Annotated in this window: 54 protein-coding genes, 1 tRNA gene and 1 pseudogene (2 of these 56 only partly in view); 44 read left to right on the top strand and 12 right to left on the bottom strand. The window is 69.7% G+C overall.

The genetic code is table 11. The features are described 5' to 3' along the window. Positions 1–576, bottom strand: partial view of an SCO7613 C-terminal domain-containing membrane protein gene (locus tag G3I71_RS15545; RefSeq protein WP_164315098.1) — the 5' end (the start) only. 1,893 nt of this gene lie to the left of the window's left edge; the window shows 576 of its 2,469 coding nt (coding positions 1–576); the start codon lies at positions 574–576; its stop codon lies beyond the left edge, outside the window. A 78-nt stretch (positions 577–654) separates the two neighbouring features. Between G3I71_RS15545 and G3I71_RS15540 the strand changes: the two genes are divergently transcribed. Together G3I71_RS15540 and G3I71_RS15535 are read left to right on the top strand one after the other, a co-directional pair. After that, on the top strand, positions 655–1,101 hold the full coding sequence (locus G3I71_RS15540) for an SRPBCC family protein (protein WP_164315096.1): 447 nt from the start codon (positions 655–657) through the stop codon (positions 1,099–1,101). 39 nt (positions 1,102–1,140) lie between these two features. Next, a tRNA-Val gene (locus G3I71_RS15535) sits at positions 1,141–1,212 on the top strand. A 98-nt stretch (positions 1,213–1,310) separates the two neighbouring features. On the opposite strand, the gene G3I71_RS15530 is transcribed toward G3I71_RS15535, so the two are convergent. Beyond that, positions 1,311–2,036, bottom strand: a complete 726-nt coding sequence (locus tag G3I71_RS15530; protein ID WP_164315094.1) for a 3'-5' exonuclease — start codon at positions 2,034–2,036, stop codon at positions 1,311–1,313. Between the two features lie 168 nt (positions 2,037–2,204). Between G3I71_RS15530 and G3I71_RS15525 the strand changes: the two genes are divergently transcribed. The 3 genes from G3I71_RS15525 (at position 2,205) to thrS (ending at position 6,091) form a co-directional block, all read left to right on the top strand. After that, positions 2,205–2,771, top strand: coding sequence for a DUF4365 domain-containing protein (locus G3I71_RS15525; RefSeq protein WP_164315092.1), 567 nt, complete (start codon positions 2,205–2,207; stop codon positions 2,769–2,771). Next, positions 2,768–3,991, top strand: coding sequence for a hypothetical protein (locus G3I71_RS15520; RefSeq protein ID WP_164315090.1), 1,224 nt, complete (start codon positions 2,768–2,770; stop codon positions 3,989–3,991). Before G3I71_RS15525 ends, G3I71_RS15520 begins: the two co-directional genes overlap by 4 nt. Positions 3,992–4,114: 123 nt before the next feature. Then, the gene (thrS, locus tag G3I71_RS15515) at positions 4,115–6,091 is read left to right on the top strand and encodes a threonine--tRNA ligase (RefSeq protein ID WP_164315088.1); all 1,977 of its coding nucleotides are present in this window, start codon (positions 4,115–4,117) and stop codon (positions 6,089–6,091) included. Between the two features lie 40 nt (positions 6,092–6,131). On the opposite strand, the pseudogene G3I71_RS15510 reads toward thrS, so the two are convergent. After that, a pseudogene (locus G3I71_RS15510) lies at positions 6,132–6,818 on the bottom strand (potassium channel family protein). A 67-nt stretch (positions 6,819–6,885) separates the two neighbouring features. Between G3I71_RS15510 and G3I71_RS15505 the strand changes: the two are divergent. Continuing rightward, positions 6,886–7,479, top strand: a complete 594-nt coding sequence (locus G3I71_RS15505) for an HIT domain-containing protein (protein WP_164315086.1) — start codon at positions 6,886–6,888, stop codon at positions 7,477–7,479. A 96-nt stretch (positions 7,480–7,575) separates the two neighbouring features. On the opposite strand, the gene G3I71_RS15500 is transcribed toward G3I71_RS15505, so the two are convergent. Both G3I71_RS15500 and G3I71_RS15495 read right to left on the bottom strand, forming a co-directional pair. Continuing rightward, on the bottom strand, positions 7,576–9,243 hold the full coding sequence (locus G3I71_RS15500; RefSeq protein WP_164315085.1) for a hypothetical protein: 1,668 nt from the start codon (positions 9,241–9,243) through the stop codon (positions 7,576–7,578). A 219-nt stretch (positions 9,244–9,462) separates the two neighbouring features. After that, complete coding sequence (locus G3I71_RS15495) at positions 9,463–11,670, bottom strand: elongation factor G-like protein EF-G2 (protein ID WP_164315083.1); 2,208 nt, start codon at positions 11,668–11,670, stop codon at positions 9,463–9,465. A gap of 263 nt (positions 11,671–11,933) precedes the next feature. Between G3I71_RS15495 and pgsA the strand changes: the two genes are divergently transcribed. The 15 genes from pgsA (at position 11,934) to G3I71_RS15420 (ending at position 27,452) form a co-directional block, all read left to right on the top strand. Continuing rightward, positions 11,934–12,668 carry a phosphatidylinositol phosphate synthase gene (pgsA, locus tag G3I71_RS15490; RefSeq protein ID WP_164315262.1) on the top strand — a complete coding sequence of 245 codons (735 nt, stop codon included), beginning with the start codon at positions 11,934–11,936 and terminating at the stop codon, positions 12,666–12,668. Continuing rightward, entirely contained in the window at positions 12,665–13,612 is a 948-nt protein-coding gene (locus G3I71_RS15485) for a phosphatidylinositol mannoside acyltransferase (protein WP_164315082.1), read from the top strand. The genes pgsA and G3I71_RS15485 overlap by 4 nt, the downstream gene beginning before the upstream one ends. Next, positions 13,609–14,778, top strand: coding sequence for a glycosyltransferase family 4 protein (locus tag G3I71_RS15480; RefSeq protein ID WP_164315080.1), 1,170 nt, complete (start codon positions 13,609–13,611; stop codon positions 14,776–14,778). Before G3I71_RS15485 ends, G3I71_RS15480 begins: the two co-directional genes overlap by 4 nt. A gap of 144 nt (positions 14,779–14,922) precedes the next feature. Next, positions 14,923–15,468, top strand: coding sequence for a LemA family protein (locus G3I71_RS15475; protein ID WP_164315079.1), 546 nt, complete (start codon positions 14,923–14,925; stop codon positions 15,466–15,468). 148 nt (positions 15,469–15,616) lie between these two features. Then, positions 15,617–16,531, top strand: coding sequence for a pyridoxal 5'-phosphate synthase lyase subunit PdxS (pdxS, locus tag G3I71_RS15470; RefSeq protein WP_164315077.1), 915 nt, complete (start codon positions 15,617–15,619; stop codon positions 16,529–16,531). Positions 16,532–16,545: 14 nt separating this feature from the next. Further along, the gene (gene pdxT, locus G3I71_RS15465) at positions 16,546–17,178 is read left to right on the top strand and encodes a pyridoxal 5'-phosphate synthase glutaminase subunit PdxT (protein ID WP_164315075.1); all 633 of its coding nucleotides are present in this window, start codon (positions 16,546–16,548) and stop codon (positions 17,176–17,178) included. A gap of 48 nt (positions 17,179–17,226) precedes the next feature. Then, positions 17,227–17,979, top strand: coding sequence for a YebC/PmpR family DNA-binding transcriptional regulator (locus tag G3I71_RS15460; protein WP_164315073.1), 753 nt, complete (start codon positions 17,227–17,229; stop codon positions 17,977–17,979). A gap of 141 nt (positions 17,980–18,120) precedes the next feature. Continuing rightward, entirely contained in the window at positions 18,121–18,738 is a 618-nt protein-coding gene (gene ruvC / locus G3I71_RS15455) for a crossover junction endodeoxyribonuclease RuvC (protein WP_164315072.1), read from the top strand. Next, the gene (gene ruvA / locus G3I71_RS15450) at positions 18,735–19,343 is read left to right on the top strand and encodes a Holliday junction branch migration protein RuvA (RefSeq protein ID WP_164315070.1); all 609 of its coding nucleotides are present in this window, start codon (positions 18,735–18,737) and stop codon (positions 19,341–19,343) included. Before ruvC ends, ruvA begins: the two co-directional genes overlap by 4 nt. 59 nt (positions 19,344–19,402) lie before the next feature. Continuing rightward, positions 19,403–20,476 (top strand): Holliday junction branch migration DNA helicase RuvB, encoded by a 1,074-nt coding sequence (gene ruvB / locus G3I71_RS15445; RefSeq protein ID WP_164315069.1) that lies wholly within the window; start codon positions 19,403–19,405, stop codon positions 20,474–20,476. A 175-nt stretch (positions 20,477–20,651) separates the two neighbouring features. Beyond that, a complete protein-coding gene (gene yajC, locus G3I71_RS15440; protein ID WP_164315067.1) occupies positions 20,652–21,155 on the top strand; it encodes a preprotein translocase subunit YajC in 504 nt (167 codons plus the stop codon). Positions 21,156–21,301: 146 nt separating this feature from the next. Continuing rightward, the gene (gene secD, locus G3I71_RS15435; protein ID WP_164315065.1) at positions 21,302–23,080 is read left to right on the top strand and encodes a protein translocase subunit SecD; all 1,779 of its coding nucleotides are present in this window, start codon (positions 21,302–21,304) and stop codon (positions 23,078–23,080) included. A gap of 1 nt (position 23,081) precedes the next feature. Further along, entirely contained in the window at positions 23,082–24,194 is a 1,113-nt protein-coding gene (secF, locus tag G3I71_RS15430) for a protein translocase subunit SecF (RefSeq protein ID WP_164315063.1), read from the top strand. Beyond that, entirely contained in the window at positions 24,191–24,730 is a 540-nt protein-coding gene (locus G3I71_RS15425; protein WP_164315060.1) for an adenine phosphoribosyltransferase, read from the top strand. The genes secF and G3I71_RS15425 overlap by 4 nt, the downstream gene beginning before the upstream one ends. A 193-nt stretch (positions 24,731–24,923) precedes the next feature. Beyond that, on the top strand, positions 24,924–27,452 hold the full coding sequence (locus tag G3I71_RS15420) for a bifunctional (p)ppGpp synthetase/guanosine-3',5'-bis(diphosphate) 3'-pyrophosphohydrolase (RefSeq protein ID WP_164315059.1): 2,529 nt from the start codon (positions 24,924–24,926) through the stop codon (positions 27,450–27,452). A 95-nt stretch (positions 27,453–27,547) separates the two neighbouring features. Here the strand turns inward: G3I71_RS15420 and G3I71_RS15415 are convergent, their stop codons facing one another. Beyond that, positions 27,548–28,777 (bottom strand): DUF349 domain-containing protein, encoded by a 1,230-nt coding sequence (locus tag G3I71_RS15415; RefSeq protein WP_164315057.1) that lies wholly within the window; start codon positions 28,775–28,777, stop codon positions 27,548–27,550. Positions 28,778–28,911: 134 nt separating this feature from the next. Beyond that, positions 28,912–29,730, bottom strand: coding sequence for a peptidylprolyl isomerase (locus G3I71_RS15410; RefSeq protein WP_164315055.1), 819 nt, complete (start codon positions 29,728–29,730; stop codon positions 28,912–28,914). 178 nt (positions 29,731–29,908) lie between these two features. On the opposite strand from G3I71_RS15410, the gene G3I71_RS15405 reads away from it, so the two are divergent. Both G3I71_RS15405 and hisS read left to right on the top strand, forming a co-directional pair. Continuing rightward, positions 29,909–30,631, top strand: a complete 723-nt coding sequence (locus G3I71_RS15405) for an MBL fold metallo-hydrolase (protein WP_164315053.1) — start codon at positions 29,909–29,911, stop codon at positions 30,629–30,631. Positions 30,632–30,644: 13 nt separating this feature from the next. Then, positions 30,645–31,907 carry a histidine--tRNA ligase gene (gene hisS / locus G3I71_RS15400; RefSeq protein WP_164315051.1) on the top strand — a complete coding sequence of 421 codons (1,263 nt, stop codon included), beginning with the start codon at positions 30,645–30,647 and terminating at the stop codon, positions 31,905–31,907. A gap of 86 nt (positions 31,908–31,993) precedes the next feature. Here the strand turns inward: hisS and G3I71_RS15395 are convergent, their stop codons facing one another. The 4 genes from G3I71_RS15395 to G3I71_RS15380 are packed head-to-tail and all read right to left on the bottom strand — an operon-like array spanning position 31,994 to position 35,500. Next, positions 31,994–32,617 (bottom strand): response regulator transcription factor, encoded by a 624-nt coding sequence (locus G3I71_RS15395; RefSeq protein ID WP_164315049.1) that lies wholly within the window; start codon positions 32,615–32,617, stop codon positions 31,994–31,996. After that, positions 32,614–33,855, bottom strand: coding sequence for a sensor histidine kinase (locus G3I71_RS15390; RefSeq protein ID WP_164315048.1), 1,242 nt, complete (start codon positions 33,853–33,855; stop codon positions 32,614–32,616). The genes G3I71_RS15395 and G3I71_RS15390 overlap by 4 nt, the downstream gene beginning before the upstream one ends. Further along, complete coding sequence (locus tag G3I71_RS15385) at positions 33,813–34,637, bottom strand: ABC transporter permease (protein WP_164315046.1); 825 nt, start codon at positions 34,635–34,637, stop codon at positions 33,813–33,815. The genes G3I71_RS15390 and G3I71_RS15385 overlap by 43 nt, the downstream gene beginning before the upstream one ends. Then, positions 34,634–35,500 carry an ABC transporter ATP-binding protein gene (locus G3I71_RS15380; protein WP_164315044.1) on the bottom strand — a complete coding sequence of 289 codons (867 nt, stop codon included), beginning with the start codon at positions 35,498–35,500 and terminating at the stop codon, positions 34,634–34,636. Before G3I71_RS15380 ends, G3I71_RS15385 begins: the two co-directional genes overlap by 4 nt. 141 nt (positions 35,501–35,641) lie before the next feature. On the opposite strand from G3I71_RS15380, the gene G3I71_RS15375 reads away from it, so the two are divergent. The 16 genes from G3I71_RS15375 to nusB all read left to right on the top strand — a co-directional run bounded on the left by G3I71_RS15375 (position 35,642) and on the right by nusB (position 52,382). Next, positions 35,642–36,301, top strand: a complete 660-nt coding sequence (locus tag G3I71_RS15375; RefSeq protein WP_164315042.1) for a vitamin K epoxide reductase family protein — start codon at positions 35,642–35,644, stop codon at positions 36,299–36,301. Positions 36,302–36,345: 44 nt separating this feature from the next. Next, on the top strand, positions 36,346–37,701 hold the full coding sequence (locus G3I71_RS15370) for a replication-associated recombination protein A (RefSeq protein WP_164315039.1): 1,356 nt from the start codon (positions 36,346–36,348) through the stop codon (positions 37,699–37,701). A gap of 299 nt (positions 37,702–38,000) precedes the next feature. Further along, positions 38,001–38,615 (top strand): 30S ribosomal protein S4, encoded by a 615-nt coding sequence (rpsD, locus tag G3I71_RS15365; protein ID WP_164315037.1) that lies wholly within the window; start codon positions 38,001–38,003, stop codon positions 38,613–38,615. 255 nt (positions 38,616–38,870) lie between these two features. Next, positions 38,871–39,317: a DUF948 domain-containing protein gene (locus G3I71_RS15360; protein ID WP_164315035.1), complete on the top strand. Its 447-nt coding sequence runs from the start codon at positions 38,871–38,873 to the stop codon at positions 39,315–39,317. 7 nt (positions 39,318–39,324) lie between these two features. After that, positions 39,325–39,684: a DUF6167 family protein gene (locus tag G3I71_RS15355; protein ID WP_164315033.1), complete on the top strand. Its 360-nt coding sequence runs from the start codon at positions 39,325–39,327 to the stop codon at positions 39,682–39,684. Continuing rightward, positions 39,684–42,356 (top strand): alanine--tRNA ligase, encoded by a 2,673-nt coding sequence (alaS, locus tag G3I71_RS15350; RefSeq protein WP_164315031.1) that lies wholly within the window; start codon positions 39,684–39,686, stop codon positions 42,354–42,356. The genes G3I71_RS15355 and alaS overlap by 1 nt, the downstream gene beginning before the upstream one ends. Positions 42,357–42,373: 17 nt before the next feature. Beyond that, positions 42,374–42,838 carry a Holliday junction resolvase RuvX gene (gene ruvX, locus G3I71_RS15345; RefSeq protein WP_164315258.1) on the top strand — a complete coding sequence of 155 codons (465 nt, stop codon included), beginning with the start codon at positions 42,374–42,376 and terminating at the stop codon, positions 42,836–42,838. A gap of 125 nt (positions 42,839–42,963) precedes the next feature. Further along, positions 42,964–44,766: an endolytic transglycosylase MltG gene (mltG, locus tag G3I71_RS15340; RefSeq protein WP_164315260.1), complete on the top strand. Its 1,803-nt coding sequence runs from the start codon at positions 42,964–42,966 to the stop codon at positions 44,764–44,766. Next, complete coding sequence (locus G3I71_RS15335) at positions 44,747–45,586, top strand: shikimate dehydrogenase (protein ID WP_164315029.1); 840 nt, start codon at positions 44,747–44,749, stop codon at positions 45,584–45,586. The genes mltG and G3I71_RS15335 overlap by 20 nt, the downstream gene beginning before the upstream one ends. A gap of 168 nt (positions 45,587–45,754) precedes the next feature. Then, positions 45,755–46,939, top strand: coding sequence for a chorismate synthase (gene aroC / locus G3I71_RS15330; RefSeq protein ID WP_164315027.1), 1,185 nt, complete (start codon positions 45,755–45,757; stop codon positions 46,937–46,939). A gap of 29 nt (positions 46,940–46,968) precedes the next feature. Next, complete coding sequence (locus G3I71_RS15325; protein ID WP_164315256.1) at positions 46,969–47,451, top strand: shikimate kinase; 483 nt, start codon at positions 46,969–46,971, stop codon at positions 47,449–47,451. Continuing rightward, positions 47,448–48,542 carry a 3-dehydroquinate synthase gene (aroB, locus tag G3I71_RS15320; RefSeq protein WP_164315025.1) on the top strand — a complete coding sequence of 365 codons (1,095 nt, stop codon included), beginning with the start codon at positions 47,448–47,450 and terminating at the stop codon, positions 48,540–48,542. The genes G3I71_RS15325 and aroB overlap by 4 nt, the downstream gene beginning before the upstream one ends. A 165-nt stretch (positions 48,543–48,707) precedes the next feature. Further along, positions 48,708–49,607 carry a Pro-rich N-terminal domain-containing protein gene (locus G3I71_RS15315; RefSeq protein ID WP_164315023.1) on the top strand — a complete coding sequence of 300 codons (900 nt, stop codon included), beginning with the start codon at positions 48,708–48,710 and terminating at the stop codon, positions 49,605–49,607. A gap of 608 nt (positions 49,608–50,215) precedes the next feature. Then, on the top strand, positions 50,216–51,325 hold the full coding sequence (locus tag G3I71_RS15310; RefSeq protein WP_164315021.1) for an aminopeptidase P family protein: 1,110 nt from the start codon (positions 50,216–50,218) through the stop codon (positions 51,323–51,325). Positions 51,326–51,384: 59 nt separating this feature from the next. After that, positions 51,385–51,951, top strand: coding sequence for an elongation factor P (gene efp, locus G3I71_RS15305; protein WP_006382090.1), 567 nt, complete (start codon positions 51,385–51,387; stop codon positions 51,949–51,951). 2 nt (positions 51,952–51,953) lie between these two features. Further along, positions 51,954–52,382, top strand: coding sequence for a transcription antitermination factor NusB (gene nusB, locus G3I71_RS15300; protein WP_164315018.1), 429 nt, complete (start codon positions 51,954–51,956; stop codon positions 52,380–52,382). Between the two features lie 258 nt (positions 52,383–52,640). On the opposite strand, the gene bldD is transcribed toward nusB, so the two are convergent. Next, the gene (gene bldD, locus G3I71_RS15295; protein WP_003956405.1) at positions 52,641–53,141 is read right to left on the bottom strand and encodes a transcriptional regulator BldD; all 501 of its coding nucleotides are present in this window, start codon (positions 53,139–53,141) and stop codon (positions 52,641–52,643) included. A 265-nt stretch (positions 53,142–53,406) separates the two neighbouring features. Between bldD and pyrR the strand changes: the two genes are divergently transcribed. The 5 genes from pyrR to carA form a co-directional block, all read left to right on the top strand. Beyond that, positions 53,407–53,988, top strand: coding sequence for a bifunctional pyr operon transcriptional regulator/uracil phosphoribosyltransferase PyrR (gene pyrR / locus G3I71_RS15290; protein ID WP_164315016.1), 582 nt, complete (start codon positions 53,407–53,409; stop codon positions 53,986–53,988). Positions 53,989–54,079: 91 nt separating this feature from the next. Beyond that, positions 54,080–55,057 carry an aspartate carbamoyltransferase catalytic subunit gene (locus G3I71_RS15285; protein ID WP_164315014.1) on the top strand — a complete coding sequence of 326 codons (978 nt, stop codon included), beginning with the start codon at positions 54,080–54,082 and terminating at the stop codon, positions 55,055–55,057. A gap of 5 nt (positions 55,058–55,062) precedes the next feature. Next, a complete protein-coding gene (locus G3I71_RS15280; RefSeq protein ID WP_164315012.1) occupies positions 55,063–56,349 on the top strand; it encodes a dihydroorotase in 1,287 nt (428 codons plus the stop codon). Continuing rightward, positions 56,346–56,933: a hypothetical protein gene (locus G3I71_RS15275; RefSeq protein ID WP_343242965.1), complete on the top strand. Its 588-nt coding sequence runs from the start codon at positions 56,346–56,348 to the stop codon at positions 56,931–56,933. Before G3I71_RS15280 ends, G3I71_RS15275 begins: the two co-directional genes overlap by 4 nt. Continuing rightward, positions 56,930–57,671: the 5' portion of a glutamine-hydrolyzing carbamoyl-phosphate synthase small subunit gene (gene carA / locus G3I71_RS15270; protein WP_164315010.1), read on the top strand. Its footprint extends 416 nt past the window's final position; the window shows 742 of its 1,158 coding nt (coding positions 1–742); its start codon is at positions 56,930–56,932; its stop codon lies off the right edge, out of view. Before G3I71_RS15275 ends, carA begins: the two co-directional genes overlap by 4 nt.

The raw sequence follows: 57,671 nt of genomic DNA, 5'->3' as shown, positions 1-57,671 counted from the left end.
GGCGGCGGGCAGGGGCAGCCGCAGGCCGCGGGTGGCGGGCAGCAGGCCGTACCCGGCCCACACGACCGCGAGCAGGGCCGACGCGACCGCCGCGTACCCTGTGCCGTCGGTGCCCGCGAGCGCCGCCGCGTGCAGCGCGTAGGCGTCCAGCACCGTCAGTGCGAGCCCGAGGCCCGCCACCGACTCGGCCGTCGACCTCAGCCCCCGCTTCAGCAGCACCACCGGTGCGGCGAGCGCGGCCAGCGTGACCACGCCCAGCACCAGGGCTCGCCCGGTGATTCCCAGATGACCCCAGCTGACCAGTGTGAACACCATCGCCGCGATGGTGAGGAGAACACCGCCGAGCAGGAGCAGCACGTTCTGGACGCTCGGTACGGACGACTCGGGGCGGGGCGGCGCGACAGGCGTCGGTCGTGCCTGGTGCAGGGCTGCGACCAGCCAGGTGCGGCGCGTCAGCAACTGGGTCCGGCGGGCGTCCAGTTGCCACAGCTCGGCGTCGATGAGCCGCAGCTCCTCGGCCGGGGGCGGGAAATACGTCATGCCGCCGAGTGTGGTTCGCGTCACCTCGTGCGGCATGAGTCCGCGTACTCAGCACGTACTCAGATCTGCCTCGGATGTGCGCCGCTTTGCCCGCGTCCGGGGCACAATCCGCTCATGGAATGGACCCACTACCGCTTCCACAGCCGGTGGCGGCTGCCCGCGGCCCCCACCGTCGTGTACGACGCCCTTGAACGGGCCGAGGAGTATCCGCGCTGGTGGCGCCAGGTGCGAGAGGTGAACCGCGTCGACGACACCACCGGTGTCGTCCGCATCCGCTCCCTCCTTCCGTACGACCTGACCTTCACCGCACGCGAGGTGCGCCGCGATCCGGCGGCCGGAGTCCTGGAGATCGCCATGACCGGCGACCTCGACGGCTGGGCGCGCTGGACACTCACCGTGGCCGGCTCCGGCACCCTCGCCCGCTACGACCAGGAGGTCGACGTCACCAAGCCGCTGATGCGCCGCCTGGCCGTCCCCGGACGGCCCCTCTTCCGCGCCAACCACGCCCTGATGATGCGCGCGGGACGACGCGGACTGGCCGCCCATCTCCAAGCGGTTTGAACGAAGCCCGCCCGGACCTGTATTGTTCGGTGCGTTCCCGGGCGATTAGCTCAGTGGGAGAGCGCTTCGTTCACACCGAAGAGGTCACTGGTTCGAACCCAGTATCGCCCACCGGGAGAAGGCCGGTCCGTCATCGACGGACCGGTTTTTTTCATGCGCCCGCACGTCTGCCGAACGGCCATCTGTCGTACGACTTATCCGTCGTACGGCTATGCCGCCGCAGGCATGTCCGGACGCAGCGGCCACGCCGGATCGACCGCCTCCGGTGTACCGCTCTTCGCGAACCATGCCTGCAGGCCGCGCGCCTGCGCCGCGTGCCACACCGACTGGAGGGTGTGCAGTTCGGCGGGGGAGAGACGCTCCAGCCGGGTCGCGAAACGGCGCCCGACCGCCCGTACGACCTCCAGTGAGGCCGTCGCGTCCGCCGCCGCGTCATGGGCGCCCTCCAGGGTGACGCCGTAGTGCGCGCACAGGTCCGTGAGGGTGCGGCGGCCCTTGCGGTAGCGGTCCAGGTGCTTGTCCAGGACCCGGGGATCCAGCACCAGCAGTGGTGTCGAGTCGAACCAGCGGTCGAGCGACGAGGCGCGATGGCGGCGCAACTCCCGGTCCAGCATGGTCAGATCGAAGGGCGCGTTCATGATGACCAGCGGGCGGCCCGCCGCCGCCTGCTCCGCCAGCGCCCGGGCTATCTCCTCCATCACAGGGGCCGGCCAGCGGCCGTTGCGCTGCAGATGTTCGTCCGTCAGCCCGTGCACCGCCGTCGCCGAAGCGGGCACGGGCACACCCGGGTTGATCAGCCATCGGCTGACCCGCGGCCGGATGGCCGGACCTTCCTGGACCACGATGGAAGCCGACACGATCCGGTCGGTCTCGACGTCCACACCCGTGGTCTCCGTGTCGAACGCGGCCAAGGGGCCCTCGTACCAGCACGTCATACCTATGCAACTCCTCGTTCACCCGCGGCAGCCGACGCACCGTCTTCTGCCCGTTTGGTGATACCCGGGCTGTTTGCGCCGTACGCCGGAAGGAGACAACAGAGATACAGGTTTACGCACTTCACCAGCCTGTCACCGTAATTCACCTGGTTTGGAAGGCACTTGGTCATGGCGATAGCGCAGCCCGAACGGGGCGGGCTGCTGCCCGAGCGGACGGCACCCCATCGAGGCAACCTCGCCACCACCGCCTGCATGGAGACACTGCAGGTGGGCTATCTGCACGCCGTGGCCGCGGCGGCCGGCTGCTCGCTGTCCCAGCCGTTCCCCGACAACGGCATCGACTGGCACGTCAGCCATGGCGCCCCCGGGCACACGGTCGACGACGAGGTCACCATCAAGGTCCAGCTGAAGTGCACGTACCAGATCGCACCGAACCCGCCGGGCCCGTACTTCTCCTTCACGCTCGACAACGCCCACCTGACGAAACTCGCCCGCACCCCGGTATCGGTGCACAAGATCCTGGTCGTGATGCTCGTACCGCGCGCGCAGGACGACTGGCTGCGCGCCGGCCACGACCGCCTCGACCTGCGGCACTGCTGCTACTGGATCAACCTCGCCGGCCAGCGGACCACCGGCCGGTACCGGACCACCGTGCGGATACCGACCTCACGCATCTTCGACGACCGCGCGCTGTGCGAGATCATGACGCGCGTCGGGACGGGAGGCAGACCGTGACGCACCGGCCCACCGAGGACCCCCTGCGGCCCGTCAGGCCGCACCCCGTGGACACCCCCTGGCACGACGAACCGCCCGCGCCCGAACAGGTCGACCCCGCCGTGCTCGGCGCCCTCCTGCGCCGGCACGGCTGGCAGCGGCGCGGGGGAGCCGTCGGACGTTACGGCCGCTGGACCCCACCCGGGCCCGGCGGCAACGGCACGAGCCTCCTCGTGCCCGAGAGCCGGGCCTTCCCCGACAGCGACGACCTGCTCGCTGAGGCCCTCGTCGCGCTCGCCCGCAGCGGTTCGCCCTCCGCACGCGAGGTGCTCGTCGGCCTCGCCGTGCCCAGCGACGAGATCCGCTGGTGGCGGGACGTCCCGACCGGCCCCGCGGGTGTCGCCTCCTGGCCCGTCGAGGAACAACTGCGCTCAGCCGCCCGCCGGATGATGCTCGCCGGAGCGCTCGCCACGCGTGCGCGTGCCGGCTACTACGGCGCCCGGCACCGCAGGACCGCCGACGCCCTCCTCGAACACGTACTCGTCGGCGCCGCCCCGGCGGGGCGCAGCCTCACCGCGTTCGTCCCCGTCGACACGGGACGCCCTCTCGCCGTACGCCTCCACCAGGCCCTGTACGCGGCCCGCGAGGCCATCGACTACCACCGGGCCACCGGCGGCATGGACGCCTTCGACGGCGCCGTCGAGGCAGGCGTCAGCCACGAACTGACGGAGGCCCTCGTCGCCCTCGTACGCGGTGCGGAAGGTGCTCGGATCGCCGTCGAGTGGGCACCCGGCGCGGAGGTCCCCGAAGGCTGCTCGGCCCGCACCGAACCCGTCGAGTTCTCCCCCGGCGACCTGCCCGCCCTGCGCGCGGCCGGTGGCCGTTACCTGCGCGAGGAACCGTCGGTGCCTGTCCGGATCACCGGCACGGTGGTAAGGATGCGTAGGTCGGGGCCGCGCGGCGAAGGCGCCGTACGTCTGCGGGTGCTGGCCGGCGCCGAGATCCCGCACGTCCGGATGACGCTGGACGAGGAGGCGTACCGGATCGCCGGGCACGCGCACCTCGTCGGGCTGCCGGTGCGGGTGCACGGCCGGCTGGAGAGCCGGGGCGGCTTCCGCAGGCTGACCCAGGCCTCCGGGGTCGTACCCGTACAGGTCGACGAGGCGGAGCGGGACAGGCTGATGAAGTCGCTGCAGGAGAACCTCGATTTCTTCGAGGAGGCGTGCAGCGGGGACGACTGAGGGTGGCGGTGACGAGGGCTTCCGGTTTATCTGTTTCGCGGTGGGCGGGCCTGGGTCGGTACGATCCTCCCTTGCGCGCGCTCTCGGTATGGCGCCGCACCCACCTGCAGTCAGGAGAGACCGGTGTCAGACGTCCGTGTAATCATCCATCGCGATTCCGAGCGGGAAGAGCGCGTGGTGACGACGGGGACTACGGCCGCCGACCTCTTCGCGGGCGAACGTTCGATCGTCGCCGCGCGGGTGGGCGGGGAGCTCAAGGACCTCGCGTACGCGGTGGCGGACGGCGAGGAGGTCGAGCCGGTCGAGATCTCCTCCGAGGACGGCCTGAACATCCTGCGCCACTCCGCCGCCCATGTCATGGCCCAGGCCGTGCAGGAGCTGTTCCCGGAGGCCAAGCTCGGTATCGGCCCGCCGGTCAAGGACGGCTTCTACTACGACTTCGACGTCGAGAAGCCGTTCACGCCCGAGGACCTCAAGGTCATCGAGAAGAAGATGCAGGAGATCCAGAAGCGCGGGCAGCGGTTCTCCCGCCGTGTGGTGACCGACGAGGCGGCTCGCGAGGAGCTGGCGTCGGAGCCGTACAAGCTGGAGCTGATCGGCATCAAGGGCTCCGCCTCGACCGACGACGGCGCGAACGTCGAGGTCGGCTCCGGCGAGCTGACCATCTACGACAACCTCGACGCCAAGACCGGCGACCTGTGCTGGAAGGACCTCTGTCGCGGTCCTCACCTGCCCACCACCCGGAACATCCCGGCGTTCAAGCTGATGCGCAACGCCGCCGCCTACTGGCGGGGCAGCGAGAAGAACCCGATGCTCCAGCGCATCTACGGCACCGCCTGGCCCACCAAGGAGGAGCTGAAGGCGCACCTCGACTTCCTCGTCGAGGCGGAGAAGCGCGACCACCGCAAGCTGGGCAGCGAACTGGACCTGTTCTCGATCCCGGAGCAGATCGGCTCCGGCCTCGCCGTCTTCCACCCCAAGGGTGGCGTCGTCCGTCGGGTGATGGAGGACTACTCGCGCCGCCGGCACGAGGAGGAGGGCTACGAGTTCGTCTACACCCCGCACGCGACGAAGGGGAAGCTCTTCGAGACCTCGGGCCACCTGGACTGGTACGCCGACGGCATGTACCCGCCCATGCAGCTCGACGAGGGCGTGGACTACTACCTCAAGCCCATGAACTGCCCGATGCACAACCTGATCTTCGACGCGCGTGGCCGTTCCTACCGTGAACTCCCGCTGCGCCTCTTCGAGTTCGGGACCGTGTACCGGTACGAGAAGTCCGGCGTCGTGCACGGCCTGACCCGTGCCCGGGGCTTCACCCAGGACGACGCGCACATCTACTGCACGCGTGAGCAGATGGCGGAGGAACTGGACAAGACGCTCACCTTCGTCCTCGGCCTGCTGCGGGACTACGGTCTGACCGACTTCTACCTTGAGCTGTCCACCAAGGATCCGGAGAAGTTCGTCGGCTCGGACGAGGTCTGGGAAGAGGCCACGGAGACGCTGCGACAGGTGGCCGAGAAGCAGGGGCTGCCGCTCGTTCCCGACCCGGGCGGCGCTGCCTTCTACGGTCCGAAGATCTCCGTCCAGACGAAGGACGCGATCGGCCGGACCTGGCAGATGTCGACGGTTCAGCTCGACTTCAACCTGCCCGAGCGGTTCGACCTGGAGTACACCGGCCCCGACGGGTCGAAGCAGCGCCCGGTGATGATCCACCGCGCCCTGTTCGGCTCCATCGAGCGGTTCTTCGCCGTGCTCCTCGAGCACTACGCGGGCGCGTTCCCGGCATGGCTGGCGCCCGTCCAGGCGGTCGGTATCCCGATCGGCGACGGGCATGTGGAGTACCTGCAGAAGTTCGCCGCGGAGGCGAAGAAGAAGGGGCTGCGGGTCGAGGTCGACTCGTCGTCCGACCGTATGCAGAAGAAGATCCGTAACGCCCAGAAGCAGAAGGTGCCGTTCATGGTCATCGTCGGCGACGACGACATGAACGGCGAGACGGTGTCCTTCCGCTACCGGGACGGCTCGCAGGAGAACGGCATTCCCTTCACGGAGGCCATCGCGAAGATCGCGAAGGTGGTCGAGGAGCGGGCGCAGGTCTGATCGGTAGCCGATGGGTCGCTGACCGGGGCCCCCGGGGAAGTCACTTCCCCGGGGGCCCTTCGGCGTCCCCGGGCAAGTCCCGCGTCGGCCGGTCCTCCCGCGAGAACACCTGCAACAGCCACGACGAGAACGACCCCGTCACCGCTCCCAACAGCGCGAGACCACACGCCATCAGGCCCACCGCGACCAGCCGGCCGACCGGAGTCACGGGAGAGACATCGCCGTACCCGACGGTCGCGAGCGTGGCGCAGGTCCACCACACGGCGTCGCCGAACGTCCGGATCGTCGCGCCGGGCTCGGCGTGCTTCTGCTGGTACACGGCCAGGGCACCCGCGAACCCGAGCAGTGCCACCGACAGACCGGCGTACACGATCACGCGTGCGTGCGTGCAGCGTCAGCCGCGGCCTGCCACGCCGGTGCAGTACGGCCTGGTGCACCCTGACGACGCGCAGCGGACGCAGCAGGGGCAGCAGCAGGACGAGGGTGTCCAGCCAGTGCGTGCGTACGAACCGCGCGCCGGCGCCGCTCAGCCGCCGGCGGACCGCGTAGTCGAGAGCGAAGAGCGCCCAGGCGGCCAGCAGCACCGCCAGGCAGAGACCTGTCCGGTGCCGGACAGACCGAGGGCGAGTACGCGTACCGCGTACGCGGCGAGATAGAGCAGTGACGCCACCCCGAGCGGCACCTCGGTACGCCGCTCCCAGCGTTCCGTGCGGCTGTCGTCGTCCATTCCGCAAGCTTGGCCGTGGGTGTCCCGGTGCGTGCCCCGGCGATACGCTCCATATGGGCGAAGCAATATGCTGCATGGCATGACGAGTGAGCCGGAGCAGCAGATCGGAGTCGGGACGCAGGACGCGTTTCAGCGCCTGTGGACGCCTCACCGAATGGCGTACATCCAGGGCGAGAACAAGCCCACGGGTCCAGGCGCCGACGACGGCTGTCCCTTCTGCTCGATCCCGGCCAAGTCCGACGAGGACGGCCTCATCCTCCAGCGCGGCGAGCAGGTCTACGCCGTGCTCAATCTGTACCCGTACACGGGCGGCCATCTGATGGTCGTGCCGTACCGGCATGTCGCCGACTACACGGACCTGACGGACTCCGAGACCGCGGAACTGGCGGAGCTGACCAAGCAGGCGATGACGGCCCTGCGCAGGGCGTCCGGCGCGCACGGCTTCAACATCGGGATGAACCAGGGCACGGTGGCGGGCGCGGGTATCGCGGCCCACCTGCACCAGCACATCGTCCCGCGCTGGGGCGGCGACACGAACTTCATGCCGGTGGTGGGCCACACGAAGGTGCTGCCACAGTTGCTGGGGGACACGAGGAAAATGCTGGCGGAGGCGTGGCCGTCCAGTGCGGGCCCGGGCGCCCCCAGCCCGTCCGGCGTTTGAGGACAAGGCCCGTTCAGGGCCGTAGCGGGGGTCTGGGGGCGCAGCCCCCAGTTGACGGCAACCCCCACCGACCCGAACCGCCGAACCGCCGGAGGCCTACGCGTCGTACACGTCGGCCTTGCGGGGCATCGGGTCCTGTACCGCCGTGCTGAGGAACGACGAGCGGTTTCCGAACTTCTCCGTGTCCACGCCGTTCTCCTCCAGGACCTTCATCGCCGCCGCGTGCACGACGCGCAGTACCGGCGTGGCCGCCCGCAACGCGTCGTCGGCCATGAAGCGGTGCCGCCATGGCTGGTCCGCCCACGAGTGACGAAGCCCGAAGGGTTCGGGCAGGCCCAGTGAGCCGCCCAGCCAGTTCAGCAGCGGCGGATACCAGGTCAGCGGCGCACGCGCGGCGAGCCGTACGACCTCGTCCGCGTCGACCAGGGGCAGCTTGACCTTCCGGGTCTCCCAGAACCTGACCGACTTCTGGACCTCCTTCTCCTTGGCCGCGGGCTTGCTGGTGAACAGGGAGTGCACCGGACCGAGCGCGTGCCCGGTCACCTCGATGCGCAGGGTCTCGTGCAGCACGGTGACCGTGATGAGCATCGTGATGATCAACTGGCCGTCCCAGAGCGTCCACTGGACCCCGAGGTAGTGGCGCTGACCACTGCCGAACTGCTGCTTGTTGCAGATGTCCTGTATCGCGTGGTTCTTGATCATGTAGGCGTCCACGTCCGTGCCGCTGGGCCGGGAGACCTCCTTCGCGCCCTCGCCGACGGGCGTGACGATCCAGTGCTTCAGGGACGGCTTGGTGAACCCGCCGGTGTTGAGCGGGCCGCGCTCCAGCATGCGCAGCTGGTCGTGGATGGAACGTATGACGTCCCAGCTGCGGAAGGGGTGGATCTCCTTGGCCGCGTCCCGGGGGACCAGGTCCTCGGCGAGCTGCCAGCTGCCCCACCGGGTGCCCATGCCGAGTATGCCCTTGGGGCCGGCGTAGAAGACGGAGTTGGACTGCTGCTCGGCGCTGAGCCGGGCCAGTTCCTTGCGCAGGTGTTCGGCGGCCGTCTCACCGGGGCTGCCGGGCACCGCCTCGGGGATCCTGGCGCCGACGCCACCGCCGGACAGCAGGCCGGCCCAGCGGTCGCGGAGGTCCTGCGCGGTGCGTTCGCAGATCTGCTTGGCCCACAGCCAGCCGACCACCGGCAGGACGACGCACGCGCGTGCGTACCAGGCCCAGAAGCCGGTGAACGGCATCTTGATCAGGAAGATCACGGCGAAGGCGCCCACGGCGACCAGCAGGGTGGTGGCGAGGGCGGAGGCCCGCTTGTCCGCGCGCTTGGAGACGTTCGCGCGGCCGACGAAGACCAGCAGCCACAACAGGAGGCCGGGAAGGAAGAGCACCCCGCACAGCACCGTCACCGCGGAGAGCAGGTTGTCGCGGTCGCGCCGGATGCGGTGGGCCGCCAGTGCGTGCTCGACGATGACCTGCGGCTCGGTGCCGAAGGACTGGATGAGCGGTTTGCGGCCGGCGCCCAGCATGCGGTCGATCACGGCCCGGGAGAAGGCCTCACCGAGCTTGGGCCGGAAGATCTTCCCCCATGCGCCCCGGGGCGGCTTGACCGTCGACTTGTGCCACTCGTTGTCGGCTTCCAGGATCTTGGTGACCTCGTCGTCCTCCCGGTAGGCCGCCGAGGCCAACGCGAAGGTCGCCGCCGTCTGGCCTGCGGAGCCCGACAGGGGCACCTGTGCCCCGGGACTGAAATCGAAACCGTCGTCCGCCACTGTGCCGCCCCCTCGCCGCCGTACCCGCTTCTGCGGCCTTTCCCGACTTCCTTGCTCCGCACACCTGTTGAACAGGTCATCACGTTGATCGAGTCACAACTTGATCAGGTGATCAGCGTATCCGCAGCCACCGACAATTGGGCGGCGGATGGCACAAGCCGTCCACCGATGTGGAGGTGAGCGTTCCGTAAAGGCCTCTTGCCGGGTCCCGGTTGCCAACTACGGTGCGCCCTGGGCCTGTTCGCGAACCCTCTCGGCGATCTGCGGTGGCATCGGTTCGTGCCGCGCGTACCTGCGGTCGAAGCGGGCGGTGCCGTGCGAGAGGGAGCGCAGATCGACGGCGTACCGGCCGATCTCGATCTCGGGCACCTCGGCCCGTACGAGGGTCCGCCCGCCACTGGCCTGCTCGGTGCCGACGACCCGGCCGCGCCGCCCGGACAGGTCGCTCATCACGGACCCCACGTAGCCGTCGCCGACCAGTACCGTCACCTCGGCCACGGGCTCGAGAAGATGGATCTTCGCGTCGGCGGCGGCCTCGCGCAGCGCGAGCGCGCCGGCGGTCTGGAACGCGGCGTCGGAGGAGTCCACCGAGTGCGCCTTGCCGTCGAGCAGTGTGATCCGTACGTCGATGAGCGGATACCCGGCGGCGACGCCCTTGCCGGCCTGGGCCCGGACGCCCTTCTCCACGGACGGGATGAACTGCCTGGGCACGGCGCCGCCGACGACCTTGTCCACGAACTCGATGCCCGAACCGCCGGGCAGCGGCTCCACCTCGATCGCACAGATCGCGAACTGCCCGTGCCCGCCCGACTGCTTCACATGACGTCCGCGCCCCGCCGACCGGCCACCGAACGTCTCCCGTAGGGAGACCCTGTGCGGTACGACATCCACCTGGACGCCGTACCGGTTGCGCAGCCGTTCCAGGGCGACGTCCGCGTGGGCCTCGCCCAGGCACCACAGGACCACCTGGTGGGTGTCCGGATTCTGTTCGAGCCGCATGGTGGGGTCCTCGGCGACGAGCCGGCCGAGGCCCTGGGAGAGCTTGTCCTCGTCCGCCTTGCTGTGCGCCTGGATGGCGAGTGGCAGCAACGGGTCGGGCATCTCCCACGGTTCCATCAGCAGTGGGTCGTCCTTCGCGGAGAGTGTGTCGCCGGTCTCCGCCCGGTTCAGCTTCGCCACACAGGCCAGGTCACCCGCGATGCAGTGCGTGAGCGCGCGCTGCTGCTTGCCGAAGGGCGCGGACAGGGCGCCGATGCGGGCGTCGGCTTCGTGGAGGGCACGGTCCTCGTGGCCGCGGTCGGCGAGTCCGTGCCCGGAGACATGGACCGTCTCGTCGGGCCGCAGGGTGCCGGAGAAGACGCGGACGAGCGACACCCGGCCCACGTAGGGGTCGCTGGCCGTCTTCACGACTTCCGCGACCAGCGGGCCGTCCGGATCGCAGAGCCTCAGCTCGCGCGGGCGCCCGTCCACCGTGGTGACCCCTGGTGCCGCGCGCTCCAGCGGGGTCGGGAAGCCCCCGGTGACCAGCTCCAGCAGCTCGACCGTGCCCAGGCCCTGCCGGGCACCCTCGGCGGCGGGGGCGGCGGCCAGCACGGGGAAGAAGGTCCCGCGCGCGACGGCGCGTTCCAGGTCCTCGACCAGCGTGCCGAAGTCGATCTCCTCGCCGCTCAGATAGCGGTCCATGAGGGTCTCGTCCTCGCTCTCCGCGATGATCCCCTCGATGAGCCGGTTGCGTGCCTCCTCGATGGCCGGGAGCTGGTCGGGGCCCGGTTCGGCCTCCTTGCGCTCCCCGGTGGAGTAGTCGAACAGCTTCCGTGAGAGCAGCCCGGTCAGCCCGGTCACGGGCGCGTGCCCGTCCGGCCCGGGCGCGCCGTGCAGCGGCAGGTAGAGCGGCAGGACGGCGTCGGGGTCGTCCGCGCCGAAGGCCTCCGCGCAGGTGCGCGTCATGTCGTCGAAGTCCGCGCGCGCGGACTCCAGATGCGTGACGACGATGGCCCGCGGCATGCCGACAGCCGCGCACTCCTCCCACACCATCCGCGTCGAGCCGTCCACCCCGTCGGAGGCCGAGACGACGAAAAGGGCCGCGTCCGCCGCGCGCAGACCGGCCCTGAGCTCCCCGACGAAGTCGGCGTATCCGGGAGTGTCCAGAATATTGATCTTGTACCCGCCCCATTCGACGGGCACCAGGGAGAGCTGTACCGAGCGGTGCTGCCGGTGCTCGATCTCGTCGTAGTCGGAGACGGTGCCGCCGTCCTCCACACGGCCCGCCCGGTTGACGGCCCCCGCGGTCAGCGCGAGAGCCTCCACCAGAGTCGTCTTGCCCGATCCGGAGTGGCCGACCAGCACCACATTCCGTATGGATGCGGGGTGGTCGGCCGCCGTAGCCCTGCCGGCGGCTCCGGGGTGTGCGTTCGCCTTGTCGCCCATGGTCCTGCCTCCCGTGCACGGTGAGGTCACTGTGGGCGCGGACGTGCCGAAGCCGCGTGCGGTGGCGGCTCCGGTGGCGCCCGCGGTGCTTTCGAGCTTTGCACTCGCCTCACGTCGCGTCCATACGACGGACGCGATCGCGCACGGGACGGTGTGCGTGGGGTGATCCGGGCTGCCGACATCCCGCTGTGACCCGGATGGCGTCAGGCCGTGACACGGGGGCGCGGGTGCCCGAACGTCGCACACGCGCGCGCGTGGCTACGATGGGCCAGCCGGTGGCCAGTAGGGGCCGCACGGCGACACCGACCCTCGGGAAGGCCATGCTGAACAAGTACGCGCGTGCATTCTTCACGCGTGTCCTCACACCGTTCGCAGCGTTTCTCATCCGCCGGGGCGTCAGCCCCGACACGGTCACGCTCCTCGGCACCGCCGGAGTGATCGCGGGCGCGCTGGTCTTCTACCCCAGGGGCGAGCTCTTCTGGGGCACGATCGTCATCACGCTGTTCGTCTTCTCGGACCTCGTCGACGGCAACATGGCCCGCCAGCTGGGCCGTTCCAGTCGCTGGGGCGCCTTCCTGGACTCCACCCTCGACCGGGTGGCCGACGGCGCGGTCTTCGGCGGCTTCGCCCTCTGGTACGCGGGCGGCGGGAACGACATCGTCCTGTGCGCGGTCTCCATCTTCTGTCTGACCAGCGGCCAGGTGGTCTCGTACACCAAGGCGCGCGGCGAGTCGATCGGCCTGCCGGTCGCCGTCAACGGCCTGATCGAGCGCGCCGAGCGCCTGGTGATCTCCCTGGTCGCGGCCGGTCTCTCGGGTATGCACAAGTTCGGGGTGCCCGGCATCCAGTACCTGCTGCCGGTCGCCCTGTGGATCGTCGCCGTCGGCAGCCTGGTCACGCTGATCCAGCGTGTCGTCACGGTCCGCCGGGAGTCCGCGGAGGCCGACGCGGCAGCCGAGAGCGGTAGCACCACGCAGAGCAGCGGGACGGCATCGTGAGCGACCTGCGGGATCGGCTGACCGACGGTGCGTACGCCGTGGGCTGGAGTGCCGTCAAGAAGCTCCCGGAGCCTGTCGCCGTCCGGCTCGGGCGGACCATCGCCGACCTCGCCTGGAAACGGCGCGGGGAGCGCGTGCTGCGGCTCGAGTCGAACTACGCGCGCGTGGTGCCCGACGCGACACCGGAGCGCCTCGCCGAACTGTCCCGCGCGGGCATGCGTTCGTACCTGCGCTACTGGATGGAGTCGTTCCGCCTGCCCGCGTGGAGCCCGGAGCGGGTGAAGGCGGGTTTCCAGCCGAAGGACCGGCACCACCTGACCGACGGTCTGGCCTCGGGCCGGGGTGTGGTCATCGCGCTTCCGCACCTGGGCAACTGGGACCTGGCCGGTGCCTGGGTCACCACCGAACTGGAGACACCGTTCACCACGGTCGCCGAGCGCCTGAAGCCGGAGACGCTGTACGACCGTTTCGTCGCCTACCGCGAGGGCCTGGGCATGGAGGTCCTGCCGCACACCGGCGGCACCACGTTCGGCACCCTGGCGCGGCGGCTGAGGGACGGCGGCCTGGTCTGCCTGGTCGCCGACCGGGACCTGTCAGCCTCGGGCGTCGAGGTGAAGTTCTTCGGCGACGCTGCCCGGATGCCTGCCGGACCGGCCCTGCTGGCCCAGCAGACCGGCGCACTCCTGATCCCGGTGACCCTGTGGTACGACGACTCGCCGATCATGCGCGGACGGATTCATCCCCCGATCGAGGTACCCGAGACAGGTACGAAGGCCGAGAAGACGTCAGTCATGACACAGGCGCTGGCCGATGCCTTCGCCACGGGAATCGCCGACCACCCGGAGGACTGGCACATGCTGCAGCGGCTGTGGCTCGCGGATCTCGACCCCGCCAAGGATCCCGTCAAGGATTCCGCCGATGATCCGGAGAAGGGGACCTCGTGAAGATCGGCATCGTCTGCCCCTACTCCTGGGACGTGCCGGGCGGCGTCCAGTTCCACATCCGCGACCTGGCCGAATACTTCATCCGTCTGGGCCACGAGGTCTCCGTCCTCGCCCCCGCCGACGACGACACCCCCCTTCCGCCGTACGTCGTCTCGGCCGGCCGCGCGATCCCGGTGCCGTACAACGGCTCGGTGGCCCGCCTCAACTTCGGGTTCCTGTCGGCGGCACGAGTACGACGGTGGCTGCACGACGGCGAGTTCGACGTGCTCCACATCCATGAGCCTGCCTCGCCCTCGCTCGGCCTGCTGGCCTGCTGGGCGGCGCAGGGTCCGATCGTGGCCACCTTCCACACCTCGAACCCGCGCTCCCGGGCCATGATCGCCGCGTACTCGATGCTGCAGGCCGCCCTGGAGAAGATCAGCGCCCGGATCGCGGTGAGCGAGTACGCCCGGCGCACGCTGGTGGAACACCTGGGCGGCGACGCGGTCGTCATCCCGAACGGTGTGGACGTCGACTCCTTCGCCGGGGCCAAGCCGAAGCCCGAGTGGCAGGGCGACACGATCGGCTTCATCGGCCGTATCAACGAACCCCGCAAGGGTCTGCCGGTCCTGATGAAGGCGCTCCCGAAGATCCTCGCCGCCCGCCCCGAGACGAGGCTGCTGATCGCGGGCCGCGGCGACGAGGAGGAGGCGCTGGAGGGCCTGCCGTCGGAGCTGCGCTCGCGCGTCGAGTTCCTGGGCATGGTCAGCGACGAGGACAAGGCACGGCTGCTGCGCAGTGTGGACGTGTACATCGCCCCCAACACCGGCGGAGAGAGCTTCGGCATCATCCTGGTCGAGGCGCTGTCGGCGGGCGCACCGGTCCTGGCCTCGGACCTCGACGCCTTCGCCCAGGTCCTGGACCAGGGAGCGGCCGGCGAACTGTTCACGAACGAGGACGCGGACGCCCTGGCCGACGCGGCCGTACGGCTGCTGGGCGACCCCGCCCGCCGGGCGGAGCTGCGGGAGCGGGGCAGCGCCCATGTGCGGCGGTTCGACTGGTCGACGGTGGGGGCGGACATCCTGTCCGTGTACGAGACGGTGACGGACGGCACGACAGCGGTCGCGGCGGACGAGCGTACGGCGACGGGGCTGCGGGCGCGATTGGGGCTGGCGGCCCGGGACTGAGCGGGGCGGGACCATCCAGCCCGTCCGGCGTTTGAGGACGAGGCCGTTCAGGCCGAAGCGGGGCCTGGGGGCGGCAGCCCCCAGAGGACGCCCAGGTGAGGGACTCCGCGGAACCAGCGGAGCGCCCATGTAGCGTTGCCGCCCGTGACCCCAACCCTCATCTGGATCCTTGTCGGGCTCGTCGCGATCGGCCTCTACCTGAGCTGGACCGCAGGGCGGCTCGACCGTCTGCACGCCCGCATCGACGCCACCCGCGCCGGTCTCGACGCCCAGTTGCTGCGTCGGGCTTCCGTCGCCCAGGAACTGGCGACGTCGGGCGTCCTCGACCCGGCCGCCTCGATCGTGCTGTACGAGGCGGCGCACGCCGCGCGGCAGGCCGAGGAGGAGCAGCGGGAGGTCGCCGAGAGCGAGTTGAGCCAGGCGCTGCGGGCCGTCTTCGGGGAGTCGGCACAGGTCGAGGCGGTGCGGGAGGTGCCCGGCGGGGAGGCGGCGGCGCGTGAGCTGACCGAGGCGGTGCGCAGGGTGCCGATGGCCCGGCGGTTCCACAACGACGCGGTGCGGGCGGCGCGGGCGTTGCGGCGGCATCGCAAAGTGCGCTGGTTCCGGCTGGCGGGGCACGCGGCGTTCCCGCTGGCGTTCGAGATGGACGACGAGGCGCCGACGGCACTGTCGGAGCGTGCGCCGGCGTAAACGCGGTTTCCCCGCCCCCGGGCGGACCGAAAATCGGCCTCGGGGGCGAAAACGATCCACCGGCTCCCCATTGGCTCTTGCTGTGGACTGGTTCCCTCCAGTTTCCTCGGTACTGCAGCAACCCTCTTTCACCGAGTGAGGTCAAACCGTGTCCAGCACGCTCTCCAACTTCGCCCAGACGCCCGAAACCGGCACCGCCCGTGTGAAGCGCGGCATGGCCGAGCAGCTCAAGGGCGGTGTGATCATGGACGTGGTCAACGCCGAGCAGGCCAAGATCGCCGAGGACGCCGGCGCCGTCGCCGTCATGGCCCTGGAGCGTGTCCCGGCGGACATCCGCAAGGACGGCGGCGTGGCCCGGATGTCCGACCCGGACATGATCGAGGGCATCATCGAGGCCGTGTCCATCCCGGTCATGGCGAAGTCCCGCATCGGCCACTTCGTCGAGGCCCAGGTCCTGCAGTCCCTCGGCGTCGACTACATCGACGAGTCCGAGGTGCTGACCCCCGCCGACGAGGTCAACCACTCCGACAAGTGGGCCTTCACCACCCCCTTCGTCTGTGGCGCCACCAACCTCGGTGAGGCCCTGCGCCGTATCGCCGAGGGCGCCGCGATGATCCGCTCCAAGGGCGAGGCCGGCACCGGCAACGTCGTCGAGGCCGTCCGCCACCTGCGGCAGATCAAGAACGAGATCGCCCGTCTGCGCGGCTACGACAACAACGAGCTGTACGCCGCCGCCAAGGACCTGCAGGCCCCGTACGAGCTCGTCCAGGAAGTCGCCGAACTCGGCAAGCTGCCGGTCGTACTGTTCTCCGCCGGTGGTGTGGCTACCCCCGCCGACGCCGCGCTCATGCGTCAGCTGGGCGCCGAGGGTGTCTTCGTCGGCTCCGGCATCTTCAAGTCCGGCGACCCCGCCAAGCGCGCCGCCGCCATCGTGAAGGCGACCACCTTCTACGACGACCCGAAGATCATCGCGGACGCGTCCCGCAACCTCGGCGAGGCCATGGTCGGCATCAACTGCGACACCCTCCCCGAAGCCGAGCGCTACGCGAACCGGGGCTGGTAGCAGCCATGTCACCCATGTACGACACCCCCGTCGTCGGTGTCCTGGCCCTCCAGGGCGACGTACAGGAGCACCTCATCGCCCTGGCCGAGGCGGACGCCCTGGCCAGGCCGGTGCGGCGCCCCGAGGAACTGGCCGAGGTGGACGGCCTGATCATCCCGGGCGGTGAGTCCACCACCATCTCCAAGCTGGCCGTCCTCTTCGGCGTGATGGAGCCCCTCCGCGCGCGCGTGCGCGCCGGAATGCCCGTGTACGGCACCTGCGCCGGCATGATCATGCTCGCCGACAAGATCCTCGACCCGCGCTCGGGTCAGGAGACCGTCGGCGGCATCGACATGATCGTGCGCCGCAACGCCTTCGGACGCCAGAACGAGTCCTTCGAAGCGGCGGTCGACGTGAAGGGCGTAGCGGGCGATCCTGTAGAGGGCGTCTTCATCCGTGCCCCCTGGGTCGAGTCCGTGGGCGCCGAGGCCGAGGTGCTCGCCGAGCACGCCGGTCACATCGTCGCCGTACGCCAGGGCAACGCGCTCGCCACGTCGTTCCACCCGGAACTGACCGGCGACCACCGCGTCCACTCCCTGTTCGTCGGCATGGTGCGGGCCGACATGGCACGCGCGGTGGGCGCGGACCGTACAGCGGAGTCCTTGTAGGATCTCTGGGGTTCGTACAGAGATGGGTTACGCGAAGGAGACAGGCAGATGTCCGGCCACTCTAAATGGGCTACGACGAAGCACAAGAAGGCCGTGATCGACGCCAAGCGCGGCAAGCTCTTCGCGAAGATGATCAAAAACATCGAGGTTGCGGCACGTACGGGCGGCGCCGACGTGTCCGGCAACCCCACGCTGTTCGACGCCATCCAGAAGGCCAAGAAGAGCTCGGTTCCGAACAAGAACATCGACTCCGCGGTCAAGCGCGGCGCCGGCCTCGAAGCCGGTGGCGCCGACTACGAGACGATCATGTACGAGGGTTACGGCCCCAACGGTGTCGCGGTGCTCATCGAGTGCCTCACCGACAACCGCAACCGCGCCGCCTCGGACGTCCGTGTCGCCATGACCCGCAACGGCGGCAACATGGCCGATCCCGGCTCCGTCTCGTACCTCTTCAACCGCAAGGGCGTCATCGTCGTCCCCAAGGGTGAGCTGGCCGAGGACGACGTCCTGGGTGCCGTGCTGGAAGCCGGCGCCGAGGAGGTCAACGACCACGGTGAGTCCTTCGAGGTCATCTCCGAGGCCACCGACCTGGTCGCGGTGCGCACCGCGCTCCAGGAGGCCGGCATCGACTACGACTCGGCCGACGCCAACTTCGTCCCGACCATGCAGGTCGAACTGGACGAGGACGGCGCCAGGAAGATCTTCAAACTGATCGACGCGCTCGAGGACAGCGACGACGTGCAGAACGTCTTCGCCAACTTCGACGTCAGCGACGAGGTCATGGAGAAGGTCGACGCGTAGCGCCGGCTCGAAGCGAGCGGTTCCGGCGGGCCGGTGGGACACGTCCCACCGGCCCGCCGCTGTTGTCAGTGGCAGCGGATAGCCTGACGGCAGTCAAAGATCACCGTCGACGGACCGCGACCGGACAGAGGGGTGGGGCGGGTGCGCGTACTCGGAGTCGACCCGGGACTGACCCGTTGCGGGGTCGGCGTCGTCGAGGGCGTCCCCGGGCGCCCGCTGACGATGGTGGGCGTCGGTGTCGTCCGTACGCCCGCCGATGCCGAACTGGGCATGCGTCTCGTCGCGATCGAGCAGGGCATCGAGCGGTGGCTCGACGAGCATCGGCCCGAAGTCGTCGCTGTGGAGCGGGTGTTCAGTCAGCACAACGTCCGTACGGTGATGGGCACGGCCCAGGCCAGTGCTGTCGCGATGCTGTGTGCGGCCCGGCGCGGCATTCCCGTCGCCCTGCACACCCCCAGCGAGGTCAAGGCCGCCGTCACCGGCAGCGGACGAGCCGACAAGGCCCAGGTCGGCGCGATGGTGACCCGGCTGCTCCGGCTCGACGCGCCCCCCAAACCGGCCGACGCCGCCGACGCCCTCGCGCTCGCCATCTGCCACATCTGGCGCGCACCCGCCCAGACGCGCCTTCAGCAGGCCGTCGCGCAGAACCGGTTCCAGCAGGCTGTCGCTCTCCACAAGGCGCAGGCCGCTGGAGCGACTGCCCCGACCACAGCACCCGTATCGACCACAGCACCCGCCTCGAAAGGCCGCCCCGCATGATCGCCTTCGTCAGCGGCCCGGTCGCCGCCCTCGCTCCCGACTCCGCGGTGGTCGAGGTGGGCGGGATCGGCATCGCCGTCCAGTGCGCCCCCAACACACTGTCCGGACTCAGGATGGGACAGCAGGCCAGACTCGCCACCTCCCTGGTGGTCCGCGAGGACTCCCTGACCCTTTACGGGTTCCAGGACGACGACGAGCGGCGGACCTTCGAGCTGCTCCAGACCGCGAGCGGTGTCGGCCCCCGCCTGGCCCAGGCCATGCTGGCCGTCCACTCGCCGGACGCCCTGCGCCGCGCGGTGTCCACTGCGGACGAGAAAGCGCTGATCGCCGTGCCCGGTATCGGCAAGAGGGGCGCCCAGAAACTGCTCCTGGAGCTGAAGGACCGCCTCGGCGCACCTCTCGGCACCGGCCCCGCCATCGGCTCCGCGGTCACCACCGGCTGGCGCGACCAGCTGCACGCCGCCCTGATCGGACTCGGGTACGCGACCCGTGAGGCCGACGAGGCCGTGGCCGCCGTGACACCCCAGGCCGAGGCCGCCGAAGGCGCGCCCCAGATCGGCCAGTTGCTGAAGGCGGCCCTGCAGACCCTCAACAGAGCCCGCTGACCAGCAGAGTTGGCCGGCGGCACGAACCACACAACCGACCGCTACCGCGAGGCACACGCATGAACTGGGACGACACGACCGACGAGAGCACCGCCCCCGAGCGGCTCGTCGCCGCGTCCGCCGACGGCGAGGACCAGGCCGTCGACGCCGCCCTGCGTCCCAAGGACCTGGACGAGTTCATCGGCCAGGAGAAGGTCCGCGCGCAGCTCGACCTCGTCCTGCGCGCAGCACGCGCGCGTGGCGCCACCGCCGACCACGTGCTGCTCTCCGGTGCCCCAGGCCTCGGCAAGACCACTCTCTCGATGATCATCGCGGCCGAGATGGGCGCCCCCATCCGCATCACCAGCGGCCCCGCCATCCAGCACGCCGGCGACCTCGCGGCGATCCTCTCCTCCCTCCAGGAGGGAGAGGTCCTCTTCCTCGACGAGATCCACCGCATGTCCCGGCCCGCCGAGGAGATGCTCTACATGGCGATGGAGGACTTCCGCGTCGACGTGATCGTCGGCAAGGGCCCGGGCGCCACCGCCATCCCCCTCGAACTGCCCCCGTTCACGCTGGTCGGCGCCACCACGCGCGCGGGGCTGCTGCCGCCCCCGCTGCGCGACCGCTTCGGCTTCACCGCGCACATGGAGTTCTACGAACCGGCCGAGCTGCAGCGCGTCATCCACCGCTCCGCGAACCTCCTCGACGTGGAGATCGGTGCCGACGGCGCCGCCGAGATCGCCGGCCGCTCGCGTGGCACCCCCCGTATCGCCAACCGCCTGCTGCGCCGCGTCCGGGACTACGCGCAGGTGAAGGCCGACGGCGTCATCACGCCCGACATCGCGCGGGCGGCCCTGAAGGTCTACGAGGTCGACGCCCGCGGTCTCGACCGCCTCGACAGAGGTGTCCTCGAAGCGCTGCTCAAGCTGTTCGGCGGCGGACCGGTCGGGCTCTCCACGCTGGCCATCGCGGTGGGAGAGGAGCGGGAGACCGTCGAGGAGGTCGCCGAGCCCTTCCTCGTACGGGAGGGACTGCTGGCCCGTACCCCGCGCGGACGCGTCGCGACGCCCGCCGCATGGGCGCATCTCGGCCTCACGCCCCCCCGTTCCACAACGGGGGGAAGCGGACAACAGGACCTGTTCGGGGCGTGAGGGCGCGGCTGCTCGCGGGCTCAGGAACCGTGGTGCCATGCTGAGCGTTGTTCCTTGAGCGCGGACTCGCTTAGACTCCGCCGATGCCGCCTCTGTAACTTCGTAGGTGGCGCCGACCACACCCCCATCCACCAGGCCGCTCACCGACGCGGTAGTGCGAAGGAAATTCCGTCCCGTGAATCCTGTGACCCTCCTCCCGTTCATCGTGCTCATCGGGGCCATGTTCCTGATGACCCGCTCGGCCAAGCGCAAGCAGCAGGCCGCCGCGCAGATGCGCAATGACATGCAGCCCGGCACCGGTGTCCGCACGATCGGGGGCATGTACGCGACGGTCAAGGAGGTCAACGAGGAGACGGTCCTTCTTGACGCGGGCCCGGGTGTGGAGCTTCTCTTCGCGAAGAACTCCATCGGCGCCGTCCTCGGCGACGACGAGTACAACCGCATCGTTCACGGCATCGAGCACGACCTGAAGACCGACGAAGCCGTCGTCCCGGACGACGCCTCCTCCCTCACCGAGACCGACGAGCCCTCCGACGACGCTTCCGCCGCTTCCGACGACAAGCCCATCGACCTCGGCAAGAAGGACGCGGCCGACGAACCGGCCGACGAGACCGAGGCCGCCGAGGTGAAGGCGGAAGAAGAGCCGAAGAAGATCGACGGCGAGTCCGACGCGAAGTAGCCGTGTTCCGGGGGAGGAGCGCGGCGCGATCCGCTCGCGTCCCGTACCCCCGGCACGTGCGGTTCTCGCAGGGAGTCCCGACACCATGTCATGGCCGCCGACCGCGCTGACCCGGCGCGAGGCGGCCCGAGAGGGAGTACGAGAAGGTGGCAGCACCTAAGAAGGGCCGGAGCGCAAGCTCCCAGAGCAAGCCAGGACGCTCGCTGGCCCTCATTCTGATCGCCATCGTGGCGCTCACCGGAGGCATGTTCCTCTCGGGGCACACGACTCCGCGTCTCGGCATCGACCTGGCCGGTGGTACGAGCATCACGCTCACGGCGAAGAACGAGCCGGGCCAGCCGAACGCGATCAACAAGACCAACATGGACATCGCGGTCGACATCATGAACCGCCGTGTCAACGGTCTTGGCGTCTCCGAGGCAGAGGTGCAGACCCAGGGATCCGACAACATCATTGTCAACATCCCCAAGGGCACGAACTCCAAGCAGGCCCGGGACCAGGTCGGTACCACCGCCAAGCTCTACTTCCGACCGGTTCTGGCCCTTGACCCCCAGGGTGTCGCCGCGACGGCCAGCCCCACGCCGAGCGCGAGCACGTCCGGCAGTCCTTCGCCGTCGGCCTCGGAGACGGGCGACAAGGCGACCTCGACGTCGTCCGGCTCGCCCAGCCCGTCGGCCAGCACGACCTCGCAGGGTCGCCCGGTCACCGACGCGCTGAAGGCCGACGCGACCCCGACGCCGAGCACCACGTCGTCCGCGACCGCGACCGCGTCCGCCAGTGCCTCGGCCTCGGCGAGCGCCACCCCCGACGCGGCGACCGCGGCGCTCCAGGCGAAGTACTTGGCGCTCGACTGCACCAAGAAGGCGGTCCGCGCCGTCACCGGTGACGGCGTCAAGCCCACAGAGCCGACGGTGGCCTGCGGCAAGGACTCAAAGGGGCAGTGGACGAAGTTCGTCCTCGGCCCGGCCGAGGTGTCCGGCACCGAGGTCAAGAAGGCCCAGGCGGTCTTCGACACCCAGGGTGTCGCGGGCTGGCAGGTCAACATGGACTTCACGTCCAAGGGCAGCAAGCAGTTCGCGGATGTCACCGGTCGCCTCGCTCAGAACCAGGAACCGCAGAACGAGTTCGGCATCGTCCTGGACGGTGAGGTCGTCTCCAACCCGTATGTCAGCGCGGCGATCTCGGGTGGCTCCGCACAGATCTCCGGCAGCTTCACCCAGACCGAGGCCCAGGACCTGGCCAACATGCTGTCGTACGGTGCGCTTCCGCTCACCTTCCACGAGTCGAGCGTCAGCACGGTCAGCCCTGCACTCGGCGGCGAGCAGCTGCACGCCGGTCTGATCGCGGGCGCGATCGGCCTGGCCCTGGTCGTCATCTACCTGGTGGTCTACTACCGGGGCCTGTCGACCGTCGCCATCGCCTCCCTGTTGGTCTCCGCCGCCCTCACCTACGTGATCATGGCGCTGCTCGGTCCGGCCATCGGCTTCGCGCTGAACCTGCCGGCCGTCTGCGGCGCGATCGTCGCGATCGGTATCACCGCGGACTCGTTCATCGTGTTCTTCGAACGCATCCGCGACGAGATCCGCGAGGGCCGTACCCTGCGGCCCGCCGTCGAGCGTGCCTGGCCGCGCGCCCGGCGCACCATCCTGGTCTCCGACTTCGTGTCCTTCCTGGCCGCCGCGGTGCTCTTCATCGTCACCGTCGGCAAGGTCCAGGGCTTCGCGTTCACGCTCGGTCTGACCACCCTGCTCGACGTGGTCGTCGTCTTCTTCTTCACCAAGCCGCTGATGACGATCCTCGCCCGCAAGAAGTTCTTCGCGGAGGGCCACCGCTGGTCCGGCCTCGACCCGCAGCGCCTGGGCGCCCAACCGCCGCTCCGTCGCACCCGTCGCGCGTCCGCGCCCGTCGACATGAAGGAGGCGTGAGATGTCGAAACTCGGCACCCTCGGCGCCCGGCTCCACCGCGGCGAGATCGGCTACGACTTCGTCGGCAAGCGTTTCATCTGGTACGGCATCTCGATCCTGATCACCATCACGGCCATCCTCGGCCTGTCGGTGCGCGGCCTGAACATGGGCATCGAGTTCGAGGGCGGTGCCGTCTTCACCATCGAGAAGACCAGCGTTTCGGTGAGCCAGGCCGAGAAATACGCGGAACAGGCTTCCGGCCACGACGCGATCGTCCAGAAGCTCGGCAAGGACGGCCTGCGCATCCAGGTCGCCACCATCGACACCGGGGCGGCGGACAAGGTCTCGGCGAAGCTCGCCACCGACCTCGGCATTCCGGAGAAGAACATCACCGGCGAGCTGGTCGGCCCCAGTTGGGGTGACCAGGTCGCGAACAAGGCCTGGCAGGGCCTGGTGATCTTCATGATCCTTGTGGTGATCTATCTGGCCATCGCCTTCGAGTGGCGCATGGCCATCGCCGCGCTCGTGGCGCTCATCCACGACATCACGATCACGGTCGGCATCTACGCCCTCGTCGGCTTCGAGGTGACGCCCGGTACGGTGATCGGTCTGCTGACGATCCTCGGGTACTCGCTCTACGACACGGTCGTCGTCTTCGACAGCCTCAAAGAGCAGACCAAGGACATCACCAAGCAGACCCGCTGGACCTACAGCGAGATCGCCGACCGGTCGATCAACGGCACCCTGGTCCGCTCGATCAACACCACGGTGGTCGCGCTCCTCCCGGTCGCCGGCCTGCTGTTCATCGGCGGCGGTGTGCTCGGCGCGGGCATGCTCAACGACATCTCGCTGTCGCTGTTCGTCGGCCTCGCGGCCGGCGCGTACTCCTCGATCTTCATCGCCACGCCGCTCGTCGCCGACCTCAAGGAGCGCGAGCCGCAGATGAAGGCCCTGAGGAAGCGTGTCCTGGCCAAGCGGGCGCAGGGCGCGCAGGGTGACGCCCCGGCGTCCCGGGTCAGCGACGAGCAGCAGTACGACGAGGACGACGACGCTGCTCCGGCGGTCGTCGGGCCGCGCAACCAGCCGGCCTCCCGCAATCGCGGTCGTGGGCGGCCCTCGGGCAAGCGCCGATGACCGCGGTCAAGGAGCTGCTGCTCAGCCGTATCCGCGATGTGGCGGACTACCCGGAGCCGGGGGTGATGTTCAAGGACATCACCCCGCTCCTGGCGGACCCCGAGGCGTTCACCGCGCTCACCGACGCCCTGGCCGACATCGCTGTCCGCAGCGGTGCCACGAAGATCGTCGGCCTGGAGGCCCGCGGCTTCATCCTGGGCGCCCCGGTCGCGGTCCGGGCCGGCCTGGGCTTCATCCCCATACGCAAGGCGGGCAAGCTCCCCGGAGCCACGCTCAGTCAGGCGTACGACCTGGAGTACGGCTCCGCCGAGATCGAGGTGCACGCCGAGGACCTGAACGCGGGAGACCGCGTCCTGGTGATCGACGACGTACTGGCCACGGGCGGCACCGCCGAGGCCTCGGTCCAGCTGATCCGGCGAACGGGCGCGGAGGTCGCGGGTCTGGCGATCCTCCTGGAGCTCGGTTTCCTCGGCGGCAGGCAGCGGCTCGAACCCGTTCTGTCGGGAGCGTTGCTGGAGTCGCTGATCACCGTCTGAGGCACCCACAGGGCTGCCTGCGGACACATGGAGCGACGGAGGGGCGGGCACCGGAGGAATCCGGCGCCCGCCCCTCGCGTTTCTCCGGTAGAAGGCCGTCGCAGCGGCCTGGACGCGATGCCGGTGCCCGGGATCGCTACCATGGGGTCTCCGGAGCCTGACCGGGGACCCGGATCGCGCACGAGGAGTCCTCTTGGCAGACGAGGCCCAGCCCCTGACCGCCGCCAAGCCCGAGCCCGGCTCGGAGCCCGCGGCAGCGCCCGAGCGGACGGCGAACGACGACGCGCACGGGCCGGTCGAGCACGCCCAGGCAGCGCCTGTCGAGCGGGCACCCGAGCCCTCGCGTCCCAAGCCGGCCACGCCCGAGCCCGCCCCCGGCCCGGCCCCCGCGCCCGCGGTCCGTCCGGCGGCCTCCGGCCAGCTCGCCCGCTCCGGCTCCCCCAACCGTGTACGTGCCCGGCTGGCCCGGCTCGGCGTGCAGCGCTCCAACCCGTACAACCCGGTCCTCGAACCGCTGCTGCGGGCGGTGCGCAGCAACGACCCGAAGATCGAGACGGCGACGCTCCGCCAGATCGAGAACGCCTACCAGGTCGCCGAGCGCTGGCACCGCGGCCAGAAGCGCAAGAGCGGCGACCCGTACATCACCCACCCGCTGGCCGTCACCACGATCCTCGCCGAACTGGGTATGGACCCGGCGACACTGATGGCGGGCCTGCTGCACGACACGGTCGAGGACACCGAGTACGGCCTGGACCAGCTGCGCCGCGACTTCGGCGACTCCGTCGCGCTTCTCGTGGACGGCGTCACCAAGCTGGACAAGGTCAAGTTCGGCGAGGCCGCACAGGCCGAGACCGTGCGCAAGATGGTCGTCGCGATGGCCAAGGACCCACGCGTCCTGGTCATCAAGCTCGCCGACCGGCTGCACAACATGCGCACCATGCGCTATCTCAAGCGTGAGAAGCAGGAGAAGAAGGCGCGCGAGACGCTGGAGATCTACGCGCCGCTCGCCCATCGCCTGGGCATGAACACCATCAAGTGGGAACTGGAGGACCTCGCTTTCGCGATCCTCTACCCCAAGATGTACGACGAGATCGTCCGGCTGGTGGCCGAGAGGGCACCGAAGCGTGACGAGTACCTGGCCATAGTGACGGACGAGGTCCAGTCCGACCTGCGCGCGGCCCGCATCAAAGCGGGGGTCACCGGCCGCCCGAAGCACTACTACAGCGTCTACCAGAAGATGATCGTCCGAGGCCGTGACTTCGCGGAGATCTACGACCTCGTGGGTATTCGTGTACTTGTCGACACGGTTCGTGACTGTTACGCCGCCCTCGGCACCGTGCACGCGCGCTGGAACCCGGTCCCCGGCCGGTTCAAGGACTACATCGCGATGCCCAAGTTCAACATGTACCAGTCGCTGCACACGACGGTCATCGGCCCCAACGGCAAGCCCGTCGAACTCCAGATCCGTACGTTCGACATGCACCGCCGTGCCGAGTACGGCATCGCCGCGCACTGGAAGTACAAGCAGGAGGCCGTCGCCGGCGCCTCCAAGGTGCGGTCGGACCAGCCGAGAACCACCGGCAAGGACGACCACCTCAACGACATGGCCTGGCTGCGGCAGCTGCTGGACTGGCAGAAGGAGACGGAGGACCCCAGCGAGTTCCTGGAGTCCCTGCGCTTCGACCTGTCCCGCAACGAGGTCTTCGTCTTCACGCCCAAGGGCGACGTGATCGCGCTTCCGGCGGGCGCGACCCCGGTCGACTTCTCGTACGCGGTGCACACCGAGGTCGGCCACCGGACCATAGGGGCACGGGTCAACGGCCGCCTCGTACCGCTCGAATCCACCCTGGACAACGGCGATCTGGTGGAGGTCTTCACCTCCAAGGCGGCCGGCGCGGGGCCCTCCCGCGACTGGCTCGGCTTCGTCAAGTCGCCGCGCGCCCGCAACAAGATCCGCGCCTGGTTCTCCAAGGAGCGGCGCGACGAGGCGATCGAACAGGGCAAGGACGCCATCGCGCGCGCGATGCGCAAACAGAACCTGCCGATCCAGCGCATCCTCACCGGCGACTCCCTCGTCACCCTCGCCCACGAGATGCGCTACCCGGACATCTCGTCCCTGTACGCGGCGATCGGCGAGGGCCATGTGGCCGCGCAGAACGTCGTACAGAAGCTCGTGCAGGCGCTCGGCGGCGAGGAGGCGGCCACCGAGGAGATCGACGAGTCCGTTCCGCCCGCCCGTGGCCGCAAGCGGCGCACCAACAACGACCCGGGTGTGGTCGTCAAGGGCGTCGACGACGTCTGGGTGAAGCTCGCCCGCTGCTGTACGCCCGTACCCGGCGACCCCATCATCGGTTTCGTCACGCGCGGTAGTGGCGTATCGGTTCACCGCAACGACTGCGTGAACATCGAGTCACTGAACCGGGAGCCCGAGCGCATCCTCGAGGTCGAGTGGGCGCCCACCCAGTCCTCGGTCTTCCTGGTCGCCATCCAGGTCGAGGCCCTGGACCGCTCGCGCCTCCTCTCGGACGTCACCCGCGTCCTGTCGGACCAGCACGTCAACATCCTGTCGGCGGCCGTCCAGACGTCGAGGGACCGGGTGGCCACCTCGCGCTTCACCTTCGAGATGGGCGACCCCAAGCACCTGGGGCACGTCCTGAAGGCCGTCAGGGGCGTCGAGGGCGTGTACGACGTGTACCGGGTGACCTCGGCCCGCAGGCCGTAACCACAAGCGGTACGCAGGTACGCAGAGGGGCTCCCGTACGAGATGTACGGGAGCCCCTCTGCGTAGCAGCGTGCAGGCAGACCAGCGAAAGAGACCTAGCCGCCGAACTCCTGCACGGCCTTGAGCGCCTGGTCCAGCAGCGCCTGACGGCCGTCCAGCTCCTTCTGGAGCTTGTCGGCCCTGGCGTTGTTGCCCTGGGCCCGGGCGGTCTCGATCTGGCCCCCGAGCTTGTCCACGGCCGCCTGGAGCTGACCGGTCAGACCCTCGGCACGCGCGCGTGCCTCCGGGTTCGTCCGGCGCCACTCGGTGTCCTCGGACTCCTGAAGAGCCCGCTCGACCGTGTGGATCCGGCCCTCGACCTTCGGCCGCGAGTCGCGCGGCACATGGCCGATGGCCTCCCAGCGCTCGTTGATCGAACGGAAGGCGGCCCGCGCCGCCTTCAGGTCCGTGATCGGCAGGAGCTTCTCGGCCTCCGCGGCCAGCTCCTCCTTGAGCTTGAGGTTCTCGGTCTGCTCCGCGTCCCGCTCGGCGAAGACCGAACTGCGCGCCGCGAAGAACACGTCCTGGGCGCCGCGGAAGCGGTTCCACAGGTCGTCCTCGTGCTCGCGCTGGGCACGGCCCGCGGACTTCCAGTCCGTCATCAGTTCGCGGTAGCGCGCGGCCGTCGGACCCCAGTCGGTCGACGCCGACAGTCCCTCGGCCTCGGCGACCAGCTTCTCCTTGGCCTTGCGGGCGTCCTCGCGCTGCGCGTCCAGGGACGCGAAGTGAGCCTTGCGGCGCTTGGAGAACGCCGAGCGGGCGTGCGAGAAGCGGTGCCACAGCTCGTCGTCCGACTTGCGGTCGAGCCGCGGGAGTCCCTTCCAGGTGTCCACCAGCGCGCGCAGCCGCTCACCGGCGGACCGCCACTGGTCGGACTGCGCCAGCTCCTCCGCCTCGACGACAAGCGCCTCCTTGGCGCCCCGCGCCTCGTCGGACTGCTTGGCCCGCTGCTGCTTGCGCTCCTCACGGCGGGTCTCGACGGTCTCGACGAGCTTGTCCAGCCGGACCCGCAGCGCGACCAGATCGCCGACCGCGTGGTGGGCGTCCACCTGCTCGCGGATGTGGTCGATCGCCACCTGGGCGTCCTTCGCGGACAGGTCGGTGGTCTTGACTCGCTTTTCGAGGAGGCCGATCTCGACAACCAGGCCCTCGTACTTGCGCTCGAAGTAGGCCAACGCCTCCTCTGGGGAGCCGGCCTGCCAGGAACCGACGACCTGCTCACCGTCGGCAGTACGCACGTACACGGTCCCCGTCTCGTCGACGCGGCCCCACGGGTCGCTGCTCACAGCGCCTCCTCCACATGATGCCGGCGGAGGGCTCTGCACCCCCGGGCATCGTCCACAGTTTCGTCACGGTCAACATAGGCGACCGGCAGGGATGCTGTCCGCATCCCGCGCGACCGAAGTTTCGCAGTTGGCGGTCAGGATTTCGTTACTGTCGCCTTGTTGATCACAACGGTCGCATTCGGTGCGCCGTCGCCCTGTCCCGTGGCCTCACCGGCCGCGGCGATCTTCTTCAGGACCTTCATGCCCGACGCGGAAATCGTGCCGAACGGTGTGTAGGTGGGCGGAAGCTGGCTGTCCTGGTAGACCAGGAAGAACTGGCTGCCGCCGGTGTGCGCCTGGCCCGTGTTCGCCATGGCGATCGTGCCCGCCGGGTAGATGTTGTTCTTGAGGGTTTTGTCCTTCAGGTTCTCGTCCGGGATGGTGTAGCCGGGGCCGCCCATACCGGTGCCCTTCGGGTCACCGCACTGCAGCACGTAGATGCCGTTCGTGGTGAGCCGGTGGCACTTGGTGTGATCGAGGTAGCCCTCGCTCGCCAGGAAGTTGAACGAGTTCACCGTGTGCGGTGCCGCGGCCGTCTTCAGGGCGATGTCGATGTCGCCGCAGGTCGTCGCGAGCTTCAGGTCGTACTTCGCCGACTTGTCGATGGTCATCGCCGGCTCCTTCTTCCAGCTCAGCGACTTCACCTTCCCCGCAGCCGCCTTCTCGCAGGGGTCGGGGGCCTTGCTGGGCGAGGCGCTCGGAGTGACCTCCGCGCTCGCGTTCGACTTGCTGTCGTCGTTCTTGAAGACCCCGGTCGCATAGGACAGCACGCTGCCCACGACGATCACGCCGAGGACCGACGCGATCACCGAGTTGCGCACGTTCGCCTTGCGCCGCGCGGCCGTACGCCGCTGCTGCTGCCGCAAGAACTTCTCCCGGGCGAGCTGACGCCGCCGCTGCTCCTGGGTGACCACCGGGTTTTCTCCTCATGCGTCTCGTACGTCAACTGGGACGCTTGCGTCTTGGGTACCGATCGCCTGCGTGTGCCCCGTACCGTATATGGGTTCGCTGAGGAAACGGCAGCGCCGGTAGGCTCTGTGGCACTGCCATCCGCCCCGTACGACCACGTACGCCACAAATCGAAGGACGATCGTGCTCATTGCCGGGTTCCCGGCCGGCGCCTGGGGGACGAACTGTTATCTCGTCGCCCCCGCCGCCGGTGAGGAGTGCGTGATCATCGACCCGGGCCACCAGGCCGCCGATGGAGTCGAGGAGACGCTGAGGAAGCATCGGCTCAAGCCCGTCGCGGTCGTCCTCACCCATGGACATCTCGACCATGTGGCCTCGGTCGTCCCGGTGTGCGGCGCGCACGGTGTCCCGGCGTGGATCCACCCCGACGACCGCTACATGATGAGCGACCCGGAGAAGGCGCTCGGCCGGTCCATCGGCATGCAGCTGATGGGCGAGCTGACCATCGGGGAACCGGACGACGTCAAGGAACTGACGGACGGCGCACGGCTGGAACTGGCGGGACTGGAGCTGAGCGTGGCGCACGCGCCGGGCCATACCAAGGGGTCGGTGACGTTCAGGATGCCGGAGAACGCGGACATCCCGTCCGTGTTCTTCTCGGGCGACCTGCTCTTCGCCGGCTCCATCGGACGCACCGACCTGCCCGGCGGTGACATGGCCGAGATGCTCGACTCGCTGGCCCGCGTGTGCCTGCCGCTCGACGACTCGACCGTGGTGCTGTCCGGCCACGGCGCCCAGACGACCATCGGCCAGGAGCGCGCCACCAACCCGTATCTGCGGCAGGTGGCGGCCGGCCTTCAAGATCGCGGCGAGGGATCGAACCCCCCTCACCGACGAGGAATGTGACGAGAGACCTCCCGTGAGCACCTTCAAGGCCCCCAAGGGCACGTACGACCTGATCCCGCCGGAGAGCGCGAAGTTCCTGGCGGTACGGGAAGCCATCGCCGCGCCGCTGCGCAACTCCGGCTACGGCTACATCGAGACGCCTGGCTTCGAGAACGTCGAGCTGTTCGCCCGGGGCGTCGGTGAATCGACGGACATCGTGACGAAGGAGATGTACGCCTTCGAGACCAAGGGCGGCGACAGGCTGGCCCTGCGCCCCGAGGGCACGGCGTCGGTCCTGCGCGCGGCACTGGAGGCCAACCTCCACAAGCTGGGCAACCTCCCGGTCAAGCTCTGGTACTCGGGCTCGTACTACCGCTACGAGCGCCCCCAGAAGGGCCGCTACCGCCACTTCTCGCAGGTGGGCGCGGAGGCGATCGGCGCGGAGGATCCGGCGCTCGACGCCGAGCTGATCATCCTGGCGGACCAGGCGTACCGGGCGTTGGGCCTCAGGAACTTCCGCATCCTGCTGAACTCGCTGGGCGACCAGGAGTGCCGCCCGGTCTACCGGACGGCACTCCAGGACTTCCTCCGGGGTCTCGACCTGGACGAGGAGACGCTGCGACGGGCCGACATCAACCCCCTGCGGGTGCTGGACGACAAGCGGGACGACGTCCAGAAGCAGCTGGTGGGGGCGCCGCTTCTGCGGGACTACCTGTGCGACGCCTGCAAGGCGTACCACGAGGAGGTCCGCGAGCTGATCACCGAGGCGGGCGTCGCCTTCGAGGACGACCCGAAGCTGGTCCGCGGCCTCGACTACTACACCCGGACGACCTTCGAGTTCGTCCACGACGGACTGGGCTCGCAGTCCGCGGTGGGCGGCGGTGGACGCTACGACGGCCTCTCCGAGATGCTCGGCGGTCCCGCGCTGCCGTCGGTGGGCTGGGCGTTGGGCGTCGACCGTACGGTGCTCGCCCTTGAGGCGGAGGGCGTCGAGCTCGAACTCCCGTCCGCGACAAGTGTGTTCGCGGTGCCGCTGGGTGAGGAGGCTCGCCGGGTGCTCTTCGCGAAGGTCACGGAGCTGCGCAAGGTGGGGGTCGCGGCGGACTTCTCGTACGGGGCCAAGGGGCTCAAGGGGGCGATGAAGAACGCGAACCGCAGTGGGGCGCGTTACACGATCGTCGCCGGTGAGCGGGACCTCGCGGAGGGTGTGGTCCAGCTGAAGGACATGGAGTCGGGGGAGCAGACGGCGATCGGCGTGAACGAGATCGTGGCGGAACTGGAGTCGAGGCTGGGCTGAGGTGGTAGGGGGTTCTTTCGCCCCCGCCACCGTTCCCCGTCCCGTCCCGTCCCTGAGGGTTGTGCCCTCAGGGACGGGACGGGTTCTCAGTCCAGCAACCCGTGTCGCATCGCGCTCGTCACCGCTGCCGTGCGGTCGTCCACCCCCAGTTTTCCGAACGCCCGCAGCAGATGTGTCTTCACCGTCGACTCCCCGATGAACAACCGCCGCCCGATCTCCGCGTTGGTGCACCCCTCGGCCACCAGCCGCAGCACCGCCGTCTCCCGTTCCGACAGCCGTGGCCGCTCCGGCCGGGTCCGGAGCCGGTCCACCAGCCGGGCCGCCACCGACGGCGCCAGTACCGTCTCGCCGCGCGCCGCCGCCCGCACCGCGTCCGCGAGTTCGCCACGCGGCAGATCCTTCAGCAGGTAGCCGGCCGCTCCCGCCTCCACCGCCCGCAGGATGTCCCGGTCCGTCTCGTACGTCGTGAGGACGATGACCCGGCAGGTCAGCCCCGCCTCCGTCATCCGTACGATCGAGTCCACGCCTCCACCGCCCGGCATCCGCAGGTCCATCAGCACGATGTCCGGCCGCAACTCCGCCGCCAGCGCCTCCGCCCGCGGTCCGCTCGACGCGTCGGCGATCACCTCGAGGTCCGGTTCGGCGCTGAGCATCGCGCGCAGCCCTTCCCGTACGACGGGATGGTCGTCGGCCAGGATGATGCGGATCACGGGTCGCTCCTCACGGCGGCGGGAAGTGCGGGGAGTCGGACCGTCACCGTCGTGCCCTCGCCCGGTGCGCTGCGGACGCGCACCGTTCCGCCCGCCTCCGTGGCCCGGGCGCTGAGCCCCGCCAGACCGTAGCCGGACCGTACGGCGTCCACGTCGAAGCCGCGGCCCTCGTCCCGTACGGCGAGTGTGAGCCGCTCCTCCTCGTACATCAGCTCGATGCCGACCCTCGCTCCACCGCCCGCGTGCCTCCGCGCGTTCGCCAGGGCCTCCTGGCAGGCGCGCAGCAACACCACCTCCTGGCCTGCCGGTAGTGGACGTACCGGACCCGTCACGGTCAGTGTCGCCTCAGTGCGGGTGGCCAGGCGGCGCAGGGCGTCCGGGAGCGAGACCCCCTCCAGGTCCGCCGGTGCGCCGCCAGCCACCAGAGCGCGGGCCTCGGCGAGGTTCTGGCGTGCCGTTTCCGCCATCAGGGCCAGATGGCGGCGGGCCTGCGGGATGTCGTCGTCGAGTTCCGCCTCGACCGCCTGGACCAGCATCAGCAGGCTGGTGAAGCCCTGTGCGAGCGTGTCGTGGATCTCCCTGGCCATGCGCTCCCGTTCGGTGAGGGCTCCGTGTGCCGCCGACAGACGGGAGAGCTCGTGGCGGCTCGCGTCCAACTCTGCGATCAGTTCCGCCCGTTCCTGGCTCTGTTCGATCACCTTGATGACCCAGTAGCCGACCGCCACCGAGAAGACCAGCGACACCAGCGTGAACACCGCGCTGAAGAACACGTCGTGGTCGCTGGGCCACCACAGCAGCGCCCAGCCCACCACCGGCGCGATGTTGATGACGGTCACGGCCGCCAGCGCCCAGCGCAGCCGCAGGGTCATGAAGCACTGGGGGACCAGTGCGAAGGTCATCTGGCGGGTCTCGCCGACCAGGATCGCCGCGGGGAGGAAGAGGGCCAGGGCCGCCAGCAGGTAGCGCAGCGACCGTTGTTCGTCCGGCGGGTCGCCCTGGAGGATCACGCGGCCCCATCCCACGTACAACGGGGCCAGGGGGAGCAGTAGCGCCGCTGCCGTCACGCGTACCGGCCACCCCGGGTGGTTCGTGCCGAGCACGAACACCAGGGTGGCCAGCCATACGACGGCGAAGTACGTGTCCCACAGCCGGAACGAGTGGTCCCAGGAGTTCGCGCCGCGTGCCGTGGAACCGTTCACCCGTCGCGCCGGTTCTTCCAGCGGAAGGTCAGCAGACACAGCAGCAATCCTCCGACGCACCACGCCCCGAGGACCAGAGCCACCCGTCCGAACTCCCAACTCCCCGTCTGTTCGAGGACGCTCGCCGAGTCGGGGAGGAACACCCCGCGCAGGCCCTGGCACATCCACTTCAGCGGGAACAGGGCGCCGATGTTCAGCATCCAGTCGGGAATCGTGTCGATCGAGATGTACACCCCCGAGATGAACTGGAGCACCAGGAACGGGAGTACGACCACGGAGGTCGCGCTCTTCCCCGACTTTGGGACGGAGCTGATCGCGATGCCGAGCAGCGCGCACGCGGTCAGACCGAGGACGAAGATCCAGGCGAACTCCGCCCACTTCGCGATGTCCGAGAGCAGATCGACGTCGTACAGGGTCGTGCCGACCAGGAGCAGGATCAGCGTCTCCAGGAAGCCGGTTACCAGGACCAGCCAGATCTTGCCGAGGAAGTACGCGGCCGGTGGCATCGGCGTGCCGCGCAGGCGGCGCAGCACCCGTTCGTCACGTTCGATCGCGATCGAGATGCCGAGCGACTGGAAGCTCGTCGACATGATGCCTGCGGCCATCATCGCCGGGACGTACAGCTGCGAGGCGGTGATGCCCGCCGAGTCGATGTCGTCGCTGAAGATCGACGCGAAGAGGAACAGGAAGACGACCGGGAAGGCGAGGGTGAACACCACCTGGTCGCGCATCCGGAAGAACTGCCTGATCTCCATGGCACCCCGGGCAAGACCCAGGCTCCAGGCCGAGGGGAGCCGAATCTCCGCCGTCCGCGTCGTCATCGCGCGTGCTCCTGTCCGGTCAGCCGGAGATAGACGTCCTCCAGGGTGGGGCGGCCCACCCGCAGGCCGGGGATCTCGCCGTCGAAGCGGTGCGTGAGGTCCGTGATCGTGTGGGTCGGCGTCTTCGTGTGGGTGACGCGCGGAGTGCCGTCGGCCTCCGTCCACTCGACCTTCGCCTCCGTGCCGTGGCGCTCCCGCAGCGCGGCCGGCTCGCCCTCGGCGACCACACGGCCCGCCGAGACGATCGCCAGCCGGTCCGCCAACGCCTCCGCCTCCTCCAGGTAGTGCGTGGTCAGCAGAATCGTCGTGCCGTCGTCCGCGAGCGTGCGGATCAGGTCCCAGAACTGGCGGCGGGCCGCCGGGTCGAAACCCGTCGTCGGCTCGTCCAGGAGCAGCAGTTCCGGGCCGCCGATCACACCGAGAGCCACATCGAGACGGCGTCGCTGGCCGCCCGACAACTCCTTGATCCGGCTGCCCGCCTTCCGCTCCAGACCGACCAGCCCGATCACCTGCTCCGGGTCCCGCGGCCCCGGGTAGTAGCGGGCGAAATGACGTACGGTTTCGCGCACCGTCAACTCGGCGGGTGCGGATTCGTCCTGCCAGACGATTCCGACACGTGAGCGCCACGCGCGTGTGCCCTTCGCCGGATCCGTACCGAGCACGGACACCTCGCCCCCGTCCCGGGACCGGTTGCCCTGGAGGATCTCCACGGTGGTGCTCTTGCCCGCGCCATTGGGCCCCAGCAGGCCGAACACCTCGCCCCGGTGGATGCCGAGATCGATGCCGTCCACGGCGGTCACGTCCCCGTACCGCTTGCGCAGTCCCCGTACGTCCACCGCGAGTTCCTTCGCGTGTGTTGTCATGCCGTCGAGCCTCGCCCCGAACCGAGCCTTCCGGGACGACCGTGCGTACCTTCTTATGTCCACCGAACGGTGGACACGCGTCCGCGTGCGGCACAATGACCGTGCCCGCCAGCCCCCCTCTCGAAGCAACGGAACGGCGTGATGACCAAGACGACAGTGCTGAAGGACGGCGTCTCCACCGACCAGCCCGAGCCCCCCGCCGAGGCCTCGCGCTCCGTGGGTGGAAGTCGTGCGTTCGCCGTGATGCTGTTGCTCACCGGCGCGGCCGGACTGCTGGCGGCGTGGGTCATCACGATCGACAAGTTCAAGCTGCTGGAAGCCAAGGTCGCGGGTACGACGTTCACGCCCGGCTGCAGCCTCAACCCCGTGGTGTCCTGCGGCAGCGTGATGGAGAGCAAGCAGGCCGCCGCCTTCGGGTTCCCGAACCCGATGCTCGGCCTCGTCGCCTACGGCATCGTCATCTGCGTAGGCATGAGCCTGCTCGGCCGGGCCCGCTTCCCGCGCTGGTACTGGCTCACCTTCAACGCGGGCACCCTCTTCGGCGTCGGATTCTGCACCTGGCTGCAGTTCCAGTCCCTGTACCGGATCAACGCGCTGTGCCTGTGGTGCTCCCTTGCCTGGGTCGCGACGATCATCATGTTCTGGTACGTCACCTCGTTCAACGTCAGGAACGGCTTCATCCCGGCACCGAAGTGGCTCAGGAGCTTCTTCGGCGAGTTCACCTGGGTCGTACCGGTCCTGCACATCGGCATCATCGGGATGCTGATCCTGACCCGCTGGTGGGAGTTCTGGACCAGCTGACGGCGCCGGTCCGACTGTCAGTGGTGTGACATAGGGTTTTGTCCGTGGAGCCCGACCTGTTCACCGCCGCAGCGGAAGCACGCCAGGAGAAGGACCCGTCCGGAAGCCCCCTGGCCGTGCGGATGCGCCCGCGTGTCCTCGACGAGGTCGTGGGCCAGCAGCATCTGCTGAAACCGGGGTCGCCGCTGCGCAGACTCGTCGGCGAGAGCGAGGGCGGACCGGCCGGACCCTCGTCCGTGATCCTCTGGGGGCCGCCCGGTACCGGCAAGACCACCCTGGCGTACGTCGTGTCGAAGGCCACCCGGAAGCGCTTCGTCGAGCTGTCGGCGATCACCGCGGGCGTCAAGGAGGTCCGTGCGGTCATCGACGGGGCTCGCCGGGCCACCGGTGGCTTCGGCAAGGAGACGGTCCTCTTCCTCGACGAGATCCACCGCTTCAGCAAGGCCCAGCAGGACTCCCTGCTCCCCGCCGTCGAGAACCGCTGGGTGACCCTGATCGCGGCGACCACCGAGAACCCGTACTTCTCAGTGATCTCGCCTCTTCTCTCCCGCTCGCTCCTCCTCACCCTCGAACCCCTCACGGACGACGACCTGCGCAGCCTGCTGCGCCGTGCGGTCGCCGACGAGCGTGGTCTCAAGAGCGCCGTCACGCTCCCCGAGGACGCCGAGGAACACCTGCTGCGGATCGCCGGCGGAGACGCCCGCCGGGCCCTGACCGCCCTGGAGGCCGCCGCCGGAGCCGCGCTCGACAAGGGCGACGCGGCCATCACCCTCCAGACCCTGGAGGAGACCGTCGACCGGGCGGCCGTGAAGTACGACCGTGACGGCGACCAGCACTACGACGTGGCCAGCGCCCTCATCAAGTCCATCCGGGGCTCCGACGTCGACGCGGCCCTGCACTACCTCGCCCGGATGATCGAGGCCGGCGAGGACCCCCGCTTCATCGCCCGCCGCCTGATGATCTCCGCCAGCGAGGACATCGGCCTCGCCGATCCGAACGCCCTGCCGATAGCCGTCGCCGCCGCGCAGGCCGTCGCCATGATCGGCTTCCCGGAAGCCGCCCTCACCCTCAGCCACGCCACCATCGCCCTCGCCCTGGCCCCCAAGTCCAACGCCGCGACCACGGCGATCGGCGCCGCCATGGAGGACGTACGCAAGGGCCACGCCGGACCCGTGCCGATGCACCTGCGCGACGGGCACTACAAGGGCGCCGCGAAACTCGGCCACGCGCAGGGGTACGTGTACCCGCACGACCTGCCGGAGGGAATCGCGGAGCAGCAGTACGCCCCGGAGGAACTCAAGGACCGTACGTACTACGAACCGACCCGGCACGGAGCCGAGGCCAGGTACGCGGACGCGGTCGAGTGGACCAGGAAACACCTTGGTCGCAAGCGGTCCTGAGCACGCTGTAGAATCCTGCGCAGTGCTGCGTCCCGTGTCCGGCTTCGGTCGGCGCCTCAGGCGGGACAATCAGCCGGATCTTCTGATCCAGGAGCGTCGCGCACCTTCGTAGGTGTCGCGGGCAGCCCACCACCACCCGGCTTCCGGGAACGGTCGGTGGGCCGTTCGTGTGTTGCACATATGTGCCCAGCACAGGGGAACGGCTGCCTGGCAAGTCCCTCGTGGACCTGCCGGGAATCCCCGGCTGCGGATGCGACCTCCCGTAACCCTGAGGCAGCCGAAGAGGAAAAGGAAGAGTAGTGGCTAACCAGCCCCGCCCCAAGGTCAAGAAGTCGCGTGCCCTCGGCATCGCGCTGACCCCGAAGGCCGTCAAGTACTTCGAGGCCCGCCCCTACCCGCCCGGCGAGCACGGTCGTGGCCGCAAGCAGAACTCGGACTACAAGGTCCGTCTGCTGGAGAAGCAGCGTCTGCGCGCGCAGTACGACGTGTCCGAGCGCCAGCTCGTCCGCGCCTACGAGCGTGCCGCCAAGACGCAGGGCAAGACCGGTGAGGCCCTGGTCATCGAGCTGGAGCGTCGTCTCGACGCCCTGGTTCTGCGTTCGGGCATCGCCCGCACGATCTACCAGGCCCGCCAGATGGTCGTTCACGGCCACATCGAGGTCAACGGCGGCAAGGTCGACAAGCCGTCGTTCCGTGTCCGTCCCGACGACGTCGTGATGGTCCGCGAGCGCAGCCGCAGCAAGACGCTGTTCGAGGTCTCCCGCGCCGGTGGCTTCGCCCCCGACGGCGAGACCCCGCGCTACCTGCAGGTGAACCTCGGTGCCCTGGCCTTCCGCCTGGACCGCGAGCCGAACCGCAAGGAGATCCCGGTGATCTGCGACGAGCAGCTCGTCGTCGAGTACTACGCCCGCTGATCCAGCGGTTGTAGTACCCGGTACCACCGGCTTCGCGCCTCGGCCCGTCGTTTCCCCGCCCTCACCGGCGGGGGAGCGGCGGGCTTTCGCGTAGGGCTTCGCTCCCGTACAACCGCCGTCCCGGCAGGCCCTGTCCGGGTACGGAGAGCCACCTCCGGCGCGATAGGGTCGGGGGCGACTTTCGAAGTATCCGGAGCTGAAGTGAAGGACCCCCAGAACTTCAGTCGATCTACGAGCGCAGAGAGCGGTGCGGTTGTGACCGGTGGAGAGGTTGCCGGGATCCTGGTGGCCGTTTTCTGGGCGATCCTGGTCTCCTTCCTCGCCGTGGCGCTGGTGAGGCTGGCCCAGACGCTCAGGGCGACCACCAAGCTGGTCGCGGAGGTGACGGAACAGGCGGTGCCGCTGCTGGCCGACGCCTCCCAGGCCGTGCGCTCCGCGCAGACACAGATCGACCGGGTCGACGCCATCGCCACCGACGTCCAGGAGGTCACCTCCAACGCGTCGGCGCTGTCCACCACCGTGGCCTCGACCTTCGGCGGCCCGCTCGTCAAGGTCGCCGCGTTCGGCTACGGCGTACGCCGGGCGATGAGCCGTACCAGGGCCGACGAGGCGCCCGAGCCCGAGCGGGCCCGGCGCACCGTCATCGTCGGCCGCACCGTAGCGGCCCCGAAGGGCCGAAAGCGCCGCAGGCAGAAGGGCTGAACCCCGCATGTTCCGCCGTACGTTCTGGTTCACCGCGGGCGCCGCGGCCGGTGTGTGGGCCACCACCAAGGTCAACCGCAAGATCCGGCAGCTGACCCCCGAGCACCTGGCCGCGCAGGCCGCCAACAAGGCGATCGAGGCCGGCCACCGGGTCAAGGACTTCGCCCTCGACGTGCGGGCCGGGATGGCCCAGCGCGAGGCCGAACTGGGCGAGGCCCTCGGGATCGCCGAACCCCCGGGCCGGGGCCTGCCCCCGCAGCGGCGGCTCACCGCCCTCGACCGCGGGCCGGAAAACCAGAAGCACGACGAGAAGCTCTACGGGATGCTGGACAACAAGCACTCGTACAACCGGAATGAGGACCACTGATGGAGTCGGCCGAGATTCGTCGCCGCTGGTTGAGCTTCTACGAGGAGCGCGGGCACACCGTCGTTCCTTCGGCGTCGCTCATCGCGGACGACCCGACTCTGCTCCTGGTCAACGCCGGCATGGTCCCCTTCAAGCCGTACTTCCTCGGTGAGACGAAGCCGCCCGCCCCGCGCGCCACCAGCGTGCAGAAGTGCGTGCGTACGCCCGACATCGAAGAGGTCGGCAAGACCACCCGGCACGGCACCTTCTTCCAGATGTGCGGCAACTTCTCCTTCGGTGACTACTTCAAGGAAGGAGCCATCAGGTACGCCTGGGACCTGCTCACCAACTCCGTCGCGGACGGTGGCTACGGCCTTGAGCCCGAGAAGCTCTGGATCACCGTCTACCTCGACGACGACGAGGCCGAGCAGATCTGGCGCGAGCAGATCGGCGTCCCGGCCGAGCGCATCCAGCGCCTGGGCAAGAAGGACAACTTCTGGTCCATGGGCGTCCCCGGACCGTGCGGACCCTGCTCCGAGATCAACTACGACCGCGGCCCCGAGTTCGGCGTCGAGGGCGGCCCGGCCGTCAACGACGAGCGGTACGTGGAGATCTGGAACCTCGTCTTCATGCAGTACGAGCGGGGCGAGGGCACCTCGAAGGAGGACTTCGAGATCCTCGGCGACCTGCCGAGCAAGAACATCGACACGGGCCTCGGCCTCGAGCGACTCGCCATGATTCTGCAGGGCGTGCAGAACCTGTACGAGATCGACACCTCCATGGCCGTGATCGACAAGGCCACCGAGCTGACCGGTGTCCGCTACGGCGACGCCCACGCCTCGGACGTCTCCCTGCGCGTGGTCACCGACCACATGCGTACGTCCGTGATGCTCATCGGCGACGGCGTCTCGCCCGGCAACGAGGGCCGTGGCTACGTGCTGCGCCGCATCATGCGCCGCGCCATCCGCAACATGCGACTGCTGGGCGCCACCGGCCCGGTCGTCCAGGACCTCATCGACGTCGTGATCGCGATGATGGGCCGGCAGTACCCGGAGCTCGTCACCGACCGCAAGCGAATCGAGACCGTGGCCCTCGCCGAGGAGGCCGCCTTCCTCAAGGCCCTCAAGGGCGGCACCAACATCCTCGACACCGCCGTCACGGAGACCAAGGCCGCCGGTGGCAAGGTCCTCGCCGGCGACAAGGCCTTCCTGCTCCACGACACCTGGGGCTTCCCGATCGACCTCACTCTCGAAATGGCCGCCGAACAGGGCCTTTCCGTGGACGAGGACGGCTTCCGGCGCCTGATGAAGGAGCAGCGGGACCGCGCCAAGGCCGACGCCAGGGCCAAAAAGACCGGGCACGCCGACATGGGCGCCTACCGCGAGATCTCCGACGCCGCCGGTGAGACCGAGTTCTTCGGGTACGACCGCACCGAGGGCGAGTCGACGGTCGTCGGCATCCTCGTCGACGGTGTGTCCTCCCCGGCCGCCACCGAGGGCGACGAGGTCGAGATCGTCCTCGACCGCACCCCGTTCTACGCCGAGGGCGGCGGTCAGATCGGCGACACCGGCCGCATCAGGATCGACACCGGTGCCGTCATCGAGATCCGCGACTGCCAGAAGCCGGTGCCCGGCGTGTACGTGCACAAGGGCGTCGTCCAGGTCGGTGAGGTGACCGTCGGCGCCAAGGCCCAGGCCGCCATCGACGTGCGCCGCCGCACGGCCATCGCCCGCGCCCACTCGGCCACCCACCTCACCCACCAGGCCCTGCGCGACGCCCTCGGCCCGACGGCCGCCCAGGCCGGTTCCGAGAACCAGCCCGGCCGCTTCCGCTTCGACTTCGGCTCCCCGTCCGCCGTCCCGACGGCCGTGATGACCGACGTGGAGCAGCAGATCAACGAGGTGCTCGCCCGCGACCTGGACGTGCACGCCGAGATCCTCAGCCTCGATGAGGCCAAGAAGCAGGGCGCCATCGCCGAGTTCGGCGAGAAGTACGGCGAGCGCGTGCGCGTCGTGACCATCGGCGACTTCTCCAAGGAGCTGTGCGGCGGTACGCACGTCCACAACACCTCGCAGCTCGGTCTGGTCAAGCTGCTCGGCGAGTCGTCCATCGGTTCGGGTGTCCGGCGTATCGAGGCTCTCGTCGGCGTGGACGCCTACAACTTCCTGGCCCGGGAGCACACGGTCGTCGCCCAGCTCCAGGAGCTGGTCAAGGGCCGCCCGGAGGAGCTTCCGGAGAAGATCTCAGCCATGCTCGGCAAGCTGAAGGAGGCCGAGAAGGAGATCGAGAAGTTCCGCGCCGAGAAGGTCCTCCAGGCCGCCGCCGGTCTCGCCCAGGGCGCCAAGGACGTCAAGGGGGTCGCCCTGGTCACCGGCCAGGTCCCGGACGGCACGAGCGCCGATGACCTGCGCAAGCTGGTCCTCGATGTGCGGGGCCGCATCCAGGGCGGCCGGGCTGCCGTCGTCGCCCTCTTCACCACGGCCAACGGGAAGCCGCTGACGGTCATCGCCACCAACGAGGCCGCCCGCGAGCGCGGTCTCAAGGCGGGCGACCTGGTTCGTACGGCCGCCAAGACCCTCGGTGGCGGCGGTGGCGGCAAGCCGGACGTCGCCCAGGGCGGTGGCCAGAACCCGGCCGCTGTCGGCGAGGCCGTCGACGCCGTCGAGCGCCTCGTGGCGGAAACGGCCAAGTGAGCGCCGACGACAACACCATGCGTCGCGGCCGTCGACTCGCGATCGACGTCGGGGACGCCCGGATCGGGGTCGCCTCGTGCGACCCCGACGGGATCCTCGCCACTCCGGTGGAGACGGTCCCGGGCCGGGACGTTCCCGCAGCTCAGCGCAGGCTGAAGCAACTCGTCGAGGAGTACGAACCCATCGAGGTCGTCGTCGGCCTCCCTCGCTCCCTCAAGGGGGGCGAGGGCCCCGCCGCCGTGAAGGTCCGCGGGTTCGCCCAGCAGTTGGCCGGTCTGATCACGCCGATCCCGGTGCGGCTGCTGGACGAGCGCATGACGACGGTGACGGCCAGTCAGGGACTGCGCGCCTCGGGTGTGAAATCGAAAAAGGGCAGATCGGTCATTGACCAGGCCGCGGCCGTGATCATCCTGCAGCAGGCTCTGGAATCCGAACGGGTGTCAGGTAAAGCCCCCGGCGAGGGCGTCGAAGTGGTCATCTGATCGCGATACGGTAACGTTCCGCGCGATTGTGGCTCTGTTCGAACAGTAGCCGCACAGTAAGAGGCGGAACGGTAGCGGCGGAGTGGGGGCCGCGTGATCGGCCGCCTCGCGGCTCTAGGGGATTGATGACTGAGTATGGCCGGGGCCCAGGCTCCGAACCGTGGCATCCGGAGGACCCGTTGTACGGGGACGCCGGATGGGAAGGACAGCAGGCCCAGGCCGACCAGTCCTCCTACGGCGGCCAGCCGCAGCAATACCCGCAGCAGCAGTCGCAACAGCAGCAGTACGGCGACTGGGGCACCGACGGCCAGCAGGCCGCCTACGGTCAGGCGCAGCAGCAGTACCCGGGCCAGCAGTACCCGGACCAGCAGTATCAGCAGCAGCCCCAACAGCCGCAGCAGTACCCCCAGCAGTACCCGCAGCAGTACGGCGATCAGGCCCACCAGCAGCAGTACGGCGATCAGGGCCAGCAGCAGTACGCGAACGGCGGCTGGGACGCCGGTCAGCAGGCGCAGGTCCCGTACGTCGCCGACCCCACGGACCCGTACGCCCAGCAGGCCGCCGTGTACGGCGGTGAGCAGCCCGACTACTACGGCACGCCTGACGCCTACCCCCCTCCCGAGCCGCCGGCCAGGCGCGGTGGCGAGCCGGAACCCGCGCCGGCGCCGGAACCGGAACCGCAGACCGGCTGGGACCCTGGCCCCGACCAGGGCGAACACGCCTTCTTCGCGGACGGTGACGATGACGACGAGCCCGAGGACGAGGCGGAGGGGCGTCGGGGCCGTGGCGACCGGAAGGGCCGGGACGGCGCCAAGAGTGGCAAGGGCGGGAAGAACGGGAAGAGCAAGAAGCGCCGCACCGGGACCGCCTGCCTGGTGGTCGTTCTGGTGTTCGGTGGCGGCATCGCCGGAGTCGGGTATTTCGGGTACCAGTTCTACCAAAGCCGTTTCGGCGCGGCTCCCGACTACGCGGGTGACGGTACGAGTGCGACGGTAACCGTCGAGATTCCCAAAGGTGCGGGCGGTTACGAAATCGCCCAGGCGCTGAAAGCGAAAGGTGTCGTCAAGAGTGTCGACGCCTTTGTCTCCGCGCAGTCGGAGAATCCCGACGGGAAGAAGATCCAGGCCGGCGTCTATGTCCTGAACAAGGAGATGTCCGCCAAGAGTGCCGTCGTGATGATGCTCGACCCCAAGAGTCAGAACAACCTGATCGTTGCCCCCGGACTGCGCAACGTCCAGGTCTACGAGAAGATCGACAAACAGCTAGGGCTTTCCGTCGGTACCACCGAGAAGGTGGCGAAAAAAGATTACAAGAGCCTTGGTCTGCCGGACTGGGCGAACGACAACAAGAAGATCAAGGACCCGCTGGAAGGTTTCCTTTACCCGGCGACCTATCCCGCCGCCAAGGGGATGAAACCCGCGGAAGTCCTGAAGGAAATGGTCACGCAGGCGGCCGCCAAGTACGACGCGCTAGACCTCGAAGCCAAGGCCAAGGCGCTCAAACTCGACAGCCCGCTTCAGGTCCTCACGGTGGCGAGCCTCGTCCAGGCCGAGGGCAAGACCATCGACGACTACCGCAAGATGGCCGAGGTGGTCTACAACCGCCTCGATTACTCGAACCCCGAGACCTACGGCTTCCTGCAGTTCGACTCGACCTTCAACTATGTGAAGAACGAGAGCAACATCGAAATCAGCGAGTCGGAGATCAACAGCAACAAGGACCCGTACAACACGTACACCAACAAGGGTCTGCCACCTGGTCCGATCGGGAACCCGGGTGATGTGGCGATGAAGGCGACGCTGAATCCGACCGACGATGGCTGGTACTACTTCGTGGCGACCGACGGCGTGAGCAAGACCGAATTTGCCAAGACCCACGCGCAATTCCAGAAGCTCAAGGACAAGTTCAATGAGAGCAAGGGCAGCTGACACCCGCCGGGCCGCCGTGCTCGGTTCTCCCATCGCCCACTCCCTCTCGCCGGTGCTGCACCGCGCGGCGTACGAGGAACTGGGGCTCACCGACTGGACGTACGACCGTTTCGAGGTCGACGAGGCGGGGCTGTCGGAGTTCCTGGGAGGTCTCGGGCCCGAGTGGGCGGGGCTGTCTCTCACCATGCCGCTGAAGCGGGCGGTCATTCCGCTGCTCGACGAGGTCAGCGAGACGGCCGCGTCGGTCGAGGCCGTCAACACCGTCGTGTTCGACGCGGACGGGCGTTGCGTCGGGGACAACACCGACATCCCCGGGATCGTGGGCGCCCTGCGCGAGCACGGCATCGAACAGGTCGACTCCGCCGCGATCCTCGGCGCCGGCGCCACCGCCTCCTCCGCGCTCGCCGCGCTCGCGCGGATCTGCACCGGCGAGGTCGTCGTCTACGTCCGCAGCGAGGCCCGGGCCGCCGAGATGCGGCAGTGGGGCGAACGCCTCGACGTCGAGGTCCGCACGGCGGACTGGGCGGACGCGGCACGGGCGCTGCACGCCCCGCTGGTGATCGCCACCACCCCGGCCGGGGCTACGGACGAACTGTCCCGTGTCGTGCCGGAACGGCCCGCGACCCTCTTCGACGTGCTCTATCACCCCTGGCCGACCGATCTGGCGGCCCGCTGGTCGGCGTACGGCGGGGCGGTCGTGAGCGGGCTCGACCTGCTGGTGCACCAGGCGGTGCTTCAGGTGGAACAGATGACCGGGCGCGTCCCGGGCCCGCTGGGCGCCATGCGCAGGGCGGGCGAGAAGGCACTCGCCGACCGCTGACCCGATACGGCGCCGCGTCCGGCTGCTGGACCGCCGATCAGGCATTCGGCCCGGACGTGGGAGGATCGGGAGGTGGCGGGCCAGGGCCGCGCACCCGGTCACGCCGTCGCCGTACGCGAGGACGCGCGTACGCAGGGCAGTCCCAGGGCGCGAGTATGAGGAGCACCGTTGAGCAGGTTGCGCTGGTTGACCGCGGGGGAGTCCCACGGTCCCGCTCTTGTCGCGACGTTGGAGGGTCTTCCCGCCGGCGTGCCGATCACCACGGAGCTGGTGGCGGACCACCTGGCGAGGCGGCGGCTTGGCTATGGGCGCGGTGCCCGGATGAAGTTCGAGCAGGACGAGATCACCTTCCTCGGCGGCGTGCGGCACGGTCTGTCGATGGGCTCGCCGGTCGCGGTGATGGTCGGCAACACCGAGTGGCCGAAGTGGGAGCAGGTGATGGCGGCCGACCCGGTGGATCCGGAGATCCTGGCCGGGCTCGCCCGTAACGCCCCACTGACCCGCCCCCGCCCCGGCCACGCCGACCTCGCCGGGATGCAGAAGTACGGCTTCGCGGAGGCCCGCCCGATCCTGGAACGCGCCTCCGCGCGCGAGACGGCCGCGCGGGTGGCGCTCGGCGCGGTGGCCCGCTCGTTCCTGAAGGCGGCTGCCGGGATCGAGATCGTCTCGCACGTCGTCGAACTGGCAGCGGCGAAGGCCCCCTACGGCGTCTACCCCAAGCCCTCCGACGTGGAGAAGCTGGACGCGGACCCGGTGCGTTGCCTGGACGCCGACGCGTCGAAGGCGATGGTCGCGGAGATCGACCAGGCCCACAAGGACGGCGACACCCTCGGTGGTGTGGTCGAGGTGCTGGCGTACGGCGTGCCCGTGGGCCTGGGCTCGCACGTGCACTGGGACCGGCGCCTGGACGCCCGGTTGGCAGCCGCGCTGATGGGCATCCAGGCCATCAAGGGCGTCGAGGTCGGCGACGGCTTCGACCTCGCGCGCGTGCCGGGCTCGAAGGCGCACGACGAGATCGTCCCCACCGACGACGGCATCCGGCGTGCGACCGGCCGTTCCGGTGGCACCGAGGGCGGCCTGTCCACAGGTGAGCTGCTGCGCGTACGGGCGGCGATGAAGCCGATCGCGACCGTGCCGCGGGCCCTGCAGACCGTCGACGTGGTCACCGGTGAGGCCACCCAGGCCCACCACCAGCGTTCCGACGTGTGTGCGGTCCCGGCGGCCGGGATCGTCGCCGAGGCGATGGTGGCCCTGGTCCTGGCCGACGCGGTCGTGGAGAAGTTCGGCGGCGACAGCGTGCCCGAGACGCGCCGCAATGTGGAGTCCTACCTCGAACACCTGATCGTCCGGTGAGCGCGGTGCAGATTGTTCTGGTCGGGCCGATGGGCGTCGGCAAGTCCACCGTCGGACGGCTGCTGGCCGGGCGGCTCGACTGCTCGTACCGGGACACCGACGACGACATCGTCGCCGAACAGGGCCGCACGATCGCCGACATCTTCGTCGACGAGGGTGAGCCGGTGTTCCGGGCCGTCGAGAAGCAGGCGGTCCGGCGGGCACTGGCCGAGCACGACGGCGTACTCGCCCTCGGCGGCGGCTCGATCCTCGACGAGGACACCCGCGAGCTGCTGGCCGGGCACCGGGTCGTCTATTTGTCGATGGACGTCGATGAAGCGGTCCAGCGCACCGGCCTGAACGCGGCCCGCCCCATGCTGGCGGTCAATCCGCGCCGGCAGTGGCGGGAGCTGATGGAGGCCCGTCGCCACCTGTACACGGAGGTCGCCGACGCGGTCGTCGCCACCGATGGCCGCACGCCCGAAGAGGTCACCCAAGCCGTCCTGGACGCACTGGAGTTGAAGTCAGCATGAGCAGCGAGGCAGTGACGCGGATCCAGGTCGGAGGCACGGCGGGCAGCGACCCGTACGAGGTCCTGATCGGCCGCCAACTCCTGGAGGAGCTGGGCGGGCTGATCGGGCCCAGGACGAAGCGGGTCGCGGTGATCCACCCCGAGGCGCTCGCGGAGACCGGTGAGGCGCTGCGCGCCGACCTGGCGGGCCAGGGCTTCGAGACGGTCGCCATCCAGGTGCCGAACGCGGAGGAGGCCAAGACCGCGGAGGTGGCGGCCTACTGCTGGAAGGCACTGGGCCAGTCCAACTTCACCCGCACCGACGTCATCGTCGGTGTCGGCGGCGGGGCGACCACCGACCTGGCCGGCTTCGTGGCCGCGACCTGGCTGCGCGGGGTGCGCTGGATCGCGATCCCGACGACGGTCCTCGCGATGGTGGACGCGGCGGTCGGCGGCAAGACCGGCATCAACACCGCCGAGGGCAAGAACCTCGTCGGCTCCTTCCACCCGCCCGCCGGTGTGCTGTGCGACCTGGCCGCGCTGGACTCGCTCCCGGTCAACGACTACGTGTCCGGGCTCGCGGAGATCATCAAGGCCGGTTTCATCGCCGACCCGGCGATCCTGGAGCTGATCGAGTCCGACCCGCAGGCCGCCCGCAGCCCGGCAGGGCCGCACACCGCCGAGCTGATCGAGCGGTCGATCAAGGTGAAGGCGGAGGTCGTCTCCTCGGACCTGAAGGAGTCGGGCCTGCGGGAGATCCTCAACTACGGGCACACGCTCGCGCACGCCATCGAGAAGAACGAGCGTTACCAGTGGCGGCACGGCGCGGCCGTCTCCGTCGGCATGCACTTCGCGGCCGAACTGGGCCGCCTCGCGGGCCGGTTGGACGACGCGACGGCAGACCGGCACCGCACGGTCCTGGAGTCCGTGGGTCTGCCGCTGCACTACCGGTACGACCAGTGGCCCAAGCTGCTGGAGAACATGAAGCTCGACAAGAAGTCCCGGGGCGACCTGCTGCGGTTCATCGTCCTGGACGGACTGGCCAAGCCGACCGTCCTGGAAGGACCCGATCCGGCCGTCCTCCTCGCCGCCTACGGCGAAGTGGGGGAGTAGCTCCCCACTCGGGCGGTTGGCCCGATTCGCCTGTGGCGACGGGCACTTCGGGCCGTTCCGGGCCGTTCACCAAACGGCGGCCCGGGACGGTACCGTTCGGTGGCGAGCGGGGTCCGTGCCCCGCCGGCCAGCGCCAATCGCCTGTACGAGATGGAGTGGCACCGGATGCAGGACGCAGTGGGGTCTCCGCTGCCGCCGCCCCACCAGCCGGGGCAAGGACCGGGCGCCGACTGGTCGTCGGCCGCCCCGCACGCGGGGCAGCAACACCCGGGCGCGCACCCGGGTTCCGCACCGCTGAGCCGACCACCGGCCCCGGTCTACCCCGGGGGAGCCCCGGCGGGGCCGGTTCCGCAGGCCCAGCATCCGCCCCTCCCGCAGCACGCGCCCGTTTCTCAGCATGCCCCGGTGCCGCCCACGCCCGACACCACCGGCCATATGCAGCTGCCGCAGGGCGACTTCGTCCCGACGCCGGGTCCGCCGCCCGCCACGGGCGCCCTCGACCCTGCCTCTGTGCCTCTCGCCGTGTTGCTGATCGGCCCCGCGGGCGCGGGGAAGACAAGCGTCGCGAAGTACTGGGCGGAGCATCGCCGGGTGCCCACCGCGCACATCAGCCTCGACGACGTACGCGAATGGGTCCGCTCGGGCTTCGCCGACCCGCAGTCGGGGTGGAACGACCATTCCGAGGCGCAGTACCGTCTCGCCCGGCGCACCTGCGGATTCGCCGCGCGCAACTTCCTGGCCAACGGCATCTCCTGCATCCTCGACGACGCGGTCTTCCCCGACCGTCCGGTCGTCGGCCTCGGCGGCTGGAAGCGGCACGTGGGGCCCGGCCTGCTGCCGGTCGTGCTGCTGCCCGGACTGGAGGTCGTCCTGGAGCGCAACGCCGAGCGCTCCGGCAACCGCCGCCTCACGGACGAGGAGGTCGCCCGCATCCACGGCCGGATGGCGGGCTGGTACGGCTCCGGCCTCCCGATCATCGACAACTCCCAACTCGACGTACCGGCGACGGCCCGGGTCCTGGACGACGTCCTCGCGCGCCTGCTGGCCAGCCCGCCCAAGTGGTAGACGGCGTCCGTCCTCCGGGAGCGGGGCAGAGTACGTCTGCCGGCGGTCACCCGCCCGTCGGTCACTGACCGACGACCGCAGAGGCGAGTGCCACCGCCGCCTGGGCCCCGCCCCCGTCGCCTGGCCGCCCAAGGCCCTCGTAACCCGTCCTACGGGCCGTGGAGACGGCAGGGTGGGCCGAACGGGTGGCCGAGCCGAGTCGGGCCTCGGTCGGTTGCCCGAGGCCCGGTGGGTAGCGCCTCGGTGGTCACCGTCGGTGGGGCGACGGCTCCCCGGCGGGAGGCCTGCCGTTCCGGTGGGGTCTGGCCCGCCCTGTGTGTCGGTGGGCAGTGCCCCGGTGATCGCCGTCGGTGGGGCGACGCTCGCGGCAGGCGGCTTGCCGTTCCGTGGGAGCTTGCACCGTGCTGCTGTTTGGTGGCAGTGCCTGGGTGACTACGGCATGCCTCCCCGGCCCCCGGCCCCCGCCGGGGCGAGCGACGCACGCACGCGGTCGGCTTCCGTCGCCCGCCAGGCTCCGGGGGAGGCTGTCCAGGCCTGCCCCGGCCGGGCACCGCCCAGTCGGCTCTCTCCGAACGGCGGCGATCCGGCCGCGCTCTTACGCTCGGGGCATGTCAGAGGTTTACGCGGCGCGCAGAGCGCGGCTTCGGGAGCGGATTCACGCGGGCGGCAGTGCGGGAGCGCTGGTCTCCCGCGCCGCCAATGTGCGGTACCTCGCGGGGGCGGCCCCGCAGGGAGCCGTACTGCTGCTGGGAAAGCGTGAGGACCTGCTCGTGTGGGCGGGGCCCGAGGACGACCGGCCCCCCGAGGGCAGCCGTCCGGACGAGGCCCTGCGCGTGCACGCGCTGTCCGCGGCCGACGGTGATCCGGCCGTCGCCGCCGCGGATCTCGCCGCCGCCCAGGGCGCCGAGTCCCTCGCCGTCGAGGAGCATCATCTGACCGTGGCCCGGCATCGCGCCATCGGCTCCGTCGCGCCCCGGCTGCGCCTCGCGGACCTCGGCGGCGCCGTCGAGCAGCTCCGGCTGGTCAAGGACGAGGAGGAGATCGCCTGTCTGCGGATCGCCGCCGAGATCACCGACCAGGCCCTCGGCGAGCTCCTGGAGTCCATCCTCGTCGGGCGTACGGAGCGGCATCTCGCCCTCGAGCTGGAGCGGCGGCTCGTCGATCACGGCGCCGACGGGTCCGCCTTCGCGACCGCCGTCGCCACTGGGCCCCACTCCGGCCGCAGAGGGCACCGGCCCACGGATCGGCGCGTGGAAGAAGGAGACTTCCTCTCTGTTTGTCTCGGCGCCGTCTATCGCGGATACCGCTGTGAAATCGGCCGCACGTTCGTCATCGGGACCTCGCCGGCCGACTGGCAGATCGAGCTCTACGACCTCGTCTTCGCAGCCCAGCGCGCTGGACGGGAGGCCCTGGCGCCCGGCGCCGCCTACCGTGACGTGGACCGCGCGGCACGCCAGGTACTGGACTCCGCGGGGTACGCGGACCGCCTTCCGGAGCTCACCGGACACGGTGTCGGGCTCGAAATCGACGAGGACCCGCAGCTCGCCCCCGCGGCCATGGGTAAACTGGACGCTTGCGTGCCGGTCACCGTCGAACCGGGGGTCCACCTCCCGGGCCGGGGCGGTGTCCGGATCGATGACACGCTCGTCGTACGCCCTGAGGCGGACGGCGGACCCGAGCTACTCACCATCACGACCAAGGAACTGCTCGCGCTCTAGCTTCGAGCTGTCGCGGCTGCCCCGGGGTCGTCCACGTCAGTCCAGGAGATTCCGCAACCGTGGCTTCCACGAACGACCTCAAGAACGGCCTGGTGCTCAAGCTCGACGGAGGCCAGCTCTGGTCCGTCGTCGAGTTCCAGCACGTCAAGCCCGGCAAGGGCCCGGCCTTCGTGCGCACCAAGCTGAAGAACGTGCTCTCCGGCAAGGTCGTCGACAAGACCTTCAACGCCGGCGTCAAGGTCGAGACGGCCACTGTCGACAAGCGCGACATGCAGTTCTCCTACATGGACGGCGAGTACTTCGTCTTCATGGACATGGAGACCTACGACCAGCTCATGGTGGACCGCAAGGCCGTCGCCGACGCCGCCAACTTCCTGATCGAGGGCTTCACCGCCACGGTCGCGCAGCACGAGGGCGAGGTGCTCTTCGTCGAGCTGCCGGCCGCCGTCGAGCTCGTCATCCAGGAGACCGAGCCGGGTGTCCAGGGCGACCGCTCCACGGGCGGCACCAAGCCGGCCACGCTGGAGACCGGCCACCAGATCCAGGTCCCGCTCTTCATCACCACCGGTGAGAAGATCAAGGTCGACACCCGCACGAGCGACTACCTCGGCCGGGTGAACAGCTAACCGTGGCTGCCCGCAACACGGCCCGCAAGCGCGCCTTCCAGATCCTCTTCGAAGGCGACCAGCGCGAGGCCGATGTCCAGACGGTCCTCGGGGACTGGATCCGGCTCTCCCGGGACGACACCCGCCAGCCCCCGGTCAGCGAGTACACGATGCAACTCGTCGAGGGCTACGCGCAGCACGCGCGGCGCATCGACGAACTGATCTCGCAGTACTCGGTCGGCTGGACGCTCGACAGGATGCCGGTCGTCGACCGCAACATCCTGCGCCTCGGTGCGTACGAGCTGATCTGGGTCGACGAGACCCCGGACGCCGTCGTCCTCGACGAGATGGTGCAGCTGGCGAAGGAGTTCTCCACGGACGAGTCGCCCTCGTTCGTCAACGGGCTCCTGGGCCGGTTCAAGGACCTGAAGTCCACGCTGCGCCGCGAATAGCTCCGCTGGATACGCCGGGGAACTGCGGTCGTATGTGATCTGCGGGCCGCCTGTGGCTGGTCGCGCAGTTCCCCGCGCCCCTTCGGGCGCGGACCTCGCCGGAGGGCCCACAGCGACACGCTGTGGGCCCTCCGGCGTTCACCTGCCTGTACCCCTGGGGCCCTCCGGGCCCGCAAAAAGCCGCCGGGGTGGCCGGAACCCATAGGTTCCGGCCACCCCGGCGGCACGTTTCTGCTCAACGGCCGAAAGCCGTCGGGTTCAGCTCTCCTCGTGGGAGACGGCGCGGCGCGCGTCCGCGTCCAGGACGCCCCAGCTGATCAGCTGCTCGGTCAGGACCGAGGGCGACTGGTCGTAGATGACGGCGAGCGTGCGCAGGTCGTCCTGGCGGATCGACAGCACCTTGCCGTTGTAGTCGCCGCGCTGCGACTGGATCGTCGCGGCGTAGCGCTGCAGGGGGCCCGCCTTCTCGGCCGGCACATGGGCCAGCCGCTCAAGGTCGAGGACGAGCTTCGGCGGCGGCTCGGCGGCTCCGCCCGGCGTGGTGCCCGGCAGCAGCTCCTGCACCGGAACCCCGTAGAAATCCGCCAGCTCGGCGAGGCGCTGCACGGTCACGGCACGATCGCCGCGCTCGTACGAACCGACCACGACCGCCTTCCAGCGTCCCTGGGACTTCTCCTCGACACCGTGGAGGGAAAGGCCCTGCTGGGTGCGGATCGCCCGGAGCTTGGCCCCGAGCTGTTTGGCGTATTCGCTGGACATATAGCTCCCGGACACAGTGTCGACGTGCGGACGAGCCGCGCGGCTGGTGACTCACTGTGAGGTTACGCAGCGTTACTCTTTCCCGTCAAGCCGAACGATCCCGCCCGGCCCTCCCATGCGGGGCGACGTGCGGTTACGGCAGTCGGGTGACGCGTGACGCCAGGCGGGTGATCAGGTGCGTTGCGCGTACTGGTACCGTAGCTGGCGCAATTCCGACGTCCTTTAATGATCCGTCCTGTGAGGCGGAGAAGGAGGTCCGTTTCCTATGGACTCTGAGCAGGACAAGCAGCAGTACGAGGCCGACGCGCGGCCCGTTCTGGAAGCCCCCGACATCGCGCGGGTGCTGACCCGCATCGCCCACGAGATCGTCGAACGCGCCAAGGGCGCCGACGACGTGGTGCTCCTCGGCATTCCGACCCGGGGCGTCTTCCTCGCCCAGCGGCTAGCCGCCAAGCTGGCGGAGATCACCGGCCGCAAGATCCCGGTCGGCTCGCTCGACATCACTATGTACCGCGACGACCTGCGCATGCACCCACCGCGCGCGCTGGCCCGCACCGACATCCCCGGTGACGGCCTCGACGGCAGACTGGTCGTCCTCGTCGACGACGTGCTCTTCTCCGGCCGCACCATCCGCGCCGCCCTCGACGCCCTGAACGACCTCGGGCGCCCGCGCGCGGTGCAACTCGCCGTCCTCGTCGACCGCGGGCACCGCGAACTGCCCATCCGCGCCGACTACGTCGGCAAGAACCTCCCCACGTCGCTGCGGGAGACGGTCAAGGTCCAGCTCGCCGAGGAGGACGGTCGGGACACCGTGCTGCTCGGAGTGAAGCAGACCGCCCAGCAGTAGCACGCGTGCGCGTGCGGCCCCGCGCCGTACGTCCCCTCGCGATGCCCCTGACTGCCCGGAATCTCCTGAACTTCCTTACGGAGCCTGAAAGATGCAGCGTCATCTCATCTCGGCCGCCGACCTCACCCGCGACGACGCCGTCCTGATCCTCGACACCGCCGAGGAGATGGCCCGGGTCGCCGACCGGCCGATCAAGAAACTGCCGACCCTGCGCGGCCGTACCGTCGTCAATCTCTTCTTCGAGGACTCGACGCGGACCCGGATCTCCTTCGAGGCCGCCGAGAAGCGCCTGTCCGCGGACGTCATCAACTTCACCGCCAAGGGGTCGAGCGTCTCCAAGGGCGAGTCCCTGAAGGACACCGCCCAGACCCTCGAAGCCATGGGCGTCGACGCGGTCGTCATCCGGCACGGCGCCTCCGGGGCCCCGTACCGGCTCGCCACCTCCGGCTGGATCGACGCGGTCGTCATCAACGCCGGTGACGGCACCCACCAGCACCCCACGCAGGCCCTGCTCGACGCCTTCACCATGCGGCGCCGGCTGGTCGGCCGGGACGCGGGCATCGGCCAGGACCTCGCCGGCAAGCGCGTCACCCTGGTCGGCGACATCCTGCACAGCCGCGTCGCCCGCTCCAACGTCGACCTGCTGCACACCCTCGGCGCCGAGGTCACCCTGGTCGCCCCGCCGACCTTGGTGCCGGTCGGCGTCGAGAGCTGGCCCTGCGAGGTCTCGTACGACCTGGACAGCACCCTTCCGAAGTCCGACGCGGTGATGCTGCTGCGGGTGCAGCGGGAGCGCATGAACGCCGCGTTCTTCCCGACCGAGCGCGAGTACTCGCGGCGCTACGGCCTCGACGGCGACCGCATGGCGCGGATGCCGGAGCACGCCATCGTGATGCACCCCGGGCCGATGGTCCGCGGTATGGAGATCACCGCCGAGGTCGCCGACTCGGAGCGCTGCACCGCCATCGAGCAGGTCACCAACGGTGTCTCCATTCGGATGGCCGTGCTCTATCTGCTGCTCGGCGGCAACGAACCAGCCGTCACCCACACCCGTACCGAGGAGAAGTAAGACACATGGGCAAGATCCTTATTCGTGGTGCGCGGGTGCTCGGTGGCGAGCCGCAGGACGTCCTGATCGACGGCGGGACCATCGCCGCCGTCGGCGCCGGGCTTTCCGACGAGGGTGCCGAGGTCGTCGAGGCCGACGGGAAGGTGCTGCTGCCGGGGCTCGTCGACCTGCACACGCATCTGCGTGAGCCGGGGCGCGAGGACTCCGAGACCGTGCTGACCGGCACCCGGGCGGCGGCGAGCGGCGGTTTCACGGCGGTGTTCGCCATGGCCAACACCTTCCCGGTCGCCGACACCGCCGGTGTGGTCGAGCAGGTCTACCGGCTCGGGCAGGAGCACGGCTACTGCGACGTGCAGCCCATCGGCGCGGTCACCGTCGGCCTGGAGGGCAAGAAGCTCGCCGAGCTGGGCGCCATGCACGAGTCGGCGGCCGGTGTCACCGTTTTCTCCGACGACGGCAAGTGCGTCGACGACGCCGTGATCATGCGGCGCGCCCTGGAGTACGTGAAGGCCTTCGGCGGGGTCGTCGCCCAGCACGCGCAGGAGCCGCGGCTGACCGAGGGCGCCCAGATGAACGAGGGTGTGGTGTCGGCCGAGCTGGGGCTCGGGGGGTGGCCCGCCGTCGCCGAGGAGTCGGTCATCGCGCGTGATGTGCTGCTCGCCGAGCACGTCGGGTCGCGGGTCCACATCTGCCATCTGTCGACCGCCGGGTCCGTCGAGATCATCCGCTGGGCCAAGTCCCGGGGTATCGACGTCACCGCGGAGGTGACCCCGCACCACCTCCTCCTCACCGACGAGCTGGTCCGGACGTACAACCCGGTCTACAAGGTCAACCCGCCGCTGCGCACCGAGCGCGATGTACTGGCCCTGCGCGAGGCGCTCGCCGACGGCACCATCGACATCGTCGCCACCGACCACGCCCCGCACCCGCACGAGGACAAGGACTGCGAGTGGGCCGCCGCCGCCATGGGCATGGTCGGCCTGGAGACCGCGTTGTCAGTGGTCCAGGAGACGATGGTGGACACCGGACTGCTGGACTGGGCGACCGTCGCCGACCGCATGTCCTTCGCCCCCGCGCGCATCGGGCGGGCGACGGGCCACGGCCGCCCCGTCTCGGCAGGTGAGCCCGCCAACCTCACGCTCGTCGACACGGCATACCGTGGGTCGGTGGACCCCGCGGGCTTCGCCTCCCGCAGCCGCAACACCCCGTACGAGGGCCGTGAGCTGCCGGGCCGTGTCACGCACACGTGGCTCCGGGGCAAGGCCACGCTCGTCGACGGGAAGCTCGCGTGACATCACTGCCGCATTTGACGTACGTCGCCGCCGAACAGAAGTCGGCGGAGGTGACCGACTGGGCCGCCCGGGTGGGCTGGCTGGTGGGGCTCGCGCTCTTCGTCGCGCTCATCTACTGGCTGATGCGCGAGGGCTGGAAGTGGCGCGGCACGCTCCAGGGCGATCTGCCCGAGCTGCTCGTCGCGCCGGACGAGCCCGGGGCGGCGACACTGACTGTGCTGTCGATGAGTGGCCGCTACCACGGCTCCACCACCGCCGGTCAGTGGCTCGACCGCATCGTGGCGCACGGCCTCGGCACCCGCAGCAGGGTCGAGCTGACACTGACGGACGCGGGACTGGACGTCGTACGCCCCGGCGCTGCCGACTTCTACGTCCCCCTGGAGGCCCTGCGCGAGGCCCGGCTCGACAAGGGCATCGCGGGCAAGGTCCTCACCGAGGGCGGCCTGCTGGTCGTCACCTGGGAGCACGGCGGCAAGCTGCTGGACTCCGGGTTCCGCTCCGACCGCGCGGCCGAGCACAACGAGTGGGTCCGCACCCTGAACCAGATGATCAACAAGACGACGGAAACGGAAGGCGCACGATGACGACCTCCACCCGGGGAGCCACGAAAACTCCCGCCGTACTCGTCCTGGAGGACGGCCGGATCTTCCGCGGTCGCGCCTACGGGGCCGTGGGGGTGACCTTCGGAGAGGCCGTCTTCTCGACCGGTATGACCGGCTACCAGGAGACCCTCACCGACCCGTCCTACCACCGCCAAGTGGTCGTGATGACCGCCCCGCACGTCGGTAACACCGGCGTCAACGACGAGGATCCCGAGTCGCAGCGGATCTGGGTCGCGGGCTATGTCGTACGGGACCCCGCGCGCGTGCCCTCCAACTGGCGCTCGCGGCGCTCCCTCGACGAGGAACTGCGCAACCAGGGCGTGGTCGGCATCTCCGGCATCGACACGCGCGCGTTGACGCGTCATCTGCGGGAACGCGGCGCCATGCGCGTCGGTATCTTCTCCGGCAACGCGCTGCCCGACGACGGCACCATGCTCGCCGAGGTGCGCCAGGCCCCGGAGATGACGGGCGCCGACCTCTCGGCCGAGGTCGCCACCAAGGAGACGTACGTCGTCCCCGCGATCGGCGCCAAGAAGTACACGGTCGCCGCCATCGACCTCGGTATCAAGGGCATGACCCCGCACCGGATGGCCGAGCGTGGCATCGAGGTGCACGTACTGCCCGCCACGGCCACCGTGGAGGACGTGTACGCCGTCAATCCCGACGGTGTGTTCTTCTCCAACGGACCCGGCGACCCGGCCACCGCGGACCACCCGGTAG

The sequence above is a fragment of the Streptomyces sp. SID12501 genome, assembly GCF_010550245.1.
Lineage (GTDB): Bacteria > Actinomycetota > Actinomycetes > Streptomycetales > Streptomycetaceae > Streptomyces.
The sequence above is the reverse complement of the archived record's forward strand: the minus strand, read 5'-3'. Positions and strand labels throughout refer to the sequence as shown.

Coding starts and splice junctions, on each gene's coding strand:
- G3I71_RS15540 (WP_164315096.1), top strand. CDS start 655: ATGGAATGGACCCACTACCGCTTCCACAGCCGGTGGCGGCTGCCCGCG.
- G3I71_RS15530 (WP_164315094.1), bottom strand. CDS start 2,036: ATGACGTGCTGGTACGAGGGCCCCTTGGCCGCGTTCGACACGGAGACC.
- G3I71_RS15525 (WP_164315092.1), top strand. CDS start 2,205: ATGGCGATAGCGCAGCCCGAACGGGGCGGGCTGCTGCCCGAGCGGACG.
- G3I71_RS15505 (WP_164315086.1), top strand. CDS start 6,886: ATGCTGCATGGCATGACGAGTGAGCCGGAGCAGCAGATCGGAGTCGGG.
- G3I71_RS15495 (WP_164315083.1), bottom strand. CDS start 11,670: ATGGGCGACAAGGCGAACGCACACCCCGGAGCCGCCGGCAGGGCTACG.
- pgsA (WP_164315262.1), top strand. CDS start 11,934: ATGGGCCAGCCGGTGGCCAGTAGGGGCCGCACGGCGACACCGACCCTC.
- pdxT (WP_164315075.1), top strand. CDS start 16,546: ATGTACGACACCCCCGTCGTCGGTGTCCTGGCCCTCCAGGGCGACGTA.
- G3I71_RS15460 (WP_164315073.1), top strand. CDS start 17,227: ATGTCCGGCCACTCTAAATGGGCTACGACGAAGCACAAGAAGGCCGTG.
- ruvA (WP_164315070.1), top strand. CDS start 18,735: ATGATCGCCTTCGTCAGCGGCCCGGTCGCCGCCCTCGCTCCCGACTCC.
- ruvB (WP_164315069.1), top strand. CDS start 19,403: ATGAACTGGGACGACACGACCGACGAGAGCACCGCCCCCGAGCGGCTC.
- secF (WP_164315063.1), top strand. CDS start 23,082: ATGTCGAAACTCGGCACCCTCGGCGCCCGGCTCCACCGCGGCGAGATC.
- G3I71_RS15425 (WP_164315060.1), top strand. CDS start 24,191: ATGACCGCGGTCAAGGAGCTGCTGCTCAGCCGTATCCGCGATGTGGCG.
- G3I71_RS15385 (WP_164315046.1), bottom strand. CDS start 34,637: ATGACGACGCGGACGGCGGAGATTCGGCTCCCCTCGGCCTGGAGCCTG.
- G3I71_RS15380 (WP_164315044.1), bottom strand. CDS start 35,500: ATGACAACACACGCGAAGGAACTCGCGGTGGACGTACGGGGACTGCGC.
- G3I71_RS15375 (WP_164315042.1), top strand. CDS start 35,642: ATGACCAAGACGACAGTGCTGAAGGACGGCGTCTCCACCGACCAGCCC.
- G3I71_RS15355 (WP_164315033.1), top strand. CDS start 39,325: ATGTTCCGCCGTACGTTCTGGTTCACCGCGGGCGCCGCGGCCGGTGTG.
- alaS (WP_164315031.1), top strand. CDS start 39,684: ATGGAGTCGGCCGAGATTCGTCGCCGCTGGTTGAGCTTCTACGAGGAG.
- ruvX (WP_164315258.1), top strand. CDS start 42,374: ATGCGTCGCGGCCGTCGACTCGCGATCGACGTCGGGGACGCCCGGATC.
- mltG (WP_164315260.1), top strand. CDS start 42,964: ATGACTGAGTATGGCCGGGGCCCAGGCTCCGAACCGTGGCATCCGGAG.
- G3I71_RS15335 (WP_164315029.1), top strand. CDS start 44,747: ATGAGAGCAAGGGCAGCTGACACCCGCCGGGCCGCCGTGCTCGGTTCT.
- G3I71_RS15325 (WP_164315256.1), top strand. CDS start 46,969: ATGGGCGTCGGCAAGTCCACCGTCGGACGGCTGCTGGCCGGGCGGCTC.
- aroB (WP_164315025.1), top strand. CDS start 47,448: ATGAGCAGCGAGGCAGTGACGCGGATCCAGGTCGGAGGCACGGCGGGC.
- G3I71_RS15315 (WP_164315023.1), top strand. CDS start 48,708: ATGCAGGACGCAGTGGGGTCTCCGCTGCCGCCGCCCCACCAGCCGGGG.
- G3I71_RS15310 (WP_164315021.1), top strand. CDS start 50,216: ATGTCAGAGGTTTACGCGGCGCGCAGAGCGCGGCTTCGGGAGCGGATT.
- bldD (WP_003956405.1), bottom strand. CDS start 53,141: ATGTCCAGCGAATACGCCAAACAGCTCGGGGCCAAGCTCCGGGCGATC.
- pyrR (WP_164315016.1), top strand. CDS start 53,407: ATGGACTCTGAGCAGGACAAGCAGCAGTACGAGGCCGACGCGCGGCCC.
- G3I71_RS15285 (WP_164315014.1), top strand. CDS start 54,080: ATGCAGCGTCATCTCATCTCGGCCGCCGACCTCACCCGCGACGACGCC.
- G3I71_RS15280 (WP_164315012.1), top strand. CDS start 55,063: ATGGGCAAGATCCTTATTCGTGGTGCGCGGGTGCTCGGTGGCGAGCCG.